The organism is Streptococcus parasanguinis (assembly GCF_964238605.1).
GTDB classification, from domain to species: domain Bacteria; phylum Bacillota; class Bacilli; order Lactobacillales; family Streptococcaceae; genus Streptococcus; species Streptococcus parasanguinis_AJ.
Genome location: NZ_CAXSMM010000002.1, coordinates 1 through 57,671, shown reverse-complemented (window position 1 = coordinate 57,671; position 57,671 = coordinate 1). Strand labels below are relative to the sequence as shown.

53 protein-coding genes and 2 pseudogenes (1 of these 55 running past the window's edge) are annotated in these 57,671 nt (G+C 42.0%); 9 read left to right on the top strand and 46 right to left on the bottom strand.

Features of this window, described 5'->3' with window-relative positions; all coding sequences use genetic code 11:
* The 6 genes from sodA to ACESR9_RS02260 form a co-directional block, all read right to left on the bottom strand.
* Positions 1-146, bottom strand: the 5' portion of a protein-coding gene (gene sodA / locus ACESR9_RS02285) for a superoxide dismutase SodA (protein ID WP_003006336.1). 460 nt of this gene lie to the left of the window's left edge; the window shows 146 of its 606 coding nt (coding positions 1-146); its start codon is at positions 144-146; the stop codon falls past the left edge of the window.
* An 88-nt stretch (positions 147-234) separates the two neighbouring features.
* Positions 235-1,269 carry a DNA polymerase III subunit delta gene (gene holA, locus ACESR9_RS02280; RefSeq protein ID WP_373105333.1) on the bottom strand — a complete coding sequence of 345 codons (1,035 nt, stop codon included), beginning with the start codon at positions 1,267-1,269 and terminating at the stop codon, positions 235-237.
* 23 nt (positions 1,270-1,292) lie between these two features.
* Positions 1,293-1,895 (bottom strand): DUF805 domain-containing protein, encoded by a 603-nt coding sequence (locus ACESR9_RS02275; RefSeq protein ID WP_049474294.1) that lies wholly within the window; start codon positions 1,893-1,895, stop codon positions 1,293-1,295.
* A 75-nt stretch (positions 1,896-1,970) separates the two neighbouring features.
* On the bottom strand, positions 1,971-4,217 hold the full coding sequence (locus ACESR9_RS02270) for a DNA internalization-related competence protein ComEC/Rec2 (protein ID WP_373105331.1): 2,247 nt from the start codon (positions 4,215-4,217) through the stop codon (positions 1,971-1,973).
* On the bottom strand, positions 4,198-4,866 hold the full coding sequence (locus ACESR9_RS02265) for a helix-hairpin-helix domain-containing protein (protein ID WP_070505808.1): 669 nt from the start codon (positions 4,864-4,866) through the stop codon (positions 4,198-4,200). The genes ACESR9_RS02270 and ACESR9_RS02265 overlap by 20 nt, the downstream gene beginning before the upstream one ends.
* Before the next feature lie 66 nt (positions 4,867-4,932).
* The gene (locus ACESR9_RS02260; RefSeq protein WP_373105328.1) at positions 4,933-5,679 is read right to left on the bottom strand and encodes a lysophospholipid acyltransferase family protein; all 747 of its coding nucleotides are present in this window, start codon (positions 5,677-5,679) and stop codon (positions 4,933-4,935) included.
* A 175-nt stretch (positions 5,680-5,854) separates the two neighbouring features.
* On the opposite strand from ACESR9_RS02260, the gene ACESR9_RS02255 reads away from it, so the two are divergent.
* From ACESR9_RS02255 to ACESR9_RS02245, 3 genes are all read left to right on the top strand, one after another.
* On the top strand, positions 5,855-8,194 hold the full coding sequence (locus tag ACESR9_RS02255; protein WP_373105326.1) for a cation-translocating P-type ATPase: 2,340 nt from the start codon (positions 5,855-5,857) through the stop codon (positions 8,192-8,194).
* Between the two features lie 234 nt (positions 8,195-8,428).
* Positions 8,429-9,175: a tRNA1(Val) (adenine(37)-N6)-methyltransferase gene (locus ACESR9_RS02250; RefSeq protein ID WP_021152863.1), complete on the top strand. Its 747-nt coding sequence runs from the start codon at positions 8,429-8,431 to the stop codon at positions 9,173-9,175.
* A complete protein-coding gene (locus ACESR9_RS02245; RefSeq protein ID WP_004219743.1) occupies positions 9,165-9,428 on the top strand; it encodes a GIY-YIG nuclease family protein in 264 nt (87 codons plus the stop codon). Before ACESR9_RS02250 ends, ACESR9_RS02245 begins: the two co-directional genes overlap by 11 nt.
* 16 nt (positions 9,429-9,444) lie before the next feature.
* Here ACESR9_RS02245 and ACESR9_RS02240 read toward each other — a convergent pair whose 3' ends face one another.
* The 16 genes from ACESR9_RS02240 to ACESR9_RS02165 form a co-directional block, all read right to left on the bottom strand.
* Positions 9,445-10,338 carry an aldose 1-epimerase family protein gene (locus ACESR9_RS02240; protein ID WP_195422901.1) on the bottom strand — a complete coding sequence of 298 codons (894 nt, stop codon included), beginning with the start codon at positions 10,336-10,338 and terminating at the stop codon, positions 9,445-9,447.
* A gap of 352 nt (positions 10,339-10,690) precedes the next feature.
* Positions 10,691-12,262: a degradosome RNA helicase CshA gene (gene cshA / locus ACESR9_RS02235; protein ID WP_373105324.1), complete on the bottom strand. Its 1,572-nt coding sequence runs from the start codon at positions 12,260-12,262 to the stop codon at positions 10,691-10,693.
* A gap of 803 nt (positions 12,263-13,065) precedes the next feature.
* A complete protein-coding gene (locus ACESR9_RS02230) occupies positions 13,066-13,974 on the bottom strand; it encodes a magnesium transporter CorA family protein (RefSeq protein WP_070666301.1) in 909 nt (302 codons plus the stop codon).
* 40 nt (positions 13,975-14,014) lie between these two features.
* Positions 14,015-14,395 carry a PH domain-containing protein gene (locus ACESR9_RS02225; RefSeq protein ID WP_003015210.1) on the bottom strand — a complete coding sequence of 127 codons (381 nt, stop codon included), beginning with the start codon at positions 14,393-14,395 and terminating at the stop codon, positions 14,015-14,017.
* A gap of 79 nt (positions 14,396-14,474) precedes the next feature.
* Positions 14,475-16,022, bottom strand: a complete 1,548-nt coding sequence (locus ACESR9_RS02220; protein ID WP_003012237.1) for a peptide chain release factor 3 — start codon at positions 16,020-16,022, stop codon at positions 14,475-14,477.
* A gap of 185 nt (positions 16,023-16,207) precedes the next feature.
* Positions 16,208-18,133 carry a DUF2207 family protein gene (locus ACESR9_RS02215; protein ID WP_373105322.1) on the bottom strand — a complete coding sequence of 642 codons (1,926 nt, stop codon included), beginning with the start codon at positions 18,131-18,133 and terminating at the stop codon, positions 16,208-16,210.
* A 58-nt stretch (positions 18,134-18,191) separates the two neighbouring features.
* Positions 18,192-18,872, bottom strand: a complete 681-nt coding sequence (locus ACESR9_RS02210) for a YwaF family protein (protein ID WP_003006294.1) — start codon at positions 18,870-18,872, stop codon at positions 18,192-18,194.
* Positions 18,873-18,885: 13 nt separating this feature from the next.
* Positions 18,886-19,572 carry a YwaF family protein gene (locus ACESR9_RS02205; RefSeq protein WP_373105321.1) on the bottom strand — a complete coding sequence of 229 codons (687 nt, stop codon included), beginning with the start codon at positions 19,570-19,572 and terminating at the stop codon, positions 18,886-18,888.
* Positions 19,573-19,597: 25 nt separating this feature from the next.
* Positions 19,598-20,293, bottom strand: a complete 696-nt coding sequence (locus ACESR9_RS02200) for a YwaF family protein (RefSeq protein WP_373105320.1) — start codon at positions 20,291-20,293, stop codon at positions 19,598-19,600.
* A 30-nt stretch (positions 20,294-20,323) separates the two neighbouring features.
* Positions 20,324-20,935, bottom strand: a complete 612-nt coding sequence (locus tag ACESR9_RS02195) for an NUDIX hydrolase (RefSeq protein WP_003015213.1) — start codon at positions 20,933-20,935, stop codon at positions 20,324-20,326.
* Positions 20,925-22,295, bottom strand: a complete 1,371-nt coding sequence (locus tag ACESR9_RS02190) for a UDP-N-acetylmuramoyl-tripeptide--D-alanyl-D-alanine ligase (protein ID WP_254727863.1) — start codon at positions 22,293-22,295, stop codon at positions 20,925-20,927. Before ACESR9_RS02190 ends, ACESR9_RS02195 begins: the two co-directional genes overlap by 11 nt.
* 324 nt (positions 22,296-22,619) lie before the next feature.
* Positions 22,620-23,666, bottom strand: coding sequence for a D-alanine--D-alanine ligase (locus tag ACESR9_RS02185; RefSeq protein WP_371494705.1), 1,047 nt, complete (start codon positions 23,664-23,666; stop codon positions 22,620-22,622).
* A 76-nt stretch (positions 23,667-23,742) separates the two neighbouring features.
* Positions 23,743-24,339, bottom strand: a complete 597-nt coding sequence (gene recR / locus ACESR9_RS02180; RefSeq protein WP_021152853.1) for a recombination mediator RecR — start codon at positions 24,337-24,339, stop codon at positions 23,743-23,745.
* Positions 24,340-24,349: 10 nt separating this feature from the next.
* The gene (gene pbp2b / locus ACESR9_RS02175; RefSeq protein ID WP_298617465.1) at positions 24,350-26,401 is read right to left on the bottom strand and encodes a penicillin-binding protein PBP2B; all 2,052 of its coding nucleotides are present in this window, start codon (positions 26,399-26,401) and stop codon (positions 24,350-24,352) included.
* 422 nt (positions 26,402-26,823) lie between these two features.
* Entirely contained in the window at positions 26,824-27,456 is a 633-nt protein-coding gene (locus tag ACESR9_RS02170) for a DUF421 domain-containing protein (RefSeq protein ID WP_134974714.1), read from the bottom strand.
* Positions 27,453-27,905 carry a DUF3290 family protein gene (locus ACESR9_RS02165; protein ID WP_023917599.1) on the bottom strand — a complete coding sequence of 151 codons (453 nt, stop codon included), beginning with the start codon at positions 27,903-27,905 and terminating at the stop codon, positions 27,453-27,455. The genes ACESR9_RS02170 and ACESR9_RS02165 overlap by 4 nt, the downstream gene beginning before the upstream one ends.
* 135 nt (positions 27,906-28,040) lie before the next feature.
* On the opposite strand from ACESR9_RS02165, the gene ACESR9_RS02160 reads away from it, so the two are divergent.
* Both ACESR9_RS02160 and ACESR9_RS02155 read left to right on the top strand, forming a co-directional pair.
* Positions 28,041-28,868, top strand: coding sequence for an exodeoxyribonuclease III (locus ACESR9_RS02160; protein ID WP_155125152.1), 828 nt, complete (start codon positions 28,041-28,043; stop codon positions 28,866-28,868).
* Positions 28,869-28,879: 11 nt separating this feature from the next.
* The gene (locus ACESR9_RS02155; RefSeq protein WP_021152848.1) at positions 28,880-29,266 is read left to right on the top strand and encodes a bleomycin resistance protein; all 387 of its coding nucleotides are present in this window, start codon (positions 28,880-28,882) and stop codon (positions 29,264-29,266) included.
* A gap of 84 nt (positions 29,267-29,350) precedes the next feature.
* On the opposite strand, the gene ACESR9_RS02150 is transcribed toward ACESR9_RS02155, so the two are convergent.
* Entirely contained in the window at positions 29,351-30,004 is a 654-nt protein-coding gene (locus tag ACESR9_RS02150) for a hypothetical protein (protein WP_223325333.1), read from the bottom strand.
* A gap of 107 nt (positions 30,005-30,111) precedes the next feature.
* On the opposite strand from ACESR9_RS02150, the pseudogene ACESR9_RS02145 reads away from it, so the two are divergent.
* Positions 30,112-30,204, top strand: a pseudogene (locus ACESR9_RS02145) (bleomycin resistance protein); the annotation flags it as partial.
* Positions 30,205-30,395: 191 nt separating this feature from the next.
* Here the strand turns inward: ACESR9_RS02145 and ACESR9_RS02140 are convergent.
* The 16 genes from ACESR9_RS02140 to ACESR9_RS02065 form a co-directional block, all read right to left on the bottom strand.
* A complete protein-coding gene (locus ACESR9_RS02140) occupies positions 30,396-32,363 on the bottom strand; it encodes a peptide ABC transporter substrate-binding protein (protein WP_373105314.1) in 1,968 nt (655 codons plus the stop codon).
* Between the two features lie 266 nt (positions 32,364-32,629).
* Complete coding sequence (nth, locus tag ACESR9_RS02135) at positions 32,630-33,253, bottom strand: endonuclease III (RefSeq protein ID WP_003006251.1); 624 nt, start codon at positions 33,251-33,253, stop codon at positions 32,630-32,632.
* 162 nt (positions 33,254-33,415) lie between these two features.
* A complete protein-coding gene (locus ACESR9_RS02130) occupies positions 33,416-34,108 on the bottom strand; it encodes a 5'-methylthioadenosine/adenosylhomocysteine nucleosidase (protein WP_373105311.1) in 693 nt (230 codons plus the stop codon).
* 24 nt (positions 34,109-34,132) lie between these two features.
* A complete protein-coding gene (macP, locus tag ACESR9_RS02125) occupies positions 34,133-34,468 on the bottom strand; it encodes a cell wall synthase accessory phosphoprotein MacP (protein ID WP_023917587.1) in 336 nt (111 codons plus the stop codon).
* Between the two features lie 11 nt (positions 34,469-34,479).
* Positions 34,480-35,025, bottom strand: a complete 546-nt coding sequence (locus tag ACESR9_RS02120; protein WP_003006238.1) for an NUDIX hydrolase — start codon at positions 35,023-35,025, stop codon at positions 34,480-34,482.
* Between the two features lie 9 nt (positions 35,026-35,034).
* The gene (glmU, locus tag ACESR9_RS02115) at positions 35,035-36,414 is read right to left on the bottom strand and encodes a bifunctional UDP-N-acetylglucosamine diphosphorylase/glucosamine-1-phosphate N-acetyltransferase GlmU (RefSeq protein ID WP_156671547.1); all 1,380 of its coding nucleotides are present in this window, start codon (positions 36,412-36,414) and stop codon (positions 35,035-35,037) included.
* A 379-nt stretch (positions 36,415-36,793) separates the two neighbouring features.
* Entirely contained in the window at positions 36,794-37,234 is a 441-nt protein-coding gene (locus ACESR9_RS02110; protein WP_134974710.1) for an ASCH domain-containing protein, read from the bottom strand.
* A complete protein-coding gene (locus ACESR9_RS02105) occupies positions 37,231-37,728 on the bottom strand; it encodes an NUDIX hydrolase (protein ID WP_373105308.1) in 498 nt (165 codons plus the stop codon). Before ACESR9_RS02105 ends, ACESR9_RS02110 begins: the two co-directional genes overlap by 4 nt.
* Before the next feature lie 99 nt (positions 37,729-37,827).
* The gene (locus tag ACESR9_RS02100) at positions 37,828-39,030 is read right to left on the bottom strand and encodes an ABC transporter permease (protein ID WP_373105306.1); all 1,203 of its coding nucleotides are present in this window, start codon (positions 39,028-39,030) and stop codon (positions 37,828-37,830) included.
* Positions 39,031-39,034: 4 nt separating this feature from the next.
* Positions 39,035-39,694 (bottom strand): ABC transporter ATP-binding protein, encoded by a 660-nt coding sequence (locus tag ACESR9_RS02095; protein ID WP_049486387.1) that lies wholly within the window; start codon positions 39,692-39,694, stop codon positions 39,035-39,037.
* A gap of 383 nt (positions 39,695-40,077) precedes the next feature.
* Positions 40,078-40,776 (bottom strand): 3-oxoacyl-ACP reductase, encoded by a 699-nt coding sequence (locus tag ACESR9_RS02090; RefSeq protein WP_373105303.1) that lies wholly within the window; start codon positions 40,774-40,776, stop codon positions 40,078-40,080.
* Positions 40,769-41,005, bottom strand: coding sequence for a DUF2829 domain-containing protein (locus ACESR9_RS02085; protein WP_000141913.1), 237 nt, complete (start codon positions 41,003-41,005; stop codon positions 40,769-40,771). The genes ACESR9_RS02090 and ACESR9_RS02085 overlap by 8 nt, the downstream gene beginning before the upstream one ends.
* Positions 41,006-41,109: 104 nt before the next feature.
* Entirely contained in the window at positions 41,110-42,501 is a 1,392-nt protein-coding gene (locus ACESR9_RS02080; RefSeq protein ID WP_201036856.1) for an APC family permease, read from the bottom strand.
* A 285-nt stretch (positions 42,502-42,786) separates the two neighbouring features.
* Positions 42,787-43,617 (bottom strand): hypothetical protein, encoded by an 831-nt coding sequence (locus ACESR9_RS02075; protein ID WP_373105299.1) that lies wholly within the window; start codon positions 43,615-43,617, stop codon positions 42,787-42,789.
* Complete coding sequence (locus tag ACESR9_RS02070; RefSeq protein ID WP_373105296.1) at positions 43,614-44,414, bottom strand: hypothetical protein; 801 nt, start codon at positions 44,412-44,414, stop codon at positions 43,614-43,616. The genes ACESR9_RS02075 and ACESR9_RS02070 overlap by 4 nt, the downstream gene beginning before the upstream one ends.
* Positions 44,408-44,737 carry a PadR family transcriptional regulator gene (locus ACESR9_RS02065; RefSeq protein ID WP_023917534.1) on the bottom strand — a complete coding sequence of 110 codons (330 nt, stop codon included), beginning with the start codon at positions 44,735-44,737 and terminating at the stop codon, positions 44,408-44,410. Before ACESR9_RS02065 ends, ACESR9_RS02070 begins: the two co-directional genes overlap by 7 nt.
* Positions 44,738-44,995: 258 nt before the next feature.
* Between ACESR9_RS02065 and ACESR9_RS02060 the strand changes: the two genes are divergently transcribed.
* Entirely contained in the window at positions 44,996-46,960 is a 1,965-nt protein-coding gene (locus ACESR9_RS02060; RefSeq protein ID WP_373105294.1) for a peptide ABC transporter substrate-binding protein, read from the top strand.
* A 99-nt stretch (positions 46,961-47,059) separates the two neighbouring features.
* Here the strand turns inward: ACESR9_RS02060 and ACESR9_RS02055 are convergent, their stop codons facing one another.
* The 6 genes and pseudogenes from ACESR9_RS02055 to ACESR9_RS02030 form a co-directional block, all read right to left on the bottom strand.
* Positions 47,060-49,063 (bottom strand): FtsX-like permease family protein, encoded by a 2,004-nt coding sequence (locus ACESR9_RS02055; protein WP_049514854.1) that lies wholly within the window; start codon positions 49,061-49,063, stop codon positions 47,060-47,062.
* Positions 49,056-49,823, bottom strand: a complete 768-nt coding sequence (locus tag ACESR9_RS02050; protein WP_373105290.1) for an ABC transporter ATP-binding protein — start codon at positions 49,821-49,823, stop codon at positions 49,056-49,058. The genes ACESR9_RS02055 and ACESR9_RS02050 overlap by 8 nt, the downstream gene beginning before the upstream one ends.
* Before the next feature lie 177 nt (positions 49,824-50,000).
* Entirely contained in the window at positions 50,001-50,564 is a 564-nt protein-coding gene (locus ACESR9_RS02045) for a hypothetical protein (protein WP_049522699.1), read from the bottom strand.
* Positions 50,565-50,778: 214 nt separating this feature from the next.
* Positions 50,779-51,897, bottom strand: coding sequence for a DUF4767 domain-containing protein (locus ACESR9_RS02040; RefSeq protein ID WP_373105287.1), 1,119 nt, complete (start codon positions 51,895-51,897; stop codon positions 50,779-50,781).
* A gap of 83 nt (positions 51,898-51,980) precedes the next feature.
* Positions 51,981-52,838 (bottom strand): alpha/beta hydrolase, encoded by an 858-nt coding sequence (locus tag ACESR9_RS02035; protein ID WP_373105285.1) that lies wholly within the window; start codon positions 52,836-52,838, stop codon positions 51,981-51,983.
* Positions 52,825-54,116, bottom strand: a pseudogene (locus tag ACESR9_RS02030) (PTS transporter subunit EIIC). Before ACESR9_RS02030 ends, ACESR9_RS02035 begins: the two are co-directional and overlap by 14 nt.
* Before the next feature lie 319 nt (positions 54,117-54,435).
* Here ACESR9_RS02030 and ACESR9_RS02025 point away from each other — a divergent pair.
* Both ACESR9_RS02025 and ACESR9_RS02020 read left to right on the top strand, forming a co-directional pair.
* Entirely contained in the window at positions 54,436-55,830 is a 1,395-nt protein-coding gene (locus ACESR9_RS02025; RefSeq protein WP_373105282.1) for an MFS transporter, read from the top strand.
* Between the two features lie 280 nt (positions 55,831-56,110).
* A complete protein-coding gene (locus ACESR9_RS02020; protein WP_155167886.1) occupies positions 56,111-56,806 on the top strand; it encodes a VIT1/CCC1 transporter family protein in 696 nt (231 codons plus the stop codon).
* 28 nt (positions 56,807-56,834) lie between these two features.
* Here ACESR9_RS02020 and ACESR9_RS02015 read toward each other — a convergent pair whose 3' ends face one another.
* A complete protein-coding gene (locus ACESR9_RS02015; protein ID WP_373105279.1) occupies positions 56,835-57,374 on the bottom strand; it encodes an NADPH-dependent FMN reductase in 540 nt (179 codons plus the stop codon).
* Between the last annotated feature and the right edge of the window lie 297 nt (positions 57,375-57,671).

Below are 57,671 nucleotides of genomic sequence, written 5' to 3'. Positions count from 1 at the left end.
ATTTCAGGATGTTTTTCAAGAGCTGCATTCACATTGTTTACATATGTTTGATGGTGTTTATCATGGTGCAAATGCATGGTTTCTTCATCGATATAAGGTTCCAATGCATCATAAGCATATGGTAATTCTGGTAAAATGATAGCCATTTTATGGTCCTCTTTTCTTTATTACTGACTTGATGATAACGCAAACAGCTAAATTATTCAACTAATCTGCTTGCGATTTCATTCATCGTTAGACGCTATTCGCTACTTTCAACAGGGCCAAATCAAATAAGTAGTCTTTTTCATATGTTCCACTTTTAATCGCATAATCCGTCTCGATGAAGGTCATCATAGCTTGCTTCAAAAAGGACAGAGTAAGCCTGCGGCTATCCCGTAAGGCAAACTTCACCTGATAAGGATTGACCTTGCGTCCTGACAAGTCCGACAAGCTCGCTACAATTTGGCTTTCGGATTGGCCTTCTTCTGAGAAAATTTTAACTTGAGAAAACATTCGGAATTGCCCCAACAAAATAGCGATCAATTTTATTTCATCTTCTCCTTGTAAGCGAAGATCCTTAACCAAATTCCGGGCTTGATCGATTTGGCGTTTGAGAATCATCTGTGTCAGATCAAAAATATTATCTTGCAAGGACTTTGGAACAACCTCCTCGATATCTTGGAGGGTAATCTGACCATCTTCTTTATAAGCCTGCAATAGAGTGAGATTCTTCTGTAACTCTCCAAAATCATAGCCAGATTTTAAGAGCAACTGGTCCAAGGAATCGCCAACAAAGTGTAAGCCCAATTCTTGCGCCTGACCAGAAAAATAACGCTTTAAATCTTGCTCTTTAGGAGTGGTCGCTTCAATGATTTGGGCATCCCGTTTTAGGAGTTTGACCAAGCGACGCTTACTATCTAATTTTCCTTCTGCAAATATCACCAAACGGGTCGATTCAGAAGGGTTTTCCAGATAGTTTTCAAATTGCTTCAGATCTTCATCGGTTAAATTGCGTTTTTTGGCAGTGGTCAGATCCAATAAGTGATCCAAAATCACGATTTTTTCATCTGCAAAAAAGGGAAGACTGACCAAATCCAGCTCGACTTCAGCATAGGAGGCTTCCTTCATATCAAAATAAGAATAATTCAAATCTGAGGGATCATAGCCTATTTTTTTTAAAATGTCTTTTTTTAACCATTCAAATTGACCTATATCCTCACCCGTCAAGACAAGAATAGGAGGCAGAGTTTGAACCGTCAGATGTTTAATGTCGGTAATTGCTTGCATGAAACTCTCTTATCTCTATCAGTCTAGTGTATTTCGTGTTCAGCAGCCATTTTTTGTTCCAATGGTGGTTTTTCATCAGACAAATCAGGTGCTGCTACAAAATTTGGAATTTGCTCAAACGAGTTGCCGCCAAAGCTCCCCCCTGTCGCTGTGACCTGTGGTTCAGAAGCCACTCCCATAGGAGTTTCTACTGGTTGTGGGAAGGTGTTTTTCCCTGGAAGCATCATGAGAATCAAGAGAGAAATAACTGTAATCCCCCAAAGAAATAGGAAAATATCTAGCCCCGTCAACAAATAGAGCAGAACCGGACCAAGGTTCAAAAAGATCCAAGACCAATGGATTCCCGCATCCCGCAAGCGACGTACACAAATGGCTTGACTGGGTACTAAAATGAGGAAGTAAAAGAATGCTAAGAAAGCGAGCGCCCATAAACCTGTCTTAGAATGAACAGTTGAAAAATTGAGCGTTTCTTGAGCATTTTGATGGGATAAAGAGGTCACGATGTAAAAAACCCAAAGAGGCAAAGAAATCAGGGAATTCCAGAAAAAAGCTAGCCAAAAATGGGCCCGACTGGTCTTACTTGAAAAATCTGCATACTGTATCCAAAATTGCTTAAATGCGTTCATACGATTCTACCTTTACATTGATTTCACTTTCTATAATAGCAATTTTCAGCATAGAAAGCAAACCTCTCCTCGTCTCTAGCGGACCGTTTCTACCCTCCAATGGTCCCACCCAATCAAGCGAATTGCTCCCCTTTCATCGGTACGAAGATAAGAAATAGAGCGTTCCTCTAGACGATCGAGCAATTCTTTATGGGGATGTTGGTAGCGATTTTTCTTTCCAACAGAGATCAAGGCCAACTGAGGATGTAACTGATCTAAAAACATATCACTAGAGGAACCTTTAGAACCGTGGTGGCCTACTTTCAAGACATCTACTTGTAATTGTGGATCGTTTTTCAATAGTTTTTTCTCTCCAGCTTCTTCCAAATCACCCGTGAACAAAAATCGTTTCTGAAAGAACTGCCCATAGAGGACAATCGAATCATCATTTTTACCATCCCCCACTTCATCAGGGGATAAGACTTCTAGATGATCATCAAAAATAGGAAGTTGATCCCCTCTCTGGACTACTTTAATCGGACTATGAAGCAGTTTCAATTTCTCTCGAAATTGAGAATTGGTGAGACTGCCTGGACTGACATACACTTTTTTAACTGGGATTTGTTTGGCAACCTCCACCATATCGCCCATATGGTCCTGGTCTGTATGAGTCAAGACCAAAGCATCGAGTTTTCCAACACCTCGACTCTTGAGATAAGGAATCAGGGTTTGATCCGCATTGGCAGATTGACTGCGCTCTTGCCACTTGTCTCCACTTTTAAAAGTGACGCGTCCTCCGACATCAATCAATATGGTTCTTCCTTTCCAATCGCGTAAAAAGATACTGTCTCCTTGACCGATATCCACCATGGTAATCTCATTTTCTAAAGGATGCTTGGTCCAACAAAAGATGAGTAGAATCATGCCTATTAACAGGAAACGACGTTTTTTTTGCTTTCGAAGATCATACAAGATCCCTAAAAGAAGGAAGAGAGCGATCAGAGCTGGTCCCGTCGGCTGACCAAATACCAAAGGTAGCGACGTGAGCTTTGAAATCCAACGAATACACTCCTCTATAAGAAGAAAGAAACTGTTAAAAATTGTAAGGGGCTTTAGAATCGATAAGATAAATAGCACCGTTAAACCTGGAAGAAGGACAAGATCAAATAAGAAAGAAAAGAGGAAGGTTAAAGGGAGTGACCAGGGTTGAAAGACACTAAAGTAATAGGTCAAAAGGGGCAAAATCCCCAGGCTAATCCAGAAACTTTCCACTAGTAGCTTTTTCAGTCCGGAATAAGAACTGGTATCTACCAAGGTCAAAATAAAGGCATAGGCACAACTCAAAACCCCTCCAGCTGTCAGGAGAAACTTGGGCACAAGCAGCATTAAGAGCATCAAGGTCATCGCCATATTCTCCATCCCTCGGACCCCCTTTTGAGAGAGGATCTTCTGCAAGAGGCTACGAACCACTGAAACAGAAAAACCTGTCAAGCCAGCATAGACCAAAGAAATTGGAACCATCCAGATATCGACTGTCTCTTGCAAGATTCCTAGACGTAAGAGAGCTTTCCGGATCCCATTGATGAAAAAGCCAACCTGCATCCCAGATAAGGCGAATAAATGGATGATTCCTAAACTCGTGTAAAGCTGGTCCATCTCTTCAAAATCCGTATCTAAATAGACAAAAAGAAGGCCGGTCATATACTGGTTCATCGGCTGCGGAAAGTGCTCCTTGCTCCAAACAATAGCTTGGCGCCTCCATTGAGATAGCCAGTCAAAAACATTCCAAGTTTGGATGGGAAGCGCGGATTGGATCGCCTCAATTTTTATTTGATAGTGAATCCCCTGTGTTTGCAAATAAGACCGGTAGTCAAATCCTCTAAAATTTCGCTGCCCTTCTGGCTCTTCTATATCACCTTTATACGTCAACTCCAACAAATGAGTTTGACTTTGCCACTGTTGTTTTTCTTTTTCTGATTTTAAAGTATAAAAGACTTGGTAGGTCCTACCCTGATTTTTAGCACGAAAAGACAGGGCGTCCCCATTGATCTTGATGCTATCTGGAATCAGGCGTAAGTGGGGTGGCAGCTGACTTTCTGCTTGTACTGGATGATCCTGTAGTCGCTGAAAGACAAAGAAGGCCGCAAAACAAAGGGTTGCTAAAGCAAGCCCTAGCAAACTTGAGCGCTCCCCTTTATAGTGATGAACCGCTAAAACTCCCACTACTACTAGACCGCTGATCGAAAGCCAAGATGGTTGATAGATACTAAAATACAGCCATAGGAGCACAAAGGCGAGATGGACAAGCGAAAAAGGGAGGTCTTTAATCCACCGTGAAAGCATCTCTTAGTTTCTCCAGTGTTTTCTCTCCGATTCCTGAAACATTCTTCAGATCATCCACTGATCGAAAAGGACCATTTGCCTCGCGATAGGCGATAATGTCCTGGGCACGTTTCTGTCCAATGCCTGATACTGTCTGGAGCTCTGATTCGGTCGCTCGATTTAAATGGACCTTGCCTGTTTTTTCTGCTGGTGCTGACGAAGTTGCAGGACTTTCTGAACTCCCAAGTGCTGGAACATCCTCCCCTTCTTTAGCAACATAGATCACTGCTTCATCGGTGAGTTTTTGCGCCAAGTTGACCGATTGGCTATTGGCATCTGCTGTCATCCCGCCTGCCTTATAAATAGCATCGTGGACTCTGCTATTGGAGCGCAACTCATAGACACCTGGTTGTTTGACGGCTCCTTTGACATCGACCGTAATGATCTCGGGTGCATCAGACACAGAAGTCGTCGTCTTTTCTTCTTTGGAACTAGTGGTCTGCACCTTTTCTTTGCTCGAAGTTGAACTCGAAGCCTGATAAAGATCCGGTATGGTGGATGCACTTGACTGAGGTCGATGAAAAAGAAAATACCCTCCAAGTAAGAGTCCGATAGCTGTAAGAGCCAAAAAGAGCTTATATTCTTTGATTTTTTCGATGATATCCTCCATAAGAAACCTCCTCTCACTTTTATTATTCGTAAAAATAAAAAAAACTGAGAAAGACTCTCAGTTTTTTTACTTGTTTTTCCGATGTTTGTCTGGATCCCATACAAAGCTTGCCAGGTAACTAAAGAGCAAGGTCAAGATGCCCACTACTAAGACAAGAGGAATCAAAAGGATTTTTAACAAACGAATCAAGATAAAAGGTTTTGTTGGGGTGTTGATCGCTTGTGCTTCCGCATCCAAGCGATCAAATTCCTCCTGGATACGGCGGGCAACTTCTGCCACTCCTTCGTCATTCATCTTTTTAATATCCGAAATATCAATGGGATGTCCAAAGTTCATATCAATGCGTTCACCCGATGACAACCCTTTCAAGTCTCTTGGACCAGTATAAGTCACTGGCATGATACGGACCTTCGCCATTTTGGCAATGATGGCAACACCGCCTTTGACGTCTTGAGAATGACGACTTCCACTTGGGAACATAATCAAAGAACGGTTGCTCTTTTTCAGCATATTGACAGGATACTTAATGGCTTCTGCTCCCGGATTTTCACGGTCGATTGGAAAAGCCCCACACATGCGAATCCACCAGCCAAAAATACGATTGGTAAAGAGTTCTTTTTTCGCCATAAAGATAAATTGCTTTGGCTTGGTTGCAAAGGCCATATAGACTGGATCCCACCAAGTTCGGTGAGGGGATACCAAGATGTAGTTCTCTTTTCGATCTGGAATATTGTCCTTATGATGGTAATGGGCATTCCCATTTAAAACCCACAGAATAAAGGCAACAAGGCCACGTAAATAGGTATAAAACATAGTTGTTCCTCAAATCCATTTCATTCGTTTCTCTACAAGATATTCCATCCTGTAAAAGGTTCTTTCTTATTATACCGTATCCTGATTTTGACCGCAAACCTTTTTTAGATAAAAATTGTCTCAGCGGACCGATTCTAGATAGTCTTTTTCTCAAAAAAATGATATCATATTGTCTATGGAAACTATTGATTTAAAGGGCTTGTCCCTCAGTGAAGTCCGCAAGAAAATGGATCGCGGACAAACCAATGATTTTACAACGAATACAAGTACCAGTACCTGGCAAATTATCAAGCGCAACGTCTTCACCTTGTTTAATACCTTAAACTTTGTGATTGCTGTGGCCTTGGCTGCTGTACAGGCATGGAGCAATATGATCTTTTTCGCAGTCATTTGCTTCAATGCCATTACAGGGATCATGACCGAGATGCGCGCTAAACGGATGATTGATAAGCTCAACCTCATGAGTCGTGAGCTAGTGACTGTCATTCGAGACGGGGAAAAAGATGCGATTCCACCAGAAAAGCTTGTTCTAGGTGATTTAATGCTCTTATCTTCGGGTGAGCAGATCCCTAGTGATGCCGAAGTCATGTCTGGTATCGCTGAAGCCAATGAAGCTATGCTGACTGGTGAGAGTGATCTGGTCTTAAAAGAAGTTGGTGATGAACTGCTTTCTGGTAGTTATATTGCCAGTGGTCAAGTCTATGCCCGTGTCAAGCGAGTTGGAGCAAACAACTATGCCAACAAACTGATGATGGAAGCTAAAACCTTGAAGCCTATCAATTCGCGTATTCTTTATAACTTAGCGAAAATTTCAAGCTTCACTGGTAAAATTATCATCCCATTTGGCCTTGCCCTCTTCTTTGAAGCACTGTTGATCAAGATGCTGCCAATCAAAGATTCTGTCGTGAATTCTTCCACAGCTCTCTTGGGAATGTTGCCAAAAGGAATTGCCCTACTGACGGTTACGTCTCTTTTGACAGCGGTTATTAAGCTCGGTATGCGCAAGGTTCTTGTCCAAGAAATGTACTCAGTAGAAACCCTGGCGCGTGTGGATACCTTGTGTCTAGATAAGACCGGTACCATCACTCAAGGGAAGATGACAGTCGAATCTCTCCATAGCTTATCGGATCATTTTTCGGAACAGACGATCCAGGTCATTCTCTCTGCTTACATGCAATATAGCGAGGACACCAATCCTACTGCTCAAGCTATTCGCAAGGCTTATGGGGAGTTGGAGCATGCTTATACTGCGGAAAACATTATTCCTTTCTCAAGTGATCGGAAATGGGGAGCCATGCACCTATCTAATCTTGGAACTGTCTTTCTCGGTGCTCCTGAAATGCTCCTTAAAGAAAATCCAGCTGCTGTCGTCGAAGCACAAGCTCGTGGATCGCGCGTGCTCGTCTTGGCTCACAGTTCAGAACTGATCAGCATGCAGGAATTGAAACTGCCTGAAAATCTTGAAGGGATTGCAGTTATTGAGATTACAGACCCCATTCGTGAAGGGGCTTCAGATACTCTTGAGTATTTGCGCTCTCAAGGAGTGGATCTCAAAATCATCTCCGGTGATAACCCTGTGACGGTCTCTTATATCGCTCAACAAGCTGGCTTCAAAAATTATGAGAACTACATCGATTGTTCAAAAATTTCTGATGATCAATTAGTGGATCAAGCAGAAGAAACAGCTATCTTTGGGCGCGTGTCTCCTCACCAGAAAAAACTGCTTATCCAAACCTTGAAAGCAGCTGGTCGGACGACTGCTATGACAGGAGATGGGGTCAATGATATACTTGCTCTTCGCGAAGCAGACTGCTCCATCGTGATGGCTGAGGGGGATCCAGCAACCCGTCAAATTGCCAATATTGTTCTTTTGAACTCTGACTTTAATGACGTTCCAGAAATTCTTTTTGAAGGCCGTCGTGTGGTGAATAACATTGGACGAATTGCTCCAATCTTCTTTATCAAAACGATCTATTCCTTCCTCTTGGCTATCATCTGTATTGCTAGTGCTCTCTTCTTTAACGTCAACTATTTGCTGATTTTCCCTTTCATCCCTATTCAAATCACCCTTATCGACCAATTCGTCGAAGGATTCCCACCATTTGTGTTGACCTTTGAACGCAATATCAAACCTGTTGAAAAACACTTCTTGAGACGTTCCCTTCTGTTAGCCTTACCAAGCGCCTTGATGGTCGTCTTTAGTGTCTTGTTTATTCGCCTTTGGGGAGCAAGCCATGGTTGGTCTGCAGCCGATATGTCTACTGTATCCTACTACTTACTTGGATCCATCGGTTTCCTATCCGTTATCCGTGCTTGCCTGCCACTAAATATCTGGCGGGCCCTCCTCATCGTCTTCTCTGTAGTAGGATTCTACGCATCTGCGGTCGTGTTGAAAAACTTGATCGAGATTTCCCTCCTTACAGCCACTACTTTCCCAGTTTATCTGGCATTGATGGCCATCTTTACAGGAGTCTTTATCCTCACTACAATTCTCCAAAAATATGAATTTGATTAAAAAAAGAGAGTGGGACAGAAATCGGTAATTCGTTAGAATTCGATTTCGTCGTCCCACCTCCGCACAGTTGAGTAGGGCTGTAAAAGCTGATGAAATCAGCGTAGTAGAGCCCACTCAACCACTGCGTCTTGATCGACAATCCAAAAATAATTGAGAGGCTAGGACTTTTGTTCCAGCCTCTTTTTATGTTCTATCGATCTTTCCCCAAGCCTCTTTTCATGCTATAATAGAGCCATGACAGATATCGAATTAAAAGACGGCGAGCGCGTCAATCAACTCTTTTCAAGTGATGTGAAAATCATACAAAATCGGGAAGTCTTTAGTTACTCCGTGGATAGCGTCCTCCTCTCACGCTTTCCAAAATTGCCCAAGCGGGGCTTGATCGTAGATCTCTGCGCTGGAAATGGGGCTGTGGGACTCTTTGCAAGCACTCGGACAGAGGCCCAGATCATTGGTGTTGAGATTCAGGAACGTTTGGCGGATATGGCTACCCGCTCCATTGCCCTCAATGGCTTGAACCAGCAAATGTCTATGATCACTGATGACCTCAAGCATTTGCCTCAACATATCAAGGGGAGTAAGGTGGATATCATCCTCTGCAATCCTCCTTATTTCAAGGTGGATGAGCATTCCAATCTCAATGAGAGTGAACACTACCTCTTAGCTCGGCATGAGATTACCACCAATTTAGATGAGATTTGCCATGTGGCTCAGCGGGTTCTCAAATCAAATGGTCGCTTAGCGATGGTCCATCGTCCAGATCGCTTTTTAGATATCATCGAAACTATGAAACGATACAATCTTGCACCCAAGCGGATCCAGTTTGTCTATCCCAAAGTGACCAAAGAGGCGAATATGTTATTGATTGAGGCGATCAAGGATGGCTCACTGGATGGTTTAAAAATTCTGCCTCCCCTCTTTATCCACAATGAAGATGGCAGCTATACAGACGAGATTCATGAGATCTACTATGGAAACTAAGGCTTACATGTATGTCCTAGAGTGTGCGGATGGCTCCCTCTACACTGGCTACACCACAGATGTCGAAAAACGCCTAAAGACGCACAATGCTGGAAAAGGTGCCAAATACACACGGGCTCGCCTACCCGTTAAACTTCTCTACCAAGAATCCTATCCAGATAAACCCTCTGCTATGTCTGCCGAGGCTCTCTTTAAAAAGAAATCACGCCAAGCTAAGCTAAACTATATCAAAAAGAACCGTCGGACTCCATAGTCCAACGGTTTTTCATTTACAAAATGGTGATACGGTACTGGTGACTCCGTGTTTCTTGAGGAGCCAACTGGATCACACCTTTTTTATCTTCGAAGAAATCGCCCTCTTCTGCAGATGTGGAAATACCCGTCCAAGGCTCTAAGGCAATGAAAGGCCCCTTGTTATTGGTAGACCAAAGGACGAGATTCTCAAAATCTGCAAAGGCAAATTCCAAACCTTTACCAGATTTTTTCGAGAGGAGCTGCACAGATTTAGAGGCTAATTGATCTAAAATAATGGCGTCTTTTTCAAACAGTTCATGGCGCAAAGGTAGCCTACGACTATGGTCTAAAAATGGCGTCCGCTGCAGGCGATCAACCAAACCGGTTTCTGTGAACAAGAGAGGAACGCTACAACTTTCTTCTTTTTCAAAAATCAACTCGTAGTCTTCATAGTCTTCATCTGTTAAAAGGGGACAACGAAAGGCTGGATGCCCTCCAATGAAATAAGGCATGACTTGATCTGACTCTAAATTTTGCACGCGATAGGTGATGGTGATCTCTTTCCCTTTCAATTCATAATCGATTTCCACTCGAAAATGGTAGGGATAATTTTGTAAGCTCTCGTCGTTAGAGGTGATTTCAAAGACAAGACGATGGTCTGTTTGTTCTTTGAGTTCAAACTCTCTCTTGCGAATGAGGCCGTGTCTTGGAAGCTGGCCTGTCTTCACTCCATCTTTTAGATGATACTGCACTTGGCCATTACGAACACTCCCGCAAATCGGAAACAGAACCGGCGCTTGTCCTGACCAATACTCTGGATCTCCCTGCCAGAGATATTCTATGCCTTCCTTACTTCGAATGGAGCTCAATTCCCCACCAAATGTCTTAAATTGTACTTCTAGATCATCATTTTTTAATGCAATCACCATGGGCGACACCTCTTTTTAATTAGTATAGTTATTATATTCATTATAACCTTTTAGAAGAGATTGTCAATTTTTATTTTTCTAGTCAAAAATTTTAAAAAAATAAGAAAAAATCCTTGACAAGGCTTGGAAATAATTGTAGACTTAATATGTTAACAGAAATATTCCGTTTTAGGAATTCATTCTTTCTGTTTTCTGACTTTTTTAGGATGCTCCTTATCATGATACATTTTTTCTAAAAGAGTCAGTTATCAATTAGGTCTCCTTATAAATATACAAGGGTTAACAGCTAGTTAACCCTTGTATTTTTGATTTTCATTAAAAAAACGGCCTATTGCTAGACCGTCTTTAGGACTTATTTATCCCCTTTGTTGCGGATGACAAATCCATTTTTCTTTTCATTAGAAGTACGATGAGGACGTTTGTTGCCTTTACCTTCAAAGTCTCGGCTATTTTTATTGGACTTGCGTTTGAAATCACGGCGTCCACCTTCACGGTCATCTCTGCGATTTCGATCACGGCGTTGGTCTCCACGACGGCTATTTCCACGGCCCCCTTTGCCTTTCCCACCAAAGCCACCACCGGATGGTTTAAATGGCAATGGTTTTTCACGCGCAATTTCAACTTCTGGAAGGCTGTCTGGATCTTGAACGGTCAAGCTCAAAATATACATAGCCAATTCTTCAGGAGTGAATTCTGCAGCCAATTTGCGAGCATCCTTACCAAACTTCTCAAAGTTGGTCCGGATTTTTTCATCTTCAAAGTCTCGCTCAATTTTCTTCAGCGCTACTTGTTTTTTCGCTTGGAAGGCTTCTTCTGCTGTTGCAGGTTTCATTCCCTTCATCCGCTTTTTGGTCAAGTTCTCAATGATTTGCAAATAGCCCATTTCATTTGGCGATACAAAAGTAATGGATTGCCCTGTTTTCCCAGCACGACCTGTCCGTCCGATCCGGTGAACATAGCTTTCTGGATCTTGTGGGATATCGTAGTTGTAGACATGGGTAACACCTGAAATATCCAAGCCACGTGCCGCAACGTCTGTTGCTACTAAGACGTCCAAGTTCCCATTTTTAAAGTCACGAAGGACTCGGAGACGTTTGTTTTGATCCAAATCTCCGTGAATTCCTTCTGCCCGGAAACCACGAATCTTCAAGCCACGAGTCAATTCATCAACCCGGCGTTTTGTCCGACCAAAGACGATGGCAAGTTCAGGTTGCTCGACATCCATCAATCGAGTCATGGTATCAAATTTTTCGCCTTCTTTGACACGAATATAGTATTGATCGACCAAATCGGTTGTCAATTCTTTGGCCGCAATCTTAACGTGTTCTGGCTCTTTCATAAACTGCACACCGATGCGTTTGATGGCTTCTGGCATCGTTGCTGAAAAGAGCAAGGTTTGGCGTGTTTCTGGAACACGGCTAATGATGGCTTCGATATCTTCCAAGAAGCCCATGTTGAGCATTTCATCTGCTTCATCCAGGATCAAGGTTTCAATATGATCGAGCTTCAAGGCCTTGCGCTTGATCAAATCTAGCAAACGTCCAGGTGTTCCCACAACGATGTGAGCACCTGACTTCAAAGCTTTAATTTGCTTTTCAATGCTTGATCCACCATAGACAGAGCGAACCTTAACACCCTTACTGCGTCCAAAGCGGAACAATTCTTCCTGACTTTGAACGGCCAATTCACGCGTTGGAGCAATGACAAGGGCTTGGATCACTGTATTATCGACATCAATCTTCTCCAACGTTGGAAGACCGAAAGCAGCTGTTTTACCAGTCCCTGTTTGCGCTTGACCGATGACATCTTTTCCTTCAAGGGCCAAAGGAATAGTTTGTTCTTGGATGGGGCTTGCTTCTACAAAGCCAGCTTTTTCGATTTCTGCTAATAATGCAGCAGACAAGTTAAATTCGTTGAATTTCAATTCTTTCTTCTTTCTAAAAAGTGGTGCGAAGCCACTTTATCAAACTTCTTTCAATGCGAAAACGCACTGATTGCATAGGAAGTCACCTTCCTGGTCACCTGTCGCAAGACTCATCTAAAGAAAAACTAGTCGGTCTGTTATGGACTACATTTTCTTTAGAGAAAAATGTTTTGCGTCCTAACGGATGTTGCTGACTGGAATTGTTTTTCAAACAAACAGGCAACAAGATCCTTCTTGCGGGAGTCTTCTTTCGAACAGAATCCTTCCATCTGTTCTGCCTCCCCACCATTTCTCTCATACAAGTTTGCAACCTATCTAGTATAACACAATGAAGAGGTAAATGATAGTCACAGGAGACTAATTTTATTTTTTAGGAAAAAAATCCTAGATAGCTTAAGATTATAAAAACGCCCCTAAACCTAGACAGGACTGGTTTTCTTCTTGTAAGCATTTCATATACTTCATCATAGGAGTATAAAAAAATCGGAAAACTTTTATTTTTTGGTAACTCTTATCTTGCGTTTTTACAAATAAATATGTATAATACAGTTAGTATCTAAAATATTTCTGTATAAAGAAATAGGATCATTTTATCTGATTCAACGATTTATTCTACGTTCTGATTTATTTAGAACCACTCAGTACTATTAAATCTACTCCTACTATTTCCAAGAAGATTTTGTACAGTCGATGAACTATTCACACTGCCCCTTCTTTGGAGAGGAGGGCAGGTGTCTAGATGGTTCCTATTTCTCAGATTATTCTAGATACGAAGAGGCTCGGATTTCTCCAAGCCTCTTTTTTTATCTTTTTTTCACAATCCACCGCATGACCTTTGCCAAAATGAGCCATAATATAAAGCTACATAGGGATACATAGATCCAAGCATTGGGATCCTCTGTCATAGGAAGAGGGATATTCATTCCGAAGAAACCGGTGATAACGGCTAAGACCGCCAACAAGGCTTCAAAAATGGTTAGGGTTGTCAAGTTGTCATTCAAGTTGTTGTTTAGGATATTGTTGTATGATCCAGACAACTGCTGTAAGACATTGGAAATCAACTCGGTCATTGAAACCAACTGACGCGCTTCGATCATGGCATCATCAAACTGCTCTTTTTCAACATCATTCATCCTGCGATAAATGACATGTGCTTTGATATGTTCTAGCAACATCCGATTTTGCTTGGCTGCCGCGACCAGATACACCATACCGGTCTCAAGGTCAGACAGGGCATAAAGATTCTTTGTCGTCGTTGTCTTTCGAAGCAAACGATTGAGTTCATCTTTGTGCTTATCTAAGCGATCAATAATCGGATAATAAGCATTACTGATCATTTCAAGACCTGCAAAAAGCAACTTATAGATCGACAGCTCCTCATGGCTTTCCAAATAACGAACCATTTGTTCAATGATATAGGCATTGTCTTGGTTACTGATGGTGACGAGTCGCGTATCTTGAACGATAAAGGTCATGGGGATGGTTTCGTAGTATTCCTTGTCCTTTTCTAAATCCAATACATTGTAGATAAAGGTGATCGTTCCGTTTTCTCGATTGTAATCCATATGGGCACGTTCGTTCTTATCCATCGCGTACTCAATGGTTTCTTTGTCAATATCGTATTTTTTATAAAGATATGAATTTTCAGCAATCAAATCCGAGTCGATATTGATCCATTTCCGATCTTGACCCAATTGTTTATCGATAAACATTCCGTCTCCTTTCTCAACTGTTCTCTATCAACATGATTTTTTATTTAAAGACCGCACTGGCTAATGCTTGCTGGATTTCAATGACACTGTTGTCACTCTTGAATTGTAAAACTTCTGAAGGTTCCACTGCTGAAGAGACCCAGATTTTTAATTCGGCATCCAAATCAAAATGACCGGAAGTTTCAACGGAAAATCGAGAGATAGAGCGATAAGGAAGGGATTTGTAGGACGTTTTCTTCCCTGTTACTCCTTGCTTATCCACCAAGATCAAACGAAACTCTGTAAAGACGATTAAATCACGAATCAAGCTAAAAGCAAGTGTGACTTGCTCTCCCGGCACCAAGATATCTTCCAGATCTCTTTCTACTTTATCAACATTCTTTTGAGAGGCATTGCCCATCAAACCACTTAGTAATCCCATCATTTCTCCTTTATAAGCGAAAACGGATAGATTTTCGTTTTCTTATTTTTTTTGTTATGGATCAGTTTTGAAAAGTTCCTTACCCCATTTTTTCTTCCAGCTCAACGTCTGGATACTTATCCGCAAACCAGCGGAGGGCAAAGTCGTTTTCAAAGAGGAAGACAGGTTGGTCAAAGCGGTCCTTAGCCAAGATATTTCGGCTTGAAGACATGCGCTCATCTAAGTCTTCTGGTTTGATCCAGCGAACGGTCTTTTTACCCATTGGGCTCATGACCACTTCGGCATTGTATTCATTTTCCATCCGGTGCTTAAAGACTTCAAACTGCAATTGACCAACGGCACCCAACATGTATTCACCTGTTTGATAGTTGGTATAGAGCTGGATAGCTCCTTCTTGCACCAATTGCTCAATCCCTTTGTGGAAGGATTTTTGCTTCATAACGTTCTTGGCAGACACCTTCATGAAGATTTCAGGGGTAAAGGTTGGCAGTGGTTCAAATTCGAACTTATTTTTACCAACTGTCAGCGTATCTCCAACCTGATAAGTACCAGTATCGTAAACCCCGATGATGTCTCCTGCTACAGCATTGCTAACATTCTCACGGCTTTCGGCCATAAACTGGGTGACATTTGATAGCTTAGCGCCCTTACCAGTACGAGGCAGGTTGACGCTCATCCCACGCTCAAATTCACCCGATACGATCCGCACAAAGGCAATCCGGTCACGGTGGCGAGGGTCCATGTTGGCTTGGATTTTAAAGACAAAGCCTGAGAAATCCTTGTCGTAAGGATCGACCATTTCTCCATCGGTCTTCTTGTGGCCATGTGGTTCTGGAGCAAACTTGAGGAAGGTTTCCAAGAAAGTCTGTACACCAAAGTTCGTCAAAGCGGATCCAAAGAAGACTGGTGTTAATTCACCCGCAAGGATAGCTTCTTCTGAAAATTCATTTCCGGCTTCTTGCAAGAGTTCGATATCGTCTTTCACCTGCTCGTAGAATGGATTGTTGGCAAAGAGCTTGTCTCCATCTTCTAGACTGGCAAAGCGTTCATCCCCTTTGTAGAGTTCCAAGCGTTGGTTATAAAGGTCGTAAAGACCCTCAAAGGCTTTCCCCATCCCGATCGGCCAGTTCATTGGGTAACTAGCGATGCCCAAGACTTCTTCCAATTCTTGCAAGAGGTCCAGTGGCTCGCGACCGTCACGGTCCAGCTTGTTCATAAAGGTAAAGACTGGAATGCCACGGTGTTTCACAACCTCAAACAGTTTCTTGGTTTGAGCCTCGATACCCTTGGCAGAGTCTACGACCATAACCGCGGCATCCACCGCCATCAAGGTCCGGTAAGTATCTTCTGAGAAGTCCTCGTGCCCTGGGGTATCTAGGATATTAACGCGCTTGCCATCGTAGTCAAACTGCATGACAGATGAGGTTACCGAAATCCCACGTTGTTTCTCGATGTCCATCCAGTCAGATTTAGCAAAGTTTCCTGTTTTCTTTCCTTTTACGGTACCAGCTTCTCGAATTTCCCCACCAAAGTAAAGCAATTGCTCAGTAATCGTCGTTTTACCAGCATCCGGGTGGGAGATGATGGCAAAGGTACGGCGTTTTTTAATTTCTTCTTGTACGTTCATGTTCCTAATTCTTTCTCTTCTTATTTTTTGATAAATTTATAAATTCATCTCTACATCGGATTTCTCCTCAATTTCTCTATCTGTCCTATTATAGCGAAAATAGGCACTTTTTTCAACGATGATTCTTCTTTGAGAGCAAAAAGAAAGACCAAAATCCGTCGATTCTAGTCCTCTTATCATGACTGTTAGAAGGCTCCAAATCCTCCGCCACCGCCACCATCAGAAAAGCCACCGCCGTCAAAACCGCCACTGCCATCTGAGGAGTTAGTAGAGAAGCTTGAAACGCTATAGGAATCATCTGCATAACTCATCAAGGTAGAGCCGTCTAGGAAGGAATTTGAAGAGGTCGTTATCCAAACAACAGCATCCCAATCCTCATATGGTAAGGAAATCTGATGATTTTTGAGTACCTGACTCACTTTTTTAGCTTGACCATACATAGTTGCATAGACTAGGATACGATTCCATAGAACAACACTCTCCAGTTCCGCTTGCTTGAAATTTGGAATACTTTCGATCATATTTCGAAAGGCCATCCATTCAAATTGTGCATCCAAGTTTTCTAAGGATTGGAGATGTTCTTCGCGAATTTTCACAAGAATATAAAATGGAATGAAGAGAACGACCAACAATACAATCATCCAAAAATAGAAGGAAGATAGGTGGGAACCAAATCCAAAAGATAAGAAACACATGCTCACAAATAAGATCAGTAAGAGCCAAAAATGTAAGGCACAGCCTGTTTTTGAAAAAGCTTCTTCTTTTTCAGATAAGTCTCTAAAATAAGAAGGCAATCCTAATTTCGCAATCTCCTTCTCTACACCTTTTGACAATTGCTGGGCATCTTTTTTTAACAGTGATTGAACGTCATTTCCGACCTTTCGAATACGGTCTCGTTGGGTGTCTGATTTAGCAGCTCGAAAGTCTTTTTTTAGGGCTACTTTATCAATTTTATACTTTGAGAATACCTCACTGATATTGATTGCAGATTCTTGATCAAAAATCATTTCAATAAACTTTAATTCAAAATCAGCCAAGCCTTCATAATGGAGACAGGTCAAGGTTTCCCCATTTTCATCCCTAGTCAACCGAAGATTTCCTCGATCAATAAGATCTAACATGGTTGCCTGGATGAGATGATTAAATTTTAGTTGCCCCTTCTCTCTAGACATCACCATCCGTTCAAAATCAAGTTGATACAGTGCCTTAGCTAGGACAAAAGGAGGTAAATTCTGTGGTGGTTCGTATAATCGTACTCCTTTTGCAATCCGACGAGTTCTGGTACTGATAAAATACCGGATCCAGGGAATGAAAGCTAAGATAAATAAAAGAATCGATACAATTGGAACAACCTTGAGTAGAAGGGTCCGATAAAAGAATGTTTTTTGTTCAATGGATTTTTCTTTTTTGAGAAATTTCTCTTTTCCATTTCCCTTGTTAATCTCATTTGCTTGGTCTCGACGCAGGGCCTCTGACATTGGCCAATAGCCATGCAGTTCGAGCTTGCCATTTTTGGGAAAATCCTTTGTCCAAATATGATAACCAGTTGCAGTCCGTTCGACTTGGGCTGGTGGATTAAAGTAACCAGTATGGGCATACAGTTTTCCCTGCTTGGCATCCAAGCCATCCACATAAAAATCTAATTTCGCGACTTTCTCATCTCCATCTGAAATAGGAAACCAATTCAGTTCTGCAATATCCTTGTAGAAAGTCAAGAGATGATCAATCTTCCATTTTACTTTGATCTTGACCGTTCCTCCGACGATACGGGCATTGTATATTTTTAATTGCCGACCATCTTCCAGGTCTGTCTCCTCTACACGAATCTCACGTTTTTCCCCATCCACATAGGCTTCCACTTCAGGATGACGATGAATCTTAAACCCTTTTGGAAGAGGATCAGCGCTTCCTAAGGTCACATATTGACCATGATAGCCTGTCTGAAACTGATAGGTAATCTCTTGTGTAAATGTTGCTTGGCTATCTTCCTGCAATTGGAGGTGTCCTACATAGGATTCAATCGAATAGCGAACTTCATCATCTGCATGTGCGATCGTGATTGTACAAACCAAACTCCAAATGAGGGAAATCATTAGCAAGAAACGCTTCATATATTCTCCTTTAATATAAAACAGGGTTGAGACCAAGATGTCCCAACCTTCCTACTTGTTATTTTCTCACTTTCACCCGCTCACTTCTGCGACTGAAGAACTGATTAAAGAGTAATAAAGCAAGGGCTAAAATACTGGATACAACCAGATAGTTGAGCCACACCTTATCCCCTCTCATAATCGGAGGGCGAGCCATCAAGCCGTAATTTCCTCCCGTCAATTGATTGACTCCAACCAGGAATAAATCTAAGGCAAAGGTATAGAGAACAATCTGACTATTTTTTAAGAGGTTTCGATCATACCATCTCAAGAGATAAATCAAGGAATTGATGAGGAGACAGTAATGTCCGAGGAGGAAAGAAAAACTCGTAATATGAGGGAAAGTGTAGGGATCAAAGACTGGATAACCCAAGGCAAAGATGGCTCCACTCACTCCCATCAAAGCAAAGAACTGTTTGCTTTTCCATCGGTCTGGTAAAAACAAGACCGCAAACATGGCCAAGCGGCAATGATAAAATGGTAAGCTATTGGACCAAGGAATGTGGTAGGCAAAATACCAAAGATACAAGCAAATTAACTGGAAGCCTTGTAAGTATTGAAAGCACTTGCGAAATTGCTCATTCTGATAATAGCGAAGTGACATCATAATCGCTGTCACAACGAACAAGACCATCACACTATACCAAAGTGCTGAGATTGCTGGTGGTGCTGTTGATTCTGTAGTGAAAAAATGATGCATAAAATCTCCTTATTTAAACAGATTTAGGTATTCTTCTTTTCTTACTGTACTGAACGATAATATTGATGAAAATCAGTGTCCCCGTCATGAGAACTGTCACGATCAAATAGTTGAGCACAAGGCCATGGTCACCGATCACAGGTGGGCGACGCATAAAGCCGTAGTTTCCACCCGTTGCGAGATTCGCAAGCTGAATAATGGCATTGACCCCAAACGTCATCTGACAGATCTTCCAAACAGCCCCTTCTTCCACCTGGTAGGATTGAACCAGATAGATCAAACAGTTGGCCAGGAGAGCCCAGTGACCAAAGACATTGTTGATCGAGGAAACGTGAGGAAAAGGGTAGGGATAAAAAATAGGATGAACCAAGGCCATAGTGGAGCCAAAGACCCCCACGAGGGCAAAATATTGTTTGAAGCTGCCCTTGGGCGCCAAAAGAATGATCCACATGGCCAGCCGGCTATGATAGAAGGGAAGACTCTCTGAAAGAGGCAAGCGAGCAGCTAGATACCAAGAGTTGATGATGAGCAGCTGGATCAACTGCCCCCAATACCAAAAGTTTTGGTAGCCTTTAGAGTGAGCAAATCGAATGGACAGAACTCCCACTACCACTAATGAAGTCGGCAATAAGAAATACCAGACCCCCAATTGAGGAGGGGCCGTTGGTTGACTGGTGAAAAATAAGTCCCAAAGTGTCATGATTTCTTTCCCTTATCTGCTCTTTTTATTCTGAACGCGAAACGATACTCTCTTCGACCATCTTGTATTTGTAGCGCTGGTTGACCAAGCAAATACCAGCCACCATCACGATGCTGACCAAGAGGTAGTTCAAGAGAGCACCGTGGTCTCCAATGATTGGTGGACGCTTTAAGAAGCCGTAATCTCCACTGGTCAAAAGGTTGACCAAAAAGATGACGGCATTCATGCCAAAGGTGATCTTAACAATTCGTAGGCTGTCTTGCTTTTCCGACTGATAAAAATCTTGCAGGTAAATCAAACTATTGGCAAACAAGGCCCAGTGACTAAAAATCAGATTGAGCACAGTAATATGGGGGAATGGGAAGGGGTCAAAGGCCGGATAAACCAAGGCCGCAATCGATCCCAAAACTCCCAAGAGAGCAAAATATTGCTTGATATAGGTTCCTCTCGGGGCAAAGAGGATCGCAAGCATGGCCAAGCGACAATGATAAAAAGGCAAATTATCTGTCAGAGGCATGTGGGCGAAAATATACCAAGCATTGATGGTCAAGACTTGGATCAACTGTGCCCAATACCAAAAGCGTTGGTAGCTTTTTGACTGCGCATATTTGATAGAAAAGTAGCCAACCACCAACAAAGAAGCTGGCAGAATGAAATACCAGAGTCCAAATTCAGGCGGGGCTGATTTTTGATTCGTAAACAATAAATCCCAAAGTGTCATGTTTATATCCCTTTAATTTATAGATCATTTTTAATCACAATACAAATCTCGTTTCCCATCATAAACCTCCCAAAGGAAATTCAATTGTTCTTCTGTATTGCGCTTGGTAGAAAGAGCAGGCATTTTCTCTCTCTCAAAAAATGCAAGATCGGAAATTTCCTGATTCTGTTGAAAACTTCCATCCAGCAATTCACATTCAAATACCAATTTCACATATTGGCGGCTTTGCAATTGGTAGCGATTGGTATCAAATACTGCCAACAAGCGATTGACACGTGCTACATAGCCCGTTTCTTCCTGGATTTCCTTTAAAATATTTTCTTTAGGAGAATAGCCAACCTCACCAAAACCACCCGGCAAAGCCCAGGTCTCTTCTCCCTGACCTTTCACCAGACAAAGTTTTCTATCTTTGACAATCCAAGCCCTAACATCAATTAAGGGGGTGTCATAATAGTTTGTCGGTCGAAACAAATCCGATAATTCTTGTGAATTCAGATCAGTCGTTTCTCTCACAAGATCCTGTAAAATTTCACGAATATCCTGGTAGCGCTCTTGATCAAATGGATCTTTTGAGAACGCTAAGCCTGTATTGGTGATTGAAATCAAGCGCTGAATATCCTTCAGTACATTATTACTTACCATTCTCCAATTCCTCTACCAATTTTGCCAAATTCATGGAATTGCTTCCCTTGATAAGGATTTGGTCTTGCCCTTTCAAGCTTTCCTTGACTTGTTTGACCATGTCCTCAAACTGGTCTTCCTCAGCTGTTTTCTTGAAATAATAGACATGTCCGAGTGGGAACATCTGACTCGCTAACTGAGCCAATCCCGCAATGTCTTGGCCGTAGAAAATAACCGTATCCAAGACATCTGGCGAGAGGCTGAGAATCATTTGGTTGTGCAGATCAATAGATTGCTTCCCTAGTTCTTTCATATCTGCCAGGACGGCTAATTTTCGACCATTTGGATTAGCAGGAATGGTAGAGAAAGTTTCTAAGATTAAGCGCATAGCCGTTGGATTGGCATTGTAGACATCGGATAGGATATCCGCTCCGTTACTGGCCTTCTTCCATTCTGTCCGGTTGCGCGTTAATTGCAAGGTTTCAAAACTATCACGAATCGCAGCCTCACTCACTCCTTCTTGCAGGGCAACATAAGCTGCGATCATAGCATTGGTCGCATTGTATTTTCCTGTTACCGGAAGATCAATCGCTTCTTCTAAGAAATTAGCTCGGAAAGTTAAGCTATCCTTTCGCTCGATTAACTCGGTAATAAAAATCTCCTCGTCTGGACCAAAGCGGACCACTGTTTGATTTTCAGGAAGGTAAGTATTGACGATCGGATCAGCTGGAACTACCAGAAGACCACCTTCTGGCATGCCATCCGCAATCTGGAGTTTTCCTTTTGCGATCTCACTTCGATCTTTAAAGAATTCCAAATGGGCTTCCCCAATCAAGGTGACAATAGCAGCTTTTGGATGCGCCAGTTCTGACAAGAGATGGATATCTCCTAGATGGTCTTGCCCCATTTCAAGGACCAGTTTGTCTGTCCCTTCTGGCATATGCAAAACCGTATAAGGAAGACCAATTTCGTTATTATAGTTTCCTTGTGTTTTATAGGTCAGGTAGGTGGTGGACAAAAGCTGTGCCAACATATCTTTTGTGGTGGTTTTACCATTTGACCCCGTTACTGCAAAAACATCTACTTTTGTCTTTTGAAGATAGGCTGCAGCTAGTGTTTGAAAAGCGCTCAGCACATCTTCCACCAAAATATAAGGGTGGCCTTCGATCACTTTCTCTGAAAAAGTGGCTACGGCTCCATTTTCAAAAGCAGTCTCAATAAAGTCATGACCATCACGCGCTCCCTTTAAAGGAACAAACAGGTCTCCAGGCCCAATCAAACGGCTGTCAAATTCCGGCTTGACGAGGGCCACATCTTCAAATTGGCTGATATCATTTTTTGCATGTACTAGATGAGCAACTTCATGTAATGTGAGATTCATATCCAACTCCTCAGTTCTCCGTAACGTCCTCAAAGATTTGGACGCTCCTATCAAATTCTTCTCATTATACCATATTCTAGACCACAAAAAAAGTGGCTGGGACAGAAGTCCTAGCCTCTTGATTGTTTTTGGATTGTCGAGCAAGACGCAGTGGTTGAGTGCTCAAAGCACTGCTTTGAGGTGGTAGATAGGACTTGCTAAGCAAGTTTCCTAAGTAGTTGTTCGCTTTTCAAGTTCCAAAGATGCCCTACTCAACTGTGCGGAGGTGGGACGACGAAATCGAATTCTAACGAATTGCCGATTTCTTTCCCACTCTCTCTTTTCTTACAACAAATGCGCTTCGTGTTTTTGGAAGACTTCTTTTCCAAGCTCTACTAACTTGGTGATCAAATCTGTATAGTTAAGTCCCATATTGTCCCAAAGCAAGGGATACATAGACCATTGGGTAAATCCTGGCATGGTATTGAGTTCGTTTAAGAAGATCTCTCCTTTATCGGTATAGAAGAAATCACAACGCGCCAAGCCCAGACCACCAATCGCACGAAAGGCTTTTTCTGCGTTGGTCCGCATGATTTTCACAACCTCAGGGTCCAATTGAGCCGGAATCGCCATGGTAATTTTGTTGTCGATGTATTTGGCATCATAATCATAGAAGGCCACATCTTTCACAACTTCACCTGGCAAGGTGCTCTTCACATCATAGTTTCCAAGCAGTCCAACTTCGATCTCACGCGCATTAACCCCTTGTTCTACCAAAACACGGCTATCGTATTTAAAGGCTAATTCAAGAGCAGCCCGAAGCTCTGTTTGGTTTTCAGATTTTGAAATCCCAACACTAGAGCCCATATTGGATGGTTTGGTAAAGACAGGGTAAGAGAGATTGGCTTCAATTGCAGCAATTTTCTCATCCACGTCATCGCCTTCCACTACAGCTACATAAGGAACTTGTGGAATTCCTGCAGACTCCAAGACCCGTTTGGTCGTGATCTTGTCCATCGCAACACTAGAAGCCAGGATACCACAGCCGACATAAGGCATCTTCAAGACTTCTAAGAAGCCTTGAATGGAACCATCTTCTCCCATTGGTCCATGAAGCACTGGAAAGACTACTGCTCCTTCCTTGTAAATCGCTGATGGTGCGACTTTTTTAGACCAGTCCACTGTATCGTTGGTCATCAATTTCTCATCATCCTCTGGCTTCTCTTCAAAAGCTTGCGTCTGGATGAAGTCTCCTGACTGCGTAATAAAGTAGGTTTGAACCGAAAATGCTTGGTAATCAATCGCACGCATCACGCTTTCTGCTGAAAGAACAGATACTTCACGTTCTGCACTACGTCCACCATATAACAGGATTAAGTCTTGTTTACTCATAGTTTCTCCCTAATTGTTCCCTTGATTTCTTACTTGATAGTATACCACAATGATAGCCCTTTCGAAAGAACTTCTCTTATAATTCTGTTCGATTTTCGATCGCGCGAAGCAAGGTCACTTCGTCCGCATACTCGATATCGGCTCCAACTGCTAGACCCCGTGCCAAACGGGTCACTTTGATGCCTGCAGGTTTGAGGACGCGTGAGATATACATAGATGTCGCTTCCCCGTCTGCCGTCGCATTGGTCGCAACAATGACCTCAGTAACTGTTCCATCCATCAAGCGACTGAGCAAACTCTTGAGATTGATATCATCGGGTCCCACGCCATTCATGGGTGAGATCAAGCCATGCAAGACATGATAGCGACCGTGGTATTCCTGGATATTTTCCATAGCAGAGACATCCCGGCTATCTTCTACAACAAGAATGAGGGATGGATCCCGCGTTTCATCTCGACAAATCTCGCAGGTTTCTTCATCGGTTAAATTGCCACAAATACTGCAATACCCTAGCTCACGCTTGGCATTCAGTAAGTTCTTGGCAAATTCATTCACATCATCATCTGACATGCCAATGGTGTAAAAAGCCAGACGAGTCGCTGTTTTGATCCCAATTCCTGGCAACTTCGAATAGCTGTCAATTAATTTTGCAATAGGTGCTGGATAAAGCATAGTTTCCTTTCTAATTCATGGGGTGTTTCTGATTGTATAAGTTAATAATGTCACGCGTAATGGAATGACTGACTGTCGCTTGTAGATTGGTATTATGTGGAAAGACCACCGCTACCGCAATCTTTGGATTGTTTGACGGTGCATAAGCCACCACATTGGTATTAATGGCTTGTTTGCCTCCATCGACTGTGGTTTCGGCCGTACCGGTCTTTGCACTGATGGGCACACTGGCTCCACGACCAACGGTTTTTCCTGTCGTCAACCCACTCGTACCATTGGCCACTTGGTAAAACCCTTGCTTGATCAAAGCCATGTCCTCCGCTGAGATATGGACTTGATTGAGCTCCTTGGCTTCGATCGCTTTTTTCAACTGACCGAGGCCACCTTGATCATTATTGTCATAGATGCCTTCGACGATATGAGGACTCACCCGCTTCCCATCATTTGCAACGGTTGCCGCATACTGGGCCAATTGCATCGGTGTATAGTTATCAAACTGACCAAAGGCATTGGTCAAATAATTACCGACTGTATAGTCTTTTGGAATAAAACCGGTCGATTCATTGGGAAGGTCAATCCCCGTTGACGTTCCAAGACCATATTCCGCAAAAGTAGAGCGCAGTTTTTTCATAGCAGGTTCAACCTGATCCACTTGTAAGGTCATGTTTGGAGTGTAAGGCTGCCCCATCATCTTAAGGGCAATTTGGACCATATAGGTATTAGAAGAGTATTCCAAAGCTTCTACCGCATTGATGGAACGACTACCGTATTGGGTAAACCAAGAATTGATAGGAGCGGATCCTGCAAAAACAATCGGCTGATCGGTCAGAACCTGATTCCCAGAAATGGCTCCATTTTCCCATCCAGAAGTCAAGGTTGCTCCTTTGACCACAGATCCTGGAACGAAGACGTTGGTCACTGTTCCCAACGCATCTGCTGATAGATCTTGACTACCAGCCTGGTGTTTAATCCCTGCCATGGCAAGGACCTTCCCTGTATCGGGCTCCAGAGCTACGGCATAAACACCTTCAGAGTAGGTCGCATTTCCAGCTTGCAACTCTGCGCTAAAGGCGGAGCGAAGGATATCTTCCACTCCTTTTTGGAAATCCAAATCAATCGAGAGCTTGAGGTTTTCTCCTTTGGCCCCTTTTGAAACGTCGACCACTTTCTCCATGTTGCCATTTTTATCTAGGAGAATTTCTTTTTCACTGCGTTTGCCTTGAAGGACGTTTTCGTATTCTTTCTCCAAATAAGAGGTACCAACCCGGTCATTGAGAGCATAACCTTTTTTGACATAGTCCTCAACCTCTTCTGCTGGAAGCCCCGCCTGCTCGGTCGATACGTTTCCAATAATAGAAGCTAAAGGAGTGTCCAAAACCTTGCGGTCCCAGCTAGTCGTGATGGCAATTCCCGGAAGGTCCTGACTGTCCGCAGCGATGGTCGCAATCTGTTCAGCTCCTAGTGCTTGCGTCGAAATAATCCCCGTCGCAAAATTCTCTACCGCATTCATCTGGCTATAGAGATAAATAATCTTTTTCTCATCATCTGTATAGCCGAGTTTTGAAGGGTCGATACTATCCACTGCCGCTTGATAAATCTTGGCTTCCGGCAGGCGGTTGCCATCGGTATCAAATTTCTTTTTCTCAGGCAGGTGTTCCACGACCTCTTGGTAGACTTTGGTATTGGCTAGATAGTAATCCACTTCTTGCCGTTCGGTTACTTGAGGATTTTCTACATCGACATACTGTAAGAGTTTCCCCGCTGTCTCTCGCATTTCTTGGGCCGTCATTTTACGATCACGTGTAAAAGTCAGGACCTGTTTTCCCACATTTTCTACCAAGGGCTTACCAGAAGCATCATAGATTTGCCCTCGCACACTCCCTTGTTTGACCGTCTTTTTCGTAGCTTTTGCCAATTTATCCGTATAGTAGGCTTGGTGAGTGATCTGCATATAGCCAAGTCGGGCAATCAGCACCAAAAAAAGAAGGCAAATCAAACTAAACAGCAGGTAGAGTCTGCGTGTAATCGAATGATTCTCAAACTTCCGTATTTTCTTCTTCATGAAATTTTCTATCCTTCTTTTCTAATGAACACTTACCTTCCATTTTACTATTTTTCCAAGAGTATCTCAAGAAAAGGAAGAGCCCTTTCCTGGAATTTTATAAAGAAAAAAGATTGGACAGGCTCGTCCAATCTTGAAATTAACACAAACTTTTTTACATGTACAACCCTAGGTAAGGTGGTTGAAAAAAATATTGATTTTTAATTTTTAGGCTTATTCAAGCATATGTCGAAACTTTCCGCCGTGAGAAAAGTTCCTGAAACACAATTGTTTCAGGAACTCGGGAGTTTTGAAACTTTAGGTTCAAAACTAAGTCATGGAACTTCGTAGAAGTTCGCTGACGTCCGTACTCACCTAAGGAAAGTTTTTAAGACTATTTTGTATTCAATTTGAGATTGGACAGGCTCGCCCAATCTCTTCTTCTAATAAGTCACAACATTGATTTTTCCTTTGTCATACTCGGCAATGAAAATATCCAAAACATTGTCATAGCCTTCTTTTTCCAATTCAGCCAGCAACCACTCTTCGCTTTTTCCAATTGTTTCCAAAATTTCAAGCTGAACCACTCCATCCGTAATGATCGGATATTTAGGATTTTCATCCCCCGCACGGACAATAATCAATTGACCATTTTGTTCAATAACGGCGCGCTTCACATCTTTTAATTGAAAAATCCCTTGTCCACGTAGTTTTAAAGCAACATCTGAAGCAGAAAGTCCTTTGGAACGACAAGCTTCCGGATCCAGTTTCCCATTTTTAATGATGACAGTTGGTTTTCCATCAATCAAGTGCTTCATAAAACGAACATTGGTATTGAGCCATTTTAAGAGCAAGATCAAAATGGTCCACATCAAGAGAATCACAATGTACTGAAGAATGGTAATGGAGCTATTGTAGATGACCCCACCAATAATTCCCCCAAGAACAAAGTTCTGTATCTGGTCTACTGCAGAATTTGGTGCTAAGTTTCCTTTCCCGGTCACATTGATGACAAATACCAAGGAAATCAAGCCCAAAGCTAATTTAATCAAGATGTTTAAAAAATTTACTATCATTTGTTCACCTCCACAAGTTCCACGTCTGTTTTATACAGATCCATCTTTTCTAATAGGTAGCTATCTGGGTCAGATCCTGCGATAGCTCGGTAATAAACCTCTCCAACCTTCAGGATCGCCCCATCTGTGGCTGCTGAAGTATTGACATAGACGTCTTCTTTTTTGACATCCAACTCCTTTGAGATGACCTCAATAAAATGCAGAGACCGTTGAAATTGGTCATTATTACTTTGGCTATTTTGGAAACTGCTGATGCCGATCAAGACCACTGCAACCAGAGTCAAAATCGAGATAATGGATAATTCACGGAATTTGCTATCTTGCTTATCCCGATAGGCTTTCACCGCAAAAAAACCAGTCAGTAGAATGAGCAAACCAGAGATCCCAATGGTCACCCAATTTTGCTGACTGATCTGACTCAATACATAATCATAAGAGTAAAATTTCATAATGAACTCCCTTTCTCCAAATGAATTCAAGCTATTATAATGTATTTCAGGAGAGAATTCAAGGCATTCTAATCAGAAAAAAATATATTTTTTGTTATAATAAAGTTATCTATCATGTCAAGAAAAGGAAATACAATGAAACTCATTTCATGGAATATCGACTCGCTTAATGCTGCATTAACTAGTGATTCAGCACGCGCCAAACTCTCTCAAGAAGTCCTCCAAACCTTGGTTGCTGAGGATGCGGATATCATTGCCATTCAAGAAACCAAGTTATCCGCCAAAGGTCCTACTAAAAAACACCTCGAAATCCTTGAGGAGCTCTTCCCTGGCTACGAAAACACCTGGCGCTCTTCTCAAGAACCGGCTCGTAAAGGCTACGCTGGAACCATGTTCCTCTATAAAAAAGAGCTCACACCCGTTGTGACTTTCCCAGAGATCGGAGCCCCTTCGACCATGGACTTGGAAGGTCGGATCATTACCTTGGAATTTGATAAATTTTTCGTTACTCAGGTATACACACCTAACGCTGGTGATGGTCTCAAACGTTTAGAAGAACGTCAAGTATGGGATGTCAAATATGCTGAATATTTGGCTGAATTAGACAAGGAAAAACCTGTCCTTGCAACCGGTGACTACAACGTTGCCCACAAGGAAATCGACCTTGCTAACCCAGCCAGTAACCGCCGTTCGCCAGGATTCACAGACGAAGAACGCGAAGGATTTACAAATCTTTTGGCCAAAGGATTTACAGATACCTTCCGCCATGTCCATGGTGATGTCCCAGAACGCTACACTTGGTGGGCACAACGTAGCAAGACTTCAAAAATCAACAATACAGGCTGGAGAATCGACTATTGGTTAACCTCAAACCGCATTGCAGATAAGGTTACTAAATCAGACATGATTGACTCAGGCGCACGCCAAGACCACACACCGATTGTCTTGGAAATTGAATTATAAGGATTTTCTTTATGAACTACAATGCAGTAATTCCCGAGTTTATGGTTTCGAATATAGAACAGTCCCGTTCCTTCTACTGTGATTTGCTCGGTTTCACCATCGAATACGAGCGCCCAGAAGAAAAATTTCTCTTCCTGTCTCTTGAAGATTGCCAGCTCATGCTAGAGGAGGGGACAGTTGAAGAATTAGCTGAACTAACCTACCCATTTGGCCAAGGAATTAACATCTCCTTTGGTATAGAGGATGTCCCTAGGCTCTATCAGAAATTGTTAGAAGCCAACTATCCTATTCATCGCCCATTAATTAAAAGAAAATTTCGTGTTGACGACCATTATATCTATCCTCATGAATTTGCAATTCTGGATCCAGATGGCTATTTTTTAAGATTTAGTGAATAAGAAAATAGATCACTAGAGTAGAAAAAGAAACAAAAAAAGAAAGAGACTAATCACATTGATTAGTCTCTTTTAGTTTTTTAAGGATTATTTCCCCGGAGTATTCGGATCTAGGCCCCAAGATTGCTCGAGAACAGGTCTTAAGGATTTAATCATATCTTCTGAACCTTGGATTATGATTGTGTATACTTTATCTCCTTTTTGGAATACCCATACGTATAAAGTACTCCCATCTTTAACTGTTACTTTTATTAAGAAAGCGTCCCCACCAGCAAATATAGCTTTTACACCTTCTATACTAGTTCGATTTTTGTGTTTTCCGAATGAGCTATATAAACGGTTCGCAAGTAACTCTGCGTCAAAGGTTTCGTTGGGGCCAAGTTTAACAGTATCTTTAGTGTTTGAATCCATTATTAACGCATTGTTTTTGTCTGGTGATAAATATTCGAGCGCTTTGCTACTTCGAGTAGTGCGTACGACCCAATCTTTAGGGATATTGATATAACCATATTTTTCATTTCCGATACGTTGAGTATCTGCAAGGGATATTTCTTTTGCCCCAGAAGAAGACCCAGGAGTTGTTGTTTGAGTTGTTGTCGTTGGTGCATCCGTAGTTTCTTTAGTGACTTCAGTTGTTGGTGCTGCTGTAGTTTCGTTTGTTTTCTTTTCTCTATTTCCGCATGCTGCTAGTATAAATGCAGATAGAAGCGTTACAGAGCTTAATATTATTTTGTTTTTCATCAGGATTGTTCTCCTTAAAGTGGTTGACTCACATGTATTATATCATTTTTTATAGTTTATTTAAATTAAAACAGGAAACGCCTTCACTAAAAAGCATAGGGTATAACAAAAGAAAATTTCGTGTTGGTGAACAGTATATCTATCCTCATGAATTTGCAGTTTTAGATCCAGATGGCTATTTTTTAAGATTTAGTGAATAGAATGATCATCACCCGTCTATGAGCCATACCCAAAAATATATTTTTGTGAGTACAGTTCAATAGCGGGTGATTTATTTATCTTTCATCTTAAAGAATGAGACAGACTGACTTTCGAGACATAAAAAAACCGGAGCCCTTACATGACGGCTCCGACTTTTTTATCTTCATTGATAGACCAATGATTGATTTTTTTATTTTTTCTTCTCAATGTGATCTTTGAGATCTTCTTGAGCTTTTTTATTGGATTCTGCTTTTTTCTTCAACCATTCTTCTTTGGCCTTGTTAAAGTCTTTTGTGGTGACAACATCTTTGGACATTTCAAGGTATTTGTAGAAGGTTCCTGTTCCTTTTGTACCAACCCATGAAGCAGCACGGCTGTATGGTACGGTCCGTTGAAGCATTGGAGCACCACCATTTGAAACAGTTGGAAGCGTAATCGAGCTATCTGTCAACCATGCTTGCGCTGCTGCATATTTTTCATAGCGTTTAGCTTGATCCAACAATTCAGCATCGGCGTCTTTCAACATGTTAGCGTATTGATCCAAACCAACTGTTGCAATGGCTGGATTATTTGAACCTGCATCAATACCAAGATAGTAGAAGACAGAACCATTTACTGGGCTGATACTTTCGAGGTAAGTCGATGGGTCTTGGTAGTCAGGAGCCCAACCACCGCCTGAGATATCGTAATCTCTCGCAGCAGCAGTATCGCTGAAGTAGGTGATATTTTGGAAATCATCATCCGAAACCTTTTGAAGGTCTACAACGACATTGTCTGCACCAAGCGCTGACTCTACAGATTGTTTGAAGGAGCTAGCTTGTTGGACCATGCTGTTGTCCACTTGGCTGACAATGTAGTCCAAATGAATTGGGAATTGAACGCCTTGTTTTTGCAATTCAGCTTTGGCTTTCGCAAATGAAGCTTTGGCTTTTTCTGGGTTGTAAAGGCTAGTTTGACCATCGGCCAGGCTCACACCCTTCCATTGATCCCCATAGGTAACCAATTGTTTTTCAACGACCTTACCAAAATCTTCTCCATTGACTTGGACATAAGTTGGTGGTACCAAGGTGCTACGAAGGGTATTTTCAGCCGCATCAGATCCAGATACTTGTGCCGCATAAGATTTGCGGTCAAAGGCAAAGTTCACTGCTTGACGGAAGTCCTTGCTCAAGATTGCTTTCTTGGTAGAAGCTTTTTGTTCATCCGTTGTTTTGGCTGTATGGTCATACTTTTGACGGTCCAAGTTGAATCCAAGATAGTAGGATGTTCCCAATTGCAAACCGTAGACAATGTTGTCGCCAAAGTTTTTCTTGACACTCTTATAAGTCGAGCTGTTTGGCATAACAGATGCAAAGGAATATTGACCTTTTTCAAAGTTCTTAATGATAGAATCTGGGTTTGATCCATCATTAAAGGTCAATTTGACATTGTCGATATGAACATTTTTCGCATCGTAATAGTCTTTGTTCTTGACCAATTCAATCTCAGATTTCGAAGTCAAAGATTTCAAGTAATATGGACCATTGTATAAGATGCTGCTAGGTTTCAAAGAACCAAAATCTTTCCCTTGAGATTTCAAGAAATCCGCATTGACTGGGAAAAGAACACCTGAGGTTGTTTTTGAGTTCCAGAAGCTTTCTGGACGAACCAAAGTATATTGGATGGTGTGGTCGTCTAAGGCTTTGACTCCAACGGTGTTAAAGTCTTTGGTTTCCCCTTTTACGTAGGCATCCAAACCTTTGATCGAATTTTGAATCAAGAAGAGACCTTCTGATTTAGACTCAACCGCGTGTTTGATCCCTGTAACAAAGTCTTGAGCCGTTACAGCACCATATTCTTCCCCTTCACTCGTATACCATTTGGCATCCTTACGAAGTTTGTAAGTATAGGTTAATCCATCTTCAGAGACAGTCCAATCTTCTGCTAGACTTGGCACAAAGTTTCCGTATCGGTCGTTTTCAAGAAGACCATCCACAAGGTTACTTGTGACATCTGAAGTCGTTGTACGAGTTGCAGCGATGTAATCCAAGGTATTTGGATCTGCTGAATAGACGAATGAGTAGGTTGCTTGATTGCTACTACCACCGCCACATGCTGCTAAAAGAAAGGCACCTGCAACAGAAACTCCTGCAAGAGCTAACAGTTTTTTTGCTTTCATCACTATCTCCTTATGTTAGATTTTCTACCATTATACACTATTTCTTAAAAAAAACCAAATTTATTTTAAAAAAGTTCGTTTTTTCTGAATGAATATAATAAGATATAAAGAAAAAGCATCTTGAAATCGATCTCAAAGAAGCCGGATAGGCGAATCTAGGCACCTACCACCAGATCCAACAAAGATATCACCTTTCAATCCTTTTTATAAATATACGTTTCATTACAAAAAAGAACCTCTGCTCTTTCGAGCAGAGGAACTGATTCCTAATCAAAATGATAGAGTTGAGGATACTGGTCACATTCAGGATTTTTGGGGTGGCAGATAGCCCGTCCAAAATAAATCATGGCTTGATGGGCAGCTAGCCATTCGCTCTTTGGCAGAACATCCATAACCCGCTTTTCAACTTCTAATGGCGTCGCTGATTTCTTTACAATATCATGGTGCTTGCAGATCCGCTCCACATGGGTATCGACAGCAAAAGCTGGAATACCAAAACCTACACTCATGACCACATTGGCCGTCTTGCGTCCTACTCCTGCTAGACTTTCTAACTCTTCACGAGTCTGAGGCACTTGCCCATCAAAGTTATCCAGCAATTGTTGGGCACATTTTTTGAGAAATTTGGCCTTATTTCGATAGAGACCTAATTTAGAAATATGCTTGGCGATATCGGCTTCACTGGCTGCTGCCATGGCTTGTGGGGTTGGAAAAGCCGCAAACAAACCTGGTGTCGCTTTGTTAACAGCCGCGTCTGTCGTCTGAGCTGAGAGCATGACTGCTACTAGTAATTCAAAATGGTTGCGAAAATCCAAACTTGGCTTAGCATCTGGAAAGAGAGCAATAATTTCTTCAATCACATGGCGTGCCCGTTTCTTTGATAAAACCATAATTTCTCCTTTACATTACTAGACTTTATTATAGCATGAAAACACCCTATTTCTAAAAAAATCAGCTTCAAAAAAAGAAGAGGGACTGGAAATGAAATTGAATCGAACTTCATTCTTCGTCCCACTTCTATCATAAGATATTCCTTGGCTCTATTGTTTATTTTACACCAATCTCTTTAAGAAGGTAATCAGGGTTCGAGCAGAGCGTTCGCCAGCCTCTACGATAAATTCATCAAAAGAGATATTGGCTGCGTGATCTGCCGTATCACTCATAGCTCGAATGACCATGAAAGGACGTCCAGCTGCGTGTGCGGCTTGGGCAACGGCTGCCCCTTCCATCTCAACTGCCAAGACTTCTGGGAAATGCTCCCGAATCGCTGCGACTTTTTCTTCACTCGCGATAAAGCTATCTCCTGTTGTAATCAAGCCCACATGTGTGGTCGCAGCCTCTTCTTCCAGAACTTTTTTCATTTCTGATACGAAATAGCGACTGGATTCAAAGTAAAGTGGTTGACCTGCCATTTGACCATACTTATAACCAAAGGCAGTCACATCCACATCATGATAGGCCAATTTGTCCGCAAGGACGATATCCCCAACGGCCATTCCCGGTGCAACGGCACCTGCAGAACCCGTATTGATAATGGCTTCCACTTTGAAATCATTGGACAAGACTGCTACACTCATAGCAGACATGACTTTTCCGATACCACTTTCAACCAAAACGACCTCATGGCGTCCAATTGATCCTGTATAGTAGACTTTTCCAAGACGCAGATGCTTTTCCCCATTTTCAAGGGCTTCAACCAAGATCTTCAACTCCTGGGGCATGGCTGCGATAATTCCAATTTTCATGTCATTTCTCTCCTTGTGACGACCCTATAGACGCCAAATAGCAATGATCAAGGCAATGAGGAGCACAATGATCCAGAACAAAATCTTATTGAGTTTGGATTGGACCACACTTTGTTTGCGTTCTTCAATGCGACGACTCTTGGTCACTGTGGGCTCCACTTGGATCTGCACAGTATCCTGAGAATAGCTCTCCTGTGGACGCTCCATACGACTCTCTCTCATAGGACGTTCGTAGCCAAATCCTCTGTGGTCTGTCCGAATAATCTTCGTTTCTTCAGCATCGACCATATTAGGACCGGTGATGTCCTCACCTCGCCTTGCTCGTTCAATCATTTCATCGGTTAATAAAGGTTTTCCCATCGGATCCTCCTCTATTTATTGATTAAGTCCCAATATTGGATAGCCATGATGGTCTTAGCATCACAGATTTCGCCAGTTTGGATCAAATCTTTGGCTTCCTTCAAGGTCACTTCTAATAACTCTAAGGTCTCATCCGCATCTTGTGGACGTGGATTTTCCACCTTTTTCAAGTTGGTCGCACCATAAAGTTTGATCCGCTCATTACAAAATCCAATGGCTGAATAAAAATCATACAACAACTCTAGATCCGCTGTGTAGCCAATTTCTTCTTCCAATTCGCGCAGAGCAGCCGCTTTAGGGTCTGCATTTTCTCCCTTTTCTAACTTCCCTGCTGGAATCTCCACCGAAGTCCTTTCAATCGCCTTGCGGTACTGCTTGACCAAGATCGTTTTCCCATCTTCTGTGATCGGCAAAACCGCTACTGCTCCGTTATGGAAGATTAAATCACGCTGCGCTTGGCCTTTTCCAGCGGGTAGTTCTACTTGATCAGTGACCACTTGGAAAATCGGCCCCTGATAAATCTCCTTGCGCTCAATGGTTTTTTCTTCAAATTGCATGAGAATCTCCTATTTATTTTTAGGATGGTGTGGCAAGCGAAGGGCATACTCTTCTTTATTCACTTGACGGCCACGACCAATCGCAATCGCATCAGCTGGTACATCCTTGGTAATGGTTGATCCAGCACCGACTAAGGAATTGTCGCCTAATTCAACTGGCGCAATAATCGTCGAATTGGATCCGACAAAGACATTGTTTCCAATCGTCGTTTTAAACTTATGTTGGCCATCATAATTCACTGTGATGGTTCCTGCACCAAAGTTGACGTTGCTACCAACTTGGCAGTTGCCAATGTAAGTCAAATGACCAGCTTTGGTATTTTCGCCAATAGACGAACCTTTGACTTCGACAAAGTTTCCAATATGGACATCTTTGGCGAGGCTAGAACCTGGGCGAATATGAGCATATGGTCCTACCGTTACGCCATCGGCTACCGTGCTCTCTTCAATCATAGAGTTAGTGATGACAGCACCTGCCCCAATTTCACTGTCAACGATATAGGTACCATTAGTTAAAACTGTCTCAGCCCCAATTTTTGTGTGACCTTTTAGGGTAACATTGGCTTCGATTTGCACTTCTGGTGCGATCTCAACATCGACATCGATATAGGCCGCATCTGGATTGACAAAGCTCACCCCATTAACCATGTGGGCTTGGTTAATGCGACGACGCATGATGCCTTCTGCTGTTGCAAGGGCCACGCGGTCGTTAACCCCGAGACTTTCATCAAAGTCTTTGAGCGTATAGGCCCCGACTTTTTCACCTGCTTCTCGGAAAATACCAATCACGTCCGTGATATAGTATTCGCCTTGGGCATTGTTAGTGTTGATATTTTTCAACGCTTCAAAGAGGCGCGCATTGTCAAAGACATAAGTCCCTGTATTGATTTCTTTAATTTGTTTTTCGAAATCTGTCGCATCTTTTTGCTCAACAATTCGAAGCACTTCCGCATTGTCATTACGAACAATCCGACCATAGCCAAATGGATTGGCTGCTTCGGCTGTCAAAATCGTTGCTACATTCTTGTGGTTGATATGAAAGTCGATCAAGTGTTTGAGGCTTTCACCTGTAATCAAAGGAGTATCCCCTGCGATGACAAGAGTATGGCCTTCAAGACCTTCCAAGACTGGCTCTGCCATCATAACCGCATGACCAGTTCCCAATTGTTCGGTTTGCTTAACAAACTCTGTTTGTCCAGCTAGGACTTGCTCCACCAATTCCGCCTTGTGGCCCACAACCGTTACCGTCTTCTCAGGTGAGATGGCTCCAACACTACGGAAAACATGTTCCAACATAGAGATCCCAGCAACCTTGTGAAGAACCTTAGGCAGATCTGATTTCATACGGGTACCTTTCCCCGCTGCTAAAATAATGGCATAATTTGGCATAACATTTCTCTTTTCTGTACAATATCGCTTACATTATACCATTTTTTAGCCCTTTTGGAAAATAAGACCCAAACCAAAAAACTCTCCTAGAAGGAGAGTCAGATTAAGATCAAATCTTCGTTGAGACTTTCCTTGGGTGAGTACGGACATCAGCGAACTTCTTCGAAGTTCCATGATTTAGTTTTGAACCTAAAGTTTCAAAACTCCCGAGCGCTTGAAACTTTTAGGTTTCAAGCGCTTTTCTCACAGCGGAAAGTCTCAAAAAATCTTTTAATAGTTCTAAGAACTGGGCAGTATTTTTAGCTTGACACAATCACTAGGTATTTTTTAATAGAAAACAGTTATTCTCTTTTCTGATTTTCTAAAAGAAAAGAGTGTTCTATAATGGATAAACCTTGCGAAATTCTTCTAAAACCACCTTGCTGTCAGGTGTAAAAGTCAGTCCCGCTTCTCCTAAGCAGTCTTTGAAAAAGTCTTCATGAACCTGACGCCAATAAGCTAGAGATTTGTCTCCTTCACCTTCCTTATAGGCATGATCGGCTGACACTTGATGAAAAGGCTGAACGGAAACCTTCGTGACTTCGACAATGCAGACAGCCTGATCTTGACTGTCTAAAATGACATCAAAGGTCCCTTCTTGTGGAAGGGGTTCGTCCTCTACTGCGTAGAGGTCATAAGCTGAGGCGGTTGCTGTTTTTTCGCCTTTAAAGACCAGTTCCGCTAAAAGGTCTGGGTCCACTCCAAAGGCCCAGGCATCTATCTCATCTCCAATAGAGGGATTGATTTGCTTGTAGGCATTCCACATTTCTTGAGGTGTCATAGGTTCTCCTTTTTTTCTTTTACCTTCCAATTTCTATAGCTTGTCAGTTCTAATTCTGGAAATCCTCCTAACTCTGCCTTCACCTTCAATACTAAAGGAGAAGCATTGTCGGCAGTAATGTCTTCCACATTCAACCAAACTACATTTGCTGAATCATTAGTCCCATCAAGAACCTCCTGAGGAAGGGATTGTTGAGAGCTCTCGAAATCGAGTACGATATCATAAAAGGCCATGATATGGTGTACGGCGAAGTCTTGCCCTTCTTCTTGAACCATCACATCGTAAATTCTAGGATTTGAATAACTGCTAAGAGAATATCCTGTCTCTTCCAGAACTTCCCTCTTGAGGGTTTCTGTCAACCCCTCACCGAGTTCCTGACTACCACCCGGTAGATCAAAACGATGTTGATAGGGGCCTCTAGTTTTTTCAATGCAGAGCAGTTTCCCTTCTTGAAGACAGACTCCGTAGACGCCAAAGTGATTTTTGATTTCCATCAAATCCTCCTACTTTCATTCAAAGCTCAGTCGATAGTGAAACCAGTATAGCTATTCTTTTTGCAACACCATCTCTTATTGACCCTAATCATTTCTTCTCTATTGATTTAATACCTTTTCAATATCAATTTTAGTAATTTTTCTAGATACCAATAATCCTGCAAAAACTGAAGTGAGTATCCCTATTAATACCGGGAACAACAATCTGGTAAGTTCAATATCTAGTGGTAATCCACTCAAAAAGATGATCAAATAAGAAATAGCAATTCCTATCACCAATCCCGCGCTTGTACCTAGTACTCCCATCATGAAGCTTTCAAATAAATATATTCTTTTTATCTGTCGATCAGATGCACCGATGATTTTAAAAGTTGCGATCTGTTTATGATTCTCCTGAATGGTAATGGCAAGAATATTGATGATATTAATAATCGCTACAATAGAGATAAGAACTATGATTAAGAGGATAAAAAGGTCGATGTAGGAAAACCATCTGGATAGCATATTGATAACATCCTGTTGTGTTGCTACAACAACATCTAATCCTGTTCCTGATAAAGATTGTTTCAAATTTTCATTTTTTAAAACAGTCTTTTCGATCTTGTTTGCTACTTCATTTAAATCGGTTCCATTTTTTACAGTAGCATTCAGATAGTAATACTTATTTGATGAAACGCTACTACTTTTTACATTTATTGCCATCATTTGATTTATTTCTGTTGGCAAGGTAGAAAATAACTGCGCTTCTTGCTTGTCTATAATGCCAGAAATTACAAACTTTTCATAATGATTATCAATCTTAATAGTCACCGTATCTCCGACATTCATTGATGTAGCCTTGTGTACGGAATCTCCGATTAATATTTCATTGTCCTTCTCTGGAAATTTCCCTTCAGCAATTCTAATATTCAGGTTTTTTAAATACTTTTCTTCTAGACAATGGATAGTATTGGAAACCGATGTCTTACCATTTTGGAATTTGATATCATCCGTAAATAGTAGTTTCACACCTGTAATATTTTTTACTTCATCTATTTTTTTAACTCGATCAATATCATCACTAGAAAATAAAGGCAAAGCTTTATAATTCAGAGAATTTTCTTTATTACCAAAGGCAACAGTAACAACATTTTTATTTGCTACAGTCATTTCATTAATCATTTTATTATAGAAAGAATTAGAAATGAGCATCACTAAAACAATTAGCAAAACAGAGATCGCTATCGACAGTCGAACTAATCTATATCTTCGTTTGTTAACTTCTAAATCTCTTTTAGCAATGAATAATATGGAATGATTCATTTTATCATCTCCTTACGTACTCAATTTTGCCATCAACAACTGTGCAAATAGACTGCATACTATTCGCCACCTTATCACTATGAGTTACTGTTATAATCGTGATACCTAACTCCTCATTGATCCGCTTCAACAATTCTATTATATTTTGTTCGTTAGCAGCGTCTAAATTACCAGTAGGTTCATCTGCTATCAATATTTCTGGATTATTAATAAGAGCTCTTGCCAAAGCAACTCTTTGTTTTTCACCTCCACTAATCTTATCAATACTCTTACTTAACATTTCCTTTGAAAGACCTAGAGTGTTACAAATTTCGTTAATGTTATTCTCTCCATTTTCAAAAAAATATCTTGGAAGTAGAATATTCTCTTTCACCGTGAAACCTGAAATCAAATTAAAGTTTTGGAAGACACAGCCAATATTCCTACGCCTTACCTTACTCAAATTTTTCATATCTAAAATGGAACTACCACAGACTAAGATATCCCCCTCATTTAAACTGGTAATCCCTAATATTAATTTAACAAGAGTAGTTTTTCCTAATCCAGAACGGCCAACTATTGCAGTCGTGCTACCTTTTTTAAATTCAAAATTACAATTTTTGAAAATGTATCTGACATTCGATCCATCACTAAAACATTTAGTAACATTCACTAATTTAATCATGATTTCACCTTCATTCCACAATAACTTAGCAAATCAATTGTACTATTCGTTTCTTCTAAAACAATCTCTTAAGGTTTCAGGTAGAGCCCATTCAAAAAGTTCTTCTGAACTTACCCTCAGTTATCTTCATAATTGTTATTATCCCTGTATTTTTTTGGTGAAATAGGCTAGATCTCCATCGTGACCAATCATAAAGAAATCTGATTCATCTTGACCACTCTGGTAGGTTTAATTTCATTCAGTAAGATCTTCTTTAGCATAGAGGTAAATACCTGTCTCACCACTGTCCTAACTCAATTGTCCACCTAGATTTGATACTCTTTCAGTAAGGAAAAAACAATTACATTTCTTAGCAAGATTTTAGCTCCTGCTTTTTCATTTCCCTACTTCAAACTCCATCCACCATCAATGGTCAGGATTTGCCCTTGCATGGCAGACGCCTTCCCGCTAGCCAAAAAGAGGCTGACTTCTGCCACTTCCTCTGGCTCAATCCAGCGCTTGATGGGTGTCTCACTGGCTACCCAGTCAGCCAATCCACCTGGTTCAAAGTCCGCTGCGGTCATACCTGTTTTGACAGCCCCTGGCGCGATGCCAAAGACCTGAATTCCAGCTTCTGCATAATCAAGCGCCAACTGCTTGGTAAAGCCCGCTAGAGCATGTTTGGACGAGGTATAGGCGTGGCCGCCTCCTCCTGCCAGGCTAGAAGCAATGGAGCACATATTGATGATGATCCCTTGCTTCTTCTTCAACATTTGAGTCAGATAATACCGTGTCAGCTCCACCGGGGTCACATAGTTGATCTCAAAAATCTCCTGAGTCTCCTGAGCGCTTTGCTCCAGAAGCGGCTTGTAATCATCCAAAACTCCGGCTGTATTGCACAAGACCTCTACCTCAGGGCACCAGTCAAAAATCGGCATCAAATCAAGAGTTAAGTCCCGTTGCAAGAAATGGAAAGCACCTGCTAACTGGGGATCCGCTCCCTGGTCCACCCCATAAACCTGGTAGCCCTTTTCTAGAAAGAGGCGAGCTTGAGCCAGACCAATCCCGGAACTCACGCCTGTAATCAAGACACTTTTAGTCATGGACTTCCACCCAATCTGTCGCTAAGACATCACAAGGGGTTGGACTCCACATGGAGAAACCTTCACCCTCACCAGACACGTTGATGAGGAAATAAGGCGTCACTTCTAGAGCCACCCCATTTTGCTCAATGGTATCAAACAATTGGACGTAGTTTTCTGCTCCACCCCAGCCTGTACGTACATATTTTTTCTTAGCCTTTAAGCCTGGTAAAATCTCTTCAAATGTCATGATGTTCTCCTTTGTTATCTAGTTAACTTTCTCCCTTTATTATACCAAAAAAAGAGCTTCCCCTATACAAAAAGCCAGAGTTCTTCTACTCTAGCTTTTATGGTTTATTGATTTTCTTCTGAATGGCGATACCCATAACCAAAATAAATTCCGACCCCGATCAGGAGAGCAACTCCGAAGGCCAGCCAGGTCGATAGGGAATACTGGGTCATAAAGGACAGACAGACCACAATCGATAGGATTGGCAAAACTGGAACTAAGGGTGTTTTAAATTCACCAGGTCCAGGAGCCCCGTGTTCCTTGCGCAATTTCAAGAGGGCAAGGGCCAACATAACCAGGTAAGCCAAGGTACAGATATTTAAGAAGGAAGCGATACTTGCAAGTGGAAAGACTCCACCAGCAATGGCAGCCATCGATCCAGCTACTAGTGTTGCATTTTTGGGAATTCTGGTTTTTGGATCGAGCTGTTTCATAGCTTTTGGTAAGAGACCATCCCGCGCCAAACTGTAAATCATCCGTGAAAGGGCAAAGGTCATCGAAATGCAGACGGTAATCAGGGTCAAAATCGCTACCAGCGATACATAATTTCCAGCCCAGCCAGCTCCGACCTGACGGAGGGCAAAGGCAACCGCGTCTTCTACATTTAAGTTCTTAAAAGGAACCATACCAGTCAAAACTAAGGTAACCAAAATATAAAGAACAGTTGTGATCAAAAGACTAAGGACAATGCCACGAGGAACGTTCTTTTGTGGTTCCTTGATTTCATCGACCGCCATTGAAATGGACTCAAAACCAAGAAAGGCAAAGAACATGAGCGAAGCTCCAGACATAATCCCTGTTTGACCACCATAGATTTCGCCAAATCCATAAGGGGCAAAGTTTGCCCAGTTGGCAGGATTTAGGTGAAAAATCCCAACAAGAATAAACAAGGCAAGAGCGGAAAACTTGAGTAAGACCAGCAAGGAATTAAAACGTAAGACCGCTTTTGCATTCATAAGGACTAAGGCAGTGACGAGGACCATGACCAAAATAGGCAAGAGATCCACATAAGTTCCCTTAGCTGGATCAAAAGTCCCGTTTAAAGCCGTCGGCAGGCTCCAGCCAAGATTGGCCAACAAACCCTTGAAATAAGCAGCCCAACCTGAAGCCACCCCTGATACGGCTGTCATAAATTCCATCACAGTCAACCAACCTGCAATCCAGGCTGGAAACTCTCCAAAGATGGCATAGAGGTAACTATAGGCCCCACCAGTTGAAGGGATGCGAGACGCAAATTCAGCAAAGAAGAGGGCAGATAAGCCAACGCAAAAAGCCGCAATCACAATCGAAATGATCAAGGCTGGACCAGCTAAATTCGCGGCTGCAGTCCCTGTAATCGTGAAGATCCCTGTCCCCACCATGGCACCAATTCCTAAAATAATCAAATCCCATAAACGTAAATGGCGATTTAGACCGGGGTGTACTTGCCCAAGTCCCTTTTTTCGAAATAAATTCATATCTATTCTCCCATCTAATGAGTTTATTCTATCATACTTGGACAAGAAAGAGAGTGGGACAGAAATCGGTAATTCGTCAGAATTCGATTTCGTCGTCCCACCTCCGCACAGTTGAGTAGGGCATCTTTGGAACTTGAAAAGCGAACAACTACTTAGGAAACTTGCTTAGCAAGTCCTATCTACCACCTCAAAGCAGTGCTTTGAGCACTCAACCACTGCGTCTTGCTCGACAATCCAAAAATAATTGAGAGGCTAGGACTTTTGTCCCAGCCCCCCCTGTTCTTACTATTTATCACTTTCCGTCCTATTCTTTTTCAAAGCACGAATCGTAAACCAATAATAAATAACCAACCCAAAGACGATGATCACTGTGGGCAGAAGAACCGTCATACCAAGATTCTGAACTCCTTGTGCCAAGGTCCAGCGATGTAAGAATCCAACCACTAAAAAGGCAACGATAGGAAAGATGAAAGCTCGTCCAAACTCTTCTTTCCATTGCCAAAGAATGAGAGCTCCGCTAGCCCCTGTCATGAGAAGAGCATCCCAAGGACTAGGGACCGCTAACCAAGCAATAGCTGGCAAGAAGCGAACTCCCACAATTTCACTGACAAAATAGAATCCTAGAACTAGAACAAAGACTACATAAATTTCTTTTTTCGCTTTTTCCTCCGCAAAAATGAGACGACGAAGGAGATAGAAGATGATCCCAACAGTTAGGAGTCCCAAAATGATGTCGGTTAAATAGACTAGCGGCTTGAGCACAAGGACCGCTTGGGAAGCAAAATCACTTAAGAGGCGATAAAAAATCACAATACCTGAAAAGATAGCCCCATATTTTAGAACAGAGCGAGTCGATTCTTTGGGCATATTTTCGATGATTTGGTCTGCCATTCCCTTCGGATCAAGGCCAAAATAATCCTTTGCCGTGAGGCCATCTCCGCTTGCTTGTGAAAAATCTACCGCTAAATTATAGACCTGCTCTCTTAAGGCTTTCTCCTCATATAAGAAACCTGCAAGATTGAAATAATCCCAGAGATCTTGGAAATAAGCTTGGTCCTCTTGGCTAAAGGTTTGCATCAAGGCCTGCGTTTCTTCAAAATACATTGCTGATTTCATGCTTCTTCCTTCTTTCTTTGGAGACAAAATACAACAAGGGTCAGGACTAGTCCCATGAGAGGAAGTAGCCAGCCTATTAAATGAGCAGTTTCCTGATTCACAAGACGAATCCAACATCCAGTAACTAAGAAAGTCAAGCCCAGGACTAGTAAACTCGTCATCAGACGATCCTTGCTTCTAAAAGCCATGACCGTAAACCCAAGTAGGACTAAGACAGCAAGAACAATCCCCCAACCATCTGATAAGAAGAGACTCCCAATGTGGCCAAAATAGATCGAACATAGTCGTACAATGTTCAGAAATACCATCAGGCTGATCACACTGATAAACATAGCCCAAGACCACTTCATTTCACCATAGCTCTGTTTAGACCAAAGCCACGTGATAAACTGGCTGAACACCAAGAAATTGAGGAGAATGACAACATAGGTCAAGGGTTCGATTTTTAGTGGCGTCATCCAGGTAAAATCCATTAAATAACGCATACCAACTAAGATCACTCCAAGTAGGAAGACGAGTCCCACATAAGATCCTAGAGAGCGTTTAGGCAAATCTGAAAGAACTTGATCCACCATCGCCCGTGGATCCTTTCCAAAATAATCCACTGCCCGAATGCCTTCTTTCTCAGCAACTTTTAGGTCGCAAACCATATTGTAGAGTTGTTCACCGAGTGCTTCATCATCATAAAAATAGGACTTAGCCCCAATATAAGCGACCATTTTTTTCACATAGGCTTGATCCTCTTTATTTAAATGAATCAATTCATCTGACATTTTTTCTGTATAACTTTCTACCATTCTTCCCCCTCCTTCTTGATACGTTCTACTTTCGTGACTAGCTCCTGCCACTGGTCCCAAAATTCCCCTAAACGTTCTTTTCCAGCATCACTGAGTGAAAAATACTTACGATCAGGACCATCTGGAGACGGCCTCATTTCCCCATGAATAATTCCTTGTTTTTCTAACTTTTGAAGTAGGGGATAAATGGTCCCAGCGACAATCTTATCAAATCCCATCTCTTTGAGACTTTGAATCAATTCGTAGCCATAGATGGCCTTTTTGGAAATAATCTCCAGCACACAGCCCTCCAAGACTCCCTTTAGTAATTGGGACTCTTTCATCCTTCTCACCTCTTTTTTCACATATTCACTAGTTTGTTTTACATACTAGTTTATTCACTATCAGTATACTCTTTCTCAACTAGTATGTAAAGCAAAATAGTAACTTTTTTAAAAAAATTTTATTCCTTAAAAATCCTTTAAAATCAAGGCTTTCACTGTATATTGGTGTGTAAATATACAAAAAAAGTTCAAAAAACACTTTATTTTATAGATTGATTGGAGTATAATAATTAAAATTATTCAAAAGGAGACACGAATATGAAAAAATCGAAGCTTGCTCTTTTAGCAGGTGTTGCCGCTGCTTCAACGCTTTTCCTTGCTGCATGTGGTTCATCTTCTAATTCATCAAAGGGAACAACCTACAACTACGTGTATGGTACAGACCCTGATTCCTTGAACTATTTGACTTCAAATCGTTCAACTACAAGCGACATTACTACCAACTTGGTCGATGGTTTGTTTGAAAACGATCAATACGGTAACTTAGTGCCTGCTCTTGCTGAGGACTGGTCTGTTTCAAAAGACGGTCTGACTTATACCTACAAGCTTCGAAAAGACGCGAAGTGGTATGATTCAGAAGGAAATGAATACGCTGACGTCACTGCAAAAGATTTCGTGACATCTCTGAAATATGTAGCAGATAAAAAATCTGATGCACTTTACTTGGTTCAAAACTCAGTCAAAGGCTTGGATGACTATGTAAACGGGAAAACCAAAGACTTCTCAACTGTTGGAGTCAAAGCTGTTGATGATCACACTCTTCAATATACTTTGAACCAACCTGAATCTTTCTGGAATTCTAAATTGACGACTGCTACCATGATGCCAGTTAATGAAAAATTCTTGGAATCAGCTGGGAAAGACTTTGGTAGCGTGAAACCAAATGGGATCCTCTACAACGGGGCCTACATTTTGAAGTCCTTCACTTCAAAATCACAAATCGAGTTGGAAAAGAACCCTGAATACTACGACAAGAAAAATGTTCACATCGATACCGTTAAATTAACTTACTTCGATGGATCCGACCAAGACTACCTTGCTCGTAACTTCTCAGATGGGAACCTATCTACTGCTCGTCTCTTCCCAACAAGCTCAACCTACAGTACGATTGAGAAGAAATTCAAGGATAACATCGTTTATACACCTCAAGATTCTACTGTTTACTATGCTTACTTCAACGTCAACCGTCAAAATTACGGCCATACGAAGAAGACATCTGATGAGCAAAAGAACAACACGAAGACAGCCCTTCAAAACAAAAACTTCCGTCAAGCTTTGAACTTTGCTTTAGACAGAACTTCCTACAGCGCTCAAGTTAACGGGAAAGACGGAGCATCAAAAACTCTACGTACCCTTCTAGTTCCACCGACATTTGTGCAAGCAGACGGGAAAGACTTCGGTACTCTCGTTGAAGAAAAACTTGCCGCAACAGGAGATGAGTGGAAAGGTGTTAGCTTCGCAGATGCTCAAGATAGCTTGCATAATGCGGACAAAGCCAAAGCGGAACTTGAAAAAGCGAAGGCTGAATTGCAATCACAAGGTGTTCAATTCCCAATCCATATCGACTATGTCGTAGACCAATCTTCTAATGCTCTTGTCCAACAAGCAGACTCTATGAAGAGCTCAATCGAAGCAGCTCTTGGTAAAGACAATGTCGTAATCGATGTACAAAAATTGTCTACAGACGATGCAGACAACGCTACTTACTTTGCCCAATCACCAGAGCAAAAAGACTTTGATATGGATATCACTGGTTGGGGACCTGACTTCCAAGACCCATCTACTTACTTGGATATCTTGAACCCAACAGATGGTTCAACCTTGACTGGTATGGGACTTGATCCTAAGAAAGACCAAGCGCTCATCGAAAAAATTGGTTTGAACCAATACAAAGAATTGTTGGATGCTGCCAATGCTGAAAAATTGGATACCAATGCACGTTATGAAAAATACGCTGCTGCCCAAGCTTGGTTGACAGAAAACGCCATTGTTCTTCCAATCTACTCTAAGGGTGGAGTTCCATCTATCACCAAGGTGACGCCATTCTCAGCAGCAAATTCTGCAATTGGTATTAAAGGTGAAACAAGCTTCTTCAAATACCAAAAAGTGCAAGACAAGACAGTCACAACGGCTGACTACGAAAAAGCTTATAAGAATTGGTTGAAAGAAAAAGAAGAATCAAACAAAAAAGCGCAAGAAGAACTTGCAAAACACGTGAAATAATCACGAAAGAAAACACCGGGGATATAATCCTCGGTGTTTTTTGTGCTAACAAAATGTTGTATTTTTCATCTTATTTCTAATCTTTTATAGACTCGAACGCTATCGCACGACAATCTTCCGATAACTTCTAGAAGTCAGAAGAAAGACGAGAATATAGGAGATGAAAAAGACAGCGCAGATAGAAAGAGTCGTTTGAAGGACCAAGCCCGCATTGGTTGCTCCTAAGAGGGCAACGATCTTTGCAATCATCTTGTAGGCCACTCCTAGGTAGAGGAAGGAGAAGAATAAAGGAAGGAAAAAGACAGTGAGAATCTGTTTGCGAATGGTGGTGGCCGTTTGCTTTTGGTCCAACCCTACTTGTTGCAAGATCACAAAATTATCCCGGTCCTCATAGCCCTCTGAAATCTGCTTGTAGTAAATGACGAGTACCGTAGACAATAGAAAGATCACCGATAGGAAAATCCCAATAAAGAGGATTGTCCCTGCTGATTCACGCCACTCCTTCTCCATGCTGTATCGATCAACCCCACCAAACAAAGTCGCACCATATTGACTCATTTTGTCTGTCGAATTAAGCTCTTTGGCCATTCCAGCTATAAAATCTTGGTTTTCTTTATTTTTAGCACTAATAGAGAATTCCAAATTTTTATCAATTTTTAGTCCCAGTTGGTTCAAGTCAGGGAGGACAAGATACAAGCCCATTTGGTGTTGAAACAGGTCGGCTTGAGGGAGTTTTCCTTGGATAAAATTGGAGTCTAGTTTTTCTTTAATCGTAAAGGTCTTCCCATTGATTTCTAATTGCGCGTCTAATCTTCCAGGATATTGATACCCATAGGCTAGGATTTCATTTTCCCCAAGCTCAACTTTTTGACCGGTCAGTTGCTCATAAGTCGCCTGATCAAAAAAGTAGACTACTCCTTCTGTCTTCAATTCCTGACCAGTTTCTTGATCGGACTGGTCATACACCTCTAAGATCCTTCCATCAATCTTTCGAATTTCAGCCGACCAGTATGTTGTCTGTGCCACCTGATAATCTGACAGATGTGTCGCATCGGCTGTTTTCTGAATAATAGCTTGAACCTCCTCAATAACCGGTTCTGTTTCAGCATCTGAAGGCATATGTCCCACACTAAAATTGTAGTCCGAAGGGTACATAGTATCTAGGTAATTCTGCCCTCCAATAAAGAGATTGAGCGACCCGGTTAAGGTGACCAAGACCATGGTGGAAAGAATACTAATTGTCGCAAGACCCGCTGCATTTTTTCGCATCCGAGCTATTAAGTTGGAAACAGAGATAAAATTCTCCGGCTTGTAATAGTAGGGTTTCCGACCTTTAAGAATTCTTAAGAAGGTAATCGATCCTGCGTTGAATAAGAGATAAGTCGCCAGAATGACCAAGATGACAGCAATAAAGAATCTTTGGACGGCCGCAACTGGACGCTCAACAGTGAGCGCCAAATAGAAAGCAATTCCTAAGAGACCTAGACCTAACAGAGTTTGGACCAGCAAGAATCTTCCCTTCTTCTCTCCTGCTTTCTTTTGTTGCATGAGGTGGAGGGAACTGTAGCGCAAAAGGCGTAAAGAATTCAACAAGAGAATGAGGCCAAAAGCTAAGGCTAACCCAAGTAAAGTGTTAAGAACAGCCCCTATCTGGAAGGTTGATTGAATGACGACTGGTAGACCCATACATTTTAGGAGTAAGGCAAAAATCAAGGGATCAAATAAGAGTCCCAAACCCAGTCCCGCGCCAACTGTGAGGATATAGAAGATAAGCAATTCCCATAAGGTCATGACGAGGAGGTGCTTCTTCTCCATCCCCAGAACACTGTAGAGTCCCAGTTCTTTGGAACGATTTTTCATGACATAGCCATTGGCATAAGCCACTAAAATGATGACGACCAGCTGGACGACGAAACAACCAAAACCAAGGACATATCTCGCCGTTCGTCCTCCGTAAGAAGCCTCTAAGTGAGGGGTCGTTGCCAGGGCGATAAAGCTATAGAGGATCATGGTCGTTAAAATAACGGCTATAGCGAAAGGGTAATAGAGCTTACGATTTTGTTTGAGGTTGGAAAGAGCTAATTTACTCGTTAATTTAAACATCATGATCCTCCTTTCCCGCCATGACCGTCAAGGTATCCGAGATTTCTTGGAACATCTGACGTTCTGTTTTTTCCCCGCGGAAGATCTGATTGTAAAGGATCCCGTCCTTGATAAAGAGCACGCGCTTGGCCCGAGCTGCCGCTGCAGTTGAGTGGGTCACCATGAGGATGGTTTGTCCCATTGTATTAATATCTTCAAAGACATCGAGCAAAGCAGCTGAAGACTTGGAATCCAGCGCCCCTGTTGGCTCATCAGCAAGAAGGATTTCTGGAGATGTGATGATGGCCCGTGCTACAGCCACCCGTTGTTTTTGCCCACCAGAGATTTCGTAAGGGTATTTCTCAAGAAGCTGGTGAATACCCAACTCCCGACTCACGCTATCCACCTTGCTCATCATTTCCTTGACGGGCCTGCGAGAAAGGACCAAAGGTAAGAGGATATTGTCCTTGACGGACAAGGTATCGAGCAGATTAAAGTCTTGAAAGACAAAGCCCAGTTTTTCCCGACGGAAGCTGGATGCATCCTTGTTCTTGATGGTGGAAGTATCGGTACCGTTGAGATAGACCCGCCCTTCGGTCGGCTGGTCCAGCATGGCTAGGATATTGAGGAGGGTCGATTTCCCAGATCCTGATTCTCCCATGATGGCAACGTATTCGCCATTTTCCACGGTAAAATGAATGTCCTTTAGGGCTTCAACCTGCGTCCCTTGGAAGCGGGTTTTGTAGATTTTTTTGATGTGTTGAACGTCTAGTAGGGTCATGGTCCGTTCCTTTCTAGCTCGATAAAAGCTTCAATCGTTTTTTACAAATCTATTGTACTAAAACTGAAGCGCTTTCACCATAACATAACCTTACATTTTCCCCTTTATTTCTTACATTTTTGTAAGAAAGCAAAAATAGGCTAGGACTTGAGGTCCTAACCTATTTTCATTTATGAATTATTCGGCTGATGAAGAGAGCAATGGTGCAATTGATTGATAAGCACCTTCAAGAGCTTTTTGGGCAATATCGCGAGCATTTTTCAATTGTTGTGCGAATTGACTACGAGCTTGTTCAGGAACAACTGTATCATCAGAACCCGCAGCTGAAAGTGTATCGTTAAATGTTTTTCTTGCAGTTTCCATAGATTGGATCCCAGGAGCTACTTGCTGATTATAGGCATCTTTACCAGACTCGGGCATCTTATCCCCAATCTCTTTGACATATTTTGTGTAGTTGTCAATCATTTTTCCATAAATAGTTTTCATATCACCAAGTGTTTTGGCATTATCAATTTCTTCATCAGTCAACAAGACAATTTCTGGAATTTCAACAGAAGAGGATGCTGATTTTGAAGTTTTTGATGAACTGCTTGATTTGCTTTTTGAAGTAGATGATTTTTCTACTTTGCTAGAAGAAGCTTTAGCATCTTTGCTTGATGATTCTGAAGCAGTTTTACCAGAACATGCTGCTAAAGTTGCAACGGACAAGAGAGCCACACCGGCTGTAAGAAGTTTTTTCATATTTTTTTCTCCTATAAATAAAGAATGAATATATTTTAAATGATTTTCCTTCAATTGTCAAACATTTTCTGTTTTCAAATACTTATGCACCGCTAATTATCACTAGTTTTTAACATATTTTATATCCTAAAAATTATTTCTTTTGTTGTATTTTTATTCAATCTTTGAATAAACAAAACCAGAAAAACAGTCCTTTTCTGGTTTATTTTTCTTTTTATTGATGAAGCAACTGCGTAAATTCTTCTTGTAGTTCCTTGTTGTCCGTTGGTTTTAGATACATCTTTCCACCATTAGTCGTTGGAGAATGAAAGACAATGCCTTCTCCTGTATCTGTAATGGCAAAGAAATAACTATGCACATCTGGATACTTGTCCCAATTGCTATAGCGTTCCACGATGCGGTATTTTGCATTTCCCTGACCGGTATCTGTATAAATGGCATCCATCTTACTATTTTCCCCTAGAGTGTAGAGGTTGTCTGGTCCTACATCACCGCCAGCGATGCCTTTTTGATAGTTGGGTTGGCCCATCTTTTCGCCCCAGGTCTTCATAAATTCTGCTAATTTTGCTGATTTTTCAGCATTCCAAGGCGTTTTTTCCTGGCTTTGGCTATTTCCCGCTGATGGTGTGCTGTCAAAAGTTTGCCAATCGAAACTCTTGAGATCCAATTTTTCCTCATCCGATTTTCCAAAGAGGCTATTCAGATCTGAACCAGGTACTTGGACTTCTTCTTCCTGGACTTTGGTCGCAGCTTGAGGCGTCTTTTCTATCCGTGAGAGCACAGCTACCCCACGGCCAGTTCCTGACATCCAGCTGACTTCTAAGACTTCTCCTCCCTTATAGAGGGTCGTCGCATTGCGCGCTCCACCGTGTCCAGCGACGAAACCTTCTGCTAGCAAGGTCGGCTTTTTGTCCTTGAGGTAGTAAACTCCTGTCACAAAGTAGCTCCCATCAGTTTGCTGATTGGCGATGATCATCTCCTCTACCCCATCGCTATTTAGGTCCTTAAAGGCATAGCGGACAGCTTCTGGCTGATTGATGACAGTCTCGATCACCCAGCTATTGATCATCCGATCTTCTCTAGATAATTCCGTATTCAATTTTGAGATGGCGTCCAAATCATTTGAAGTGGCAAAAATCTTTTGATAATCTGAAAAAACTGACTGATACAAGGATTTCGCATCTGCTTTTTTCGTCTGTTTTTTAGTACTTGTCTGGCTGGTCACAGCCTCTTTTTTGGGACTAGACTGGCGTTGGTATCTCTGGTAACAACCTGTTAACAAGACCATACTTGAAGCCACTAAGCCTAAGGGCATCCATTGTTTTCTTTTCATCTTTTCTCCTTTTGTCTCCCATGTTTTCATACTGATCTTTATTATACTAAAAAAAGGGTGAGGAAGGAATCCCTTCTTCACACTTAGTTTTCTTTATTCGGTTTCTTTCTACGATCTGTTTGACTTTCGATATGCTGTTTGACTAGTGCAACGACCTCATCATTGGTTGGAAGGTCCGAGTGCTGAGCATCTTCGCCCGTTACGGTGATCTCTGTATAACTAGCAGCTTGGTTTTGGTAGATATATTTCCCAGCGGAAACACTGGCGTCCGGGACCAACTCATCTGAATCATAGGTGATGGTCCCTGCTACTGAATACATATGAAGGGTTGTGGGGATAGCTTCTTTTCCCTTGATAAAATCGGCCAACATCTCAGATTTATTTTTGATATTGGTTTCCGTGAAATTATAGGGAGTTCCAATGGTCATGAGGGTTTTGAGATCCACATCATAATCCTCTAGATAATTTTCAATAAAGGCTGTATAGATCAAGCCCCCATTGGAGTGACCCAAGCCCTTGAAATTATTAAAATTGTATTTTTCTTGGAGGGCTTCAAAAGCCTGATTGAATAATTTAGCCTGTTTTTTAATATTGCTATAGCCATCTTTGTTGTTTTCAAAACCAACCACAATCACTGGTTCATTGTCCTTGGCATCCATACTTCCACTATAGGTGATATGCCCATCATTCCAAACCTTAACCTTAAGTAGACTGTGTTTGGTTCCTTGGCGGCCCTGGTTGAGCTTGGTCACCAAGCCATCGAAGCGGTTCTCCGTCGCAGAGCTTCCCGGGATCATGATGATGGGAGACAGTTTGGAATTATAAAATTTCTCGATTTTTGAAACATTGGTCCGAGTCCAGCTATAAGAAGGAATGGCTAAAGCGATTAAGAAAAGACTGACCAAAGTGAGGACGATCGTTGTTTTTTTAGATGGCTTCATCGCTTTCTCCTTTCACTTTTAAGTCTTTTCGGATACGATTTCCCATACGGACAAATGGTAGATAAAGGAGCACATCGACGGCAAAACAAAGTATACTGACAGCTAAGGCTCTAAGACTTCCTCCTGTCCCAATAAAGGCATAGAGAAGGCTAGGAGTCCCATCTGGCACTGGATAGACAGATGCCGGCATCAGCTTAAAGCACAAAGCTAGAGCTGCTATTCCCATATTCACCAAAGGGATCAATAAGAAGGGAATCACATATAGGAGATTGAGGAGGACCGGTATCCCTACCATGAAGGAAGCCCCATTGTTAAAGAGACTTGGAAACAGACTGAGAAAACTGACTTTCTTGTCCTTTTGACTTCGTGAAACCAACAGGATCGCCACCAAAAGCGCTAGGACGGCTCCAATTCCAGCTACCAGACCAAAACTGCGGTACAAATTGGTCAAGGTATAGAGATGAGGAATGCCTGTCGTTGTATGATGCGTCACAGCGTAGGTAAGATTTTCCAAAGCAAAGTTATCATCCGCAATTGAGTTCAAGGCAAAGGATTGACTATTACCAAACCAAGCAGATAGCCCACTAAATAGTCCCATGACAAAGGTGGACAGCAGATGATGACTGCTTACCATTAGAGAAGCCAAGAACTGTCGGATAGTCTGAAAAATATTAAATTGATTTCCAAGGACCAAAAGAAGATTGAGGCTGACCCCTAGAACTAAGGACAAGAAAATGGGACGCACAGTCTTGGGCTGATAGATGAAATCCTTGTCCACAATCTGGTCGTCACTGGCCTTGGATAGACGAAAGATTTGCCCAATTAGATAGCAAAAAAAATCGCTAAGACGATATTGGTCGTCGCAGGTAAGTTGATACGCGTCAGTTTTCCGTCATGGAGGGGGCCCACCAACAATTCCTGGGGCCCTACAATCAAGCTGACCAAAAGAGCGGTGACACCTGCTGTCCCTGTACTTCTACCGTAGTGCCCAGCTGTGTATTTTCCAGCGAAGTAGGTCGCTAACGGTCCAGCTAGACCTCCTAGAAAGTTGGAAATATTACCGAGGACCTGGCTGATGGCCTGATCCCATGGCAACCAGCTATCCATCGAAAAGAGCTGATGGATATAGCCTCGATCGGAGAAGACCGATAGAGCGATCACCCGAATGATTCCTGAAAATAGAAAAAAAGGAAATAAGGAAACCAGGGTTTTCTGGGAAATTTGAATCAAACTTTTTTCTCGTAACCAGAAAAACTTCTGGACTAAATACTTGGTCATGGGGCCTCCTGTTCGAGTTGATTGACTTATTCACGTTGCTTACTTTCTTCTTATTATACCATACTCGCGACCGCATCCTTTCGTTTGGAGAGATGTCATCAGTTGAGAATGCTGTTAATATTTTCAAAACTTTTCAAAAACTCTTTGACAGGGGTCTTCATTTCCTCTATACTATTTGTTAGCTAACAAAACGATGGATCAGGTTACCGTAGGTCCTACTATGCTACCTGACGGAAAATCAGATCGTTACCATGAATTTTCATCCGATTTTATACCATAGTCCATGTCTATAGGAAGATTTAGGAGGAATCAGACACCGATGTCACAAGAAAAAATTTCAGCCAAGGTACTGTATGCTATTTTTGCAACAGGGATCCTTTCCTTTTGCGGGGTGGCTGGAGAAACTGCCATGAATATTACCTTCCCAATATTGATGAAGGAATTTGAGATCAATACCGCAACCGTCCAGTGGGTCACCACCATCTATCTTCTAGTGGTTGCCTGTGTAGTCCCCTTATCTGCCTACCTCAAGCGCTCTTTTAAAATGAAGTCCATCTTTTTAGTTGGAAATCTCCTATCTGTTTTAGGTGTTCTCATTGACTTCCTAGCTCCAAGTTTTGACTTTGTGGTTCTGGGTCGATTGGTCCAAGGAATGGGGGTTGGTTTTGCCCTTCCTCTGATGTTTAATATCATTTTAGAGCAGGTCCCAAAACGCAAGATCGGTCTCATGATGGGAGTGGGGACCCTGATTACAGCTATCGCTCCAGCCATTGGGCCTACTGTCGGTGGTCTCTTGACAGCTAACTTTGGCTGGCGGTCCATCTTCTTAGTGCAATTCCCGATCCTTCTAGCTTCGCTAGTTTCAGGACTTCGCTCCATTGAGCAAATCAGTACAGTCAAGCGGGAAACACTTGATATCATGAGCCTTCTCGCCATTATTGCTTCATTTTTAGGCTTGATTTTAGGGATTCACGGTCTTTCTGATCATGCTTTCTTTAGTTTTTCTGTCCTTGGTTGGCTGGTGATCGGGTTCTTGGGACTCGTTCTCTTGGTCTGGCGGTCCAATCAGTTGGAGACTCCCATTATCAACCTTGCCATCTTAAAGAACCATCTCCTCACTGGCCATGTTCTTGCCTTTTTCACCTTCCAATTAGGCTCTCTTGCCATGAGTTTTCTCTTGCCCAATTATGTCCAATTGGTCAACCACTCGAGTACCACACTTGCAGCCTTGATGTTGCTTCCAGGAGCCATCATTGGAGCAGGTTTTTCTCCCTTCTCTGGTCTCATTCTAGATAAGTTGGGCGCTCGCAAACCGATTCTCCTTGGAGCTGCTTTAATCCTTCTGGCCCATTTCCACTTCACCCTTTTTGCCCTGAAGCTGACAAATGGCTTGATTCTTATCTTTTACATGATCTTCATGACCGGTATGGGACTTGCCTTTGGCAATATCATGACAAACGGACAGAAACAACTGGCGCTGGAGGAGCAACCTGATGCGAACGCGATCTTTAACACCCTGCAACAATTTGCAGGCGCTGTCGGAACAACCCTGGCTTCACTGATCGTTGCCATGAGCCAAGCCAATCAAAAGATGGACTTCACCCAAGCCACTGCTAAAGGAAGCCGCAACGGTTTTATGGTCTTATTCGCCTTGGGCATCTTCCAACTCCTTCTCTTATTTTGGGTGGTGGGAAAAGAAAATGAAACGAACTAATTTATCTCAATAAAAAACAGCAAAATTTGCTGTTTTTTATTATCCTTTTCTGACCCGTGTGACAATGCTATCAGGATCTTCAAAAATTATGCCACTTCTGCTAAATAAATCTTGCTAGGATCGGTGTATACCCTATTCTTTCTTTTTTTGCTTGTAATGCCAAATTTTACAACTAAAAAATTCCATTAAATTGTCGAACTTTTATCATTTGAGTTAAAATCCTTGCTTTCTTTTTATTTTTTATTTATAATCATTCTAAACAAGACAAAGGAGACATTGTATGACTGAAACGAAACATGGAGTAGATGAATCATTTAGCGATCGCTTGAATATCTTGAGGGCTGCTGTTCTCGGTGCCAATGATGGAATCATTTCTATTGCTGGGGTCGTGATCGGGGTGGCCAGTGCCACACCAAACATCTGGATTATTTTCCTATCTGGCTTATCTGCGATTCTGGCAGGTGCCTTTTCGATGGCAGGCGGTGAGTATGTCTCTGTTTCTACACAAAAAGACACGGAAGAAGCTGCTGTAAACCGCGAACAAGCCTTGTTGGATCGCGATCCAAAGTTAGCTAGAGAATCTCTCTACCATGCTTATCTTCAAAATGGAGAATGCGAAACTTCCGCAAAGATTTTGACAGAGCGGGCCTTTCTGAAACATCCCCTCAAAGCCCTGGTCGAAGAGAAATATGGTATCGAATACGAGGAGTTTACCAATCCTTGGCATGCTGCTGCATCTAGCTTCCTTGCTTTTTCGGTTGGTTCCCTTCCTCCAATGCTCTCTATCATTCTCTTTCCAGCTGCCTATCGCATTCCGGTGACAGTCTTCGTTGTTGGACTATCCTTGATCTTCACTGGCTATACCAGTGCAAAACTAGGAAAAGCACCAACCAAGCCAGCCATGCTTCGCAACCTCATCATTGGCCTTCTCACCATGGGTGTGACTTACTTCTTCGGACAACTCTTTAGTATCTAAAAAGCTGAGACTTCTGTCTCAGCTTTTCTTATGCTTCTAATAATGCTTGTGCTTGTATTTCCAGCCCTTCCACTGCTTCATCTGTCAAGACCAATTCACCTGTTTCCCAAGCTTCTGCGTTAACGGTTGTTCCAGTAAACTCTCCAACCACTTGAGTCCGAACGAAAGGCAAGAGCGCTTGGTAAGCCGCAAACATTGGTTCGTGTCCGGCATTGGCTACTGAAGAAACCGTTACGATCTTGTCTTGAAGGGCAGATGGACCACGCGTTTCTGACAGGTCAAGGGCACGGCTAAGCCAGTCGATCAGGTTTTTCACTACGCCTGGAATCGCAAAGTTATAAACTGGCGAGAAGATCCAGATGGCATCCGCAGCAAGAACTGCATCACGCGCTGCCTGCACAGCAGGCAGGGTTGGTGTTTCCAAATCTTGGTTCATCATTGGAATGTCCTTGTAGTCCAAGTAAGTCACCGTTGCTTTCCCTTCAAGAAGGCTTTCTGCTTTCTTAGCCATTTGGTGGTTGAATGATCCTTGACGAAGAGATCCGACGATAAATAAAATGTTTTTCATAGTTATTTCCTCTTTCTGTTGTAAGATTATTTGTTACAATAGCTATTATACAGGATCGGAATGTAATGTCAAGGATTACAACTCGGTTTTTTTAACTTTTACTCCATTTTACTAAGGGAAGGTCAAAAGAAGTGAGATGAAAAAAGGTTGGACAAATGTCTCCAACCTTCAATGATTTCGTGTAGGGAAACCCCTCACTTATACCATTCGAAAAAATTGCAGAAAAAGAGGCTGGGACAAAAGTCCTAGCCTCTCAATTATTTTTGGATTGTCGAGCAAGACGCAGTGGTTGAGTGG

Coding starts and splice junctions, on each gene's coding strand:
- ACESR9_RS02150 (WP_223325333.1), bottom strand. CDS start 30,004: ATGAAAAACAAAATAATATTAAGCTCTGTAACGCTTCTATCTGCATTT.
- ACESR9_RS02220 (WP_003012237.1), bottom strand. CDS start 16,022: ATGAACGTACAAGAAGAAATTAAAAAACGCCGTACCTTTGCCATCATC.
- ACESR9_RS02025 (WP_373105282.1), top strand. CDS start 54,436: ATGTCACAAGAAAAAATTTCAGCCAAGGTACTGTATGCTATTTTTGCA.
- macP (WP_023917587.1), bottom strand. CDS start 34,468: ATGGGAAAACCTTTATTAACCGATGAAATGATTGAACGAGCAAGGCGA.
- ACESR9_RS02265 (WP_070505808.1), bottom strand. CDS start 4,866: ATGGAGGATATCATCGAAAAAATCAAAGAATATAAGCTCTTTTTGGCT.
- ACESR9_RS02075 (WP_373105299.1), bottom strand. CDS start 43,617: ATGAAATCAGCAATGTATTTTGAAGAAACGCAGGCCTTGATGCAAACC.
- ACESR9_RS02120 (WP_003006238.1), bottom strand. CDS start 35,025: ATGCAATTTGAAGAAAAAACCATTGAGCGCAAGGAGATTTATCAGGGG.
- ACESR9_RS02040 (WP_373105287.1), bottom strand. CDS start 51,897: ATGAAAAGAAAACAATGGATGCCCTTAGGCTTAGTGGCTTCAAGTATG.
- ACESR9_RS02275 (WP_049474294.1), bottom strand. CDS start 1,895: ATGAACGCATTTAAGCAATTTTGGATACAGTATGCAGATTTTTCAAGT.
- ACESR9_RS02050 (WP_373105290.1), bottom strand. CDS start 49,823: ATGACCCTACTAGACGTTCAACACATCAAAAAAATCTACAAAACCCGC.
- ACESR9_RS02065 (WP_023917534.1), bottom strand. CDS start 44,737: ATGAAAGAGTCCCAATTACTAAAGGGAGTCTTGGAGGGCTGTGTGCTG.
- ACESR9_RS02190 (WP_254727863.1), bottom strand. CDS start 22,295: ATGAATCTCACATTACATGAAGTTGCTCATCTAGTACATGCAAAAAAT.
- ACESR9_RS02200 (WP_373105320.1), bottom strand. CDS start 20,293: ATGACACTTTGGGATTTATTGTTTACGAATCAAAAATCAGCCCCGCCT.
- glmU (WP_156671547.1), bottom strand. CDS start 36,414: ATGCCAAATTATGCCATTATTTTAGCAGCGGGGAAAGGTACCCGTATG.
- ACESR9_RS02020 (WP_155167886.1), top strand. CDS start 56,111: ATGACTGAAACGAAACATGGAGTAGATGAATCATTTAGCGATCGCTTG.
- ACESR9_RS02095 (WP_049486387.1), bottom strand. CDS start 39,694: ATGATTAAATTAGTGAATGTTACTAAATGTTTTAGTGATGGATCGAAT.
- ACESR9_RS02195 (WP_003015213.1), bottom strand. CDS start 20,935: ATGGTAAGTAATAATGTACTGAAGGATATTCAGCGCTTGATTTCAATC.
- recR (WP_021152853.1), bottom strand. CDS start 24,339: ATGCTTTATCCAGCACCTATTGCAAAATTAATTGACAGCTATTCGAAG.
- ACESR9_RS02225 (WP_003015210.1), bottom strand. CDS start 14,395: ATGGGATTACTAAGTGGTTTGATGGGCAATGCCTCTCAAAAGAATGTT.
- ACESR9_RS02085 (WP_000141913.1), bottom strand. CDS start 41,005: ATGACATTTGAAGAGATTTTACCAGGCTTAAAGGCTAAGAAAAAATAT.
- ACESR9_RS02130 (WP_373105311.1), bottom strand. CDS start 34,108: ATGAAAATTGGAATTATCGCAGCCATGCCCCAGGAGTTGAAGATCTTG.
- ACESR9_RS02260 (WP_373105328.1), bottom strand. CDS start 5,679: ATGTTTTATACCTATTTACGTGGCCTTGTTGCCTTTATTCTGTGGGTT.
- ACESR9_RS02230 (WP_070666301.1), bottom strand. CDS start 13,974: ATGTTTATCGATAAACAATTGGGTCAAGATCGGAAATGGATCAATATC.
- ACESR9_RS02015 (WP_373105279.1), bottom strand. CDS start 57,374: ATGAAAAACATTTTATTTATCGTCGGATCTCTTCGTCAAGGATCATTC.
- ACESR9_RS02205 (WP_373105321.1), bottom strand. CDS start 19,572: ATGACACTTTGGGACTTATTTTTCACCAGTCAACCAACGGCCCCTCCT.
- nth (WP_003006251.1), bottom strand. CDS start 33,253: ATGGTTTTATCAAAGAAACGGGCACGCCATGTGATTGAAGAAATTATT.
- ACESR9_RS02210 (WP_003006294.1), bottom strand. CDS start 18,872: ATGCATCATTTTTTCACTACAGAATCAACAGCACCACCAGCAATCTCA.
- ACESR9_RS02105 (WP_373105308.1), bottom strand. CDS start 37,728: ATGGAAATCAAAAATCACTTTGGCGTCTACGGAGTCTGTCTTCAAGAA.
- ACESR9_RS02240 (WP_195422901.1), bottom strand. CDS start 10,338: ATGGTGATTGCATTAAAAAATGATGATCTAGAAGTACAATTTAAGACA.
- ACESR9_RS02215 (WP_373105322.1), bottom strand. CDS start 18,133: ATGAAGCGTTTCTTGCTAATGATTTCCCTCATTTGGAGTTTGGTTTGT.
- ACESR9_RS02160 (WP_155125152.1), top strand. CDS start 28,041: ATGAAACTCATTTCATGGAATATCGACTCGCTTAATGCTGCATTAACT.
- ACESR9_RS02090 (WP_373105303.1), bottom strand. CDS start 40,776: ATGACTAAAAGTGTCTTGATTACAGGCGTGAGTTCCGGGATTGGTCTG.
- ACESR9_RS02070 (WP_373105296.1), bottom strand. CDS start 44,414: ATGGTAGAAAGTTATACAGAAAAAATGTCAGATGAATTGATTCATTTA.
- ACESR9_RS02165 (WP_023917599.1), bottom strand. CDS start 27,905: ATGAAATTTTACTCTTATGATTATGTATTGAGTCAGATCAGTCAGCAA.
- pbp2b (WP_298617465.1), bottom strand. CDS start 26,401: ATGAAGAAGAAAATACGGAAGTTTGAGAATCATTCGATTACACGCAGA.
- ACESR9_RS02155 (WP_021152848.1), top strand. CDS start 28,880: ATGAACTACAATGCAGTAATTCCCGAGTTTATGGTTTCGAATATAGAA.
- ACESR9_RS02080 (WP_201036856.1), bottom strand. CDS start 42,501: ATGAATTTATTTCGAAAAAAGGGACTTGGGCAAGTACACCCCGGTCTA.
- ACESR9_RS02185 (WP_371494705.1), bottom strand. CDS start 23,666: ATGAGTAAACAAGACTTAATCCTGTTATATGGTGGACGTAGTGCAGAA.
- ACESR9_RS02110 (WP_134974710.1), bottom strand. CDS start 37,234: ATGACACCTCAAGAAATGTGGAATGCCTACAAGCAAATCAATCCCTCT.
- ACESR9_RS02140 (WP_373105314.1), bottom strand. CDS start 32,363: ATGAAAGCAAAAAAACTGTTAGCTCTTGCAGGAGTTTCTGTTGCAGGT.
- ACESR9_RS02045 (WP_049522699.1), bottom strand. CDS start 50,564: ATGAAAAAACTTCTTACAGCCGGTGTGGCTCTCTTGTCCGTTGCAACT.
- ACESR9_RS02100 (WP_373105306.1), bottom strand. CDS start 39,030: ATGAATCATTCCATATTATTCATTGCTAAAAGAGATTTAGAAGTTAAC.
- ACESR9_RS02170 (WP_134974714.1), bottom strand. CDS start 27,456: ATGATAGTAAATTTTTTAAACATCTTGATTAAATTAGCTTTGGGCTTG.
- ACESR9_RS02255 (WP_373105326.1), top strand. CDS start 5,855: ATGGAAACTATTGATTTAAAGGGCTTGTCCCTCAGTGAAGTCCGCAAG.
- ACESR9_RS02270 (WP_373105331.1), bottom strand. CDS start 4,217: ATGCTTTCACGGTGGATTAAAGACCTCCCTTTTTCGCTTGTCCATCTC.
- ACESR9_RS02035 (WP_373105285.1), bottom strand. CDS start 52,838: ATGAAGCCATCTAAAAAAACAACGATCGTCCTCACTTTGGTCAGTCTT.
- ACESR9_RS02245 (WP_004219743.1), top strand. CDS start 9,165: ATGGAAACTAAGGCTTACATGTATGTCCTAGAGTGTGCGGATGGCTCC.
- ACESR9_RS02060 (WP_373105294.1), top strand. CDS start 44,996: ATGAAAAAATCGAAGCTTGCTCTTTTAGCAGGTGTTGCCGCTGCTTCA.
- ACESR9_RS02055 (WP_049514854.1), bottom strand. CDS start 49,063: ATGTTTAAATTAACGAGTAAATTAGCTCTTTCCAACCTCAAACAAAAT.
- holA (WP_373105333.1), bottom strand. CDS start 1,269: ATGCAAGCAATTACCGACATTAAACATCTGACGGTTCAAACTCTGCCT.
- ACESR9_RS02250 (WP_021152863.1), top strand. CDS start 8,429: ATGACAGATATCGAATTAAAAGACGGCGAGCGCGTCAATCAACTCTTT.